Below are 57671 nucleotides of genomic sequence, written 5' to 3'. Positions count from 1 at the left end.
TCGCCCAGATGGCCAGTGAGTTCGACACGCTCGAGGAGCTGCGCGGCGACGTGCGCACCCGGCTGGAGCGCTCGAAGAGGCTCGAGCAGGGTGTCCAGGCCCGCGACAAGGTGCTGGAGGCGCTCCTCGAGCAGATCGAGCTCCCGCTGCCGGAGAGCGTGGTCAAGGCCGAGGTGGACGCCCGGATGCACGACCTGAGCCACCAGCTCGAGGCCGCCGGCATGACCAAGGAGCAGTTCCTCACCTCCGAGGAGCGCGAGGAGGCCGACTTCGACAGCGAGGTCGAGCAGCGCGCCCGCGAGGCCGTGAAGGCCCAGTTCGTGCTGGACGCCATCGCGACGCGCGACCAGCTCGGCGTCTCGCAGGAGGAGCTCAGCGAGCACCTCGTCCGCCGGGCGCAGCAGTACGGCATGGCCCCCGAGCAGTTCGCGCAGCAGCTCATGCAGAACGGCCAGGTGCCGCTGCTCGTGAGCGAGGTCGTCCGCGGCAAGGCGCTCGCGGCGCTGCTTTCGGCCGCGACCATCACGGACACCGAGGGCCAGCCGGTCGACCTGGAGGACCTGCGGCCGGCCACGCCGTCGGCCGCGGAGATGGCGGCGCTCATGGCGCAGAACGGCGCCGACGGCGAGAACCCCGACCAGCACGGCCGCACGCCCGACCACGAGCACTACGGGCACAGCCACGCCTGACCGGCGTCAGCACGCCCAGCGCCCCCGGCCGATGCCTCTGCCGGGGGCGCTTCGCGTTGCGCACGAGTGCGGGCCCGGCGATTTCCGGAGCCGGTTCGCCCGGTATATGTAGCGGCCGTGCACCCTCCATAAGCCGCTGGCGAACAACGCCTGAGCCGGGGACGAGCAGGGCCCCGGCCACGGTTAGTGTCGGTGCCGGTAGAGAAGATCCCCGGTCGGCGGCGACAGCCGTTCGAATTCAGTGCGAGGGAGCCGCAGTGACCGCAGCAATGACCCCAGGCGGGCAGGGCAGCCCGCTCGTCGTGCCCGGCATCGTGCACGCCGCGATGGCCGCCACGTCCCCCTACGCCAGCACCTCCGCTCCCGAGGCCGGGCTCGACGCCCGCGTCTACGACCGGCTGCTGCGCGAGCGCATCATCGTGCTCGGCTCGGTGGTCGAGGACTCCAACGCGAACGCGATCGTCGCGCAGATGCTCCTCCTCGCCGCGGAGGACCCGCACCGCGACATCACGCTCTACATCAACTCGCCCGGCGGCTCGGTCTCCGCGGGCATGGCGATCTACGACACCATGCAGTACGTCGAGAACGACGTCGCCACCGTCGCGATGGGCCTCGCCGCCTCGATGGGCCAGTTCCTGCTCTGCGCCGGCGCGCCGGGCAAGCGCTACGCCACGCCCCACGCCCGCGTGATGATGCACCAGCCGTCCGGCGGCTTCGGCGGGACGGCCTCGGACATCAAGATCCAGGCCGAGCAGATGCTGCACACCAAGCGCCAGATGGCCGAGCTGATCGCGTCCCACACGGGGCAGCCGGTGGAGACCATCGAGCGCGACTCCGACCGCGACCGGTGGTTCACCGCGGAGGAGGCCAAGGAGTACGGCTTCGTCGACCACGTCGTCCGGCACGCCCGCCAGGTGGGCACCGACGACGGCCCGACGGCCTGAGCCCCCACCCCGCGACCGAGGAAGAACTCAGATGAGTGACCTGTACACGCCCTCCGGCCGCTACGTCCTGCCCCAGATCGAGGAGCGGACGTCCTACGGCTGGAAGCGGCTCGACCCCTACACCAAGCTGTTCGAGGAGCGCATCATCTTCCTCGGGCAGGCGATCGACGACACCGTCGCCAACGACGTGATGAGCCAGCTGCTGGTGCTCGAGTCGGCCGACCCCGACCGCGACATCATGATCTACATCAACTCCCCGGGCGGCTCGTTCACCGCGCTGACGGCGATCTACGACACGATGACGTTCATCAAGCCCGACGTGCAGACGACCTGCCTCGGGCAGGCGGCCAGCGCCGCGGCCGTGCTGCTCGCGGCCGGCGCGCCCGGCAAGCGCTACGCGCTCGCCAACAGCCGCATCCTCATCCACCAGCCCTACAGCGAGGGCGGCGGCCAGGGCTCGGACATCGAGATCCAGGCCCGCGAGATCCTGCGGATGCGCGAGTGGCTCGAGGAGACGCTGGCCAAGCACGGCAACCGCGGCATCGAGGAGATCCGCAAGGACATCGAGCGCGACAAGATCCTGACCCCCGGTGAGGCGCTCGAGTACGGCCTGATCGACCAGGTCCTGACGACCCGCGCCTGAGCCGGACCGGCACGGCCGCCGTCCCGCGCCCGCTCCGCGGGCCGGGCGGCGCCGTCCGACCGGCACAATGCGCTTGTGGGGGGCTTTGTCCCTCTGGAAGGCTCAGGTCACGACGGCGGGGGCCGACAAGGTGGGCCAGCGGGGCGCGGCCGGCTGCGCGGCGCGTGGGGCCCGCTGCGGCGACGGGGCGTGCCCACGGCTCGCTGGCGGGCCCACCGTCGCGGCGACAGGCACGACGCGCGACGGCTCCGCCCAGGTCCGCCCACAACGGGCCTTCAACGGGGTACCGTCGGGAGGCACGGCCCCGGACGCTTCCGGCACCTGCCGGGGGAGCGGCCCGGGCAGCCCGGGACGCTGATGCCGGGAGTACTCGGCTCCGGGCGCGACGAGAGGGAGAGCACCGCGTGGCACGCATCGGCGACGGCGGCGACCTGCTCAAGTGCTCTTTCTGCGGGAAGAGCCAGAAGCAGGTGAAGAAGCTCATCGCCGGGCCCGGCGTCTACATCTGCGACGAGTGCATCGACCTGTGCAACGAGATCATCGAGGAGGAGCTCTCCGAGAGCTCCGAGCTCAGCTGGGACGAGCTGCCCAAGCCGCGCGAGATCTTCGAGTACCTCGACCAGTACGTCATCGGCCAGGACACCGCCAAGAAGGCGCTGTCGGTCGCGGTCTACAACCACTACAAGCGCGTGCAGGCCGGTGAGAGCGCCAGCGGCAAGCACGGCCGGGACGACGCGGTCGAGCTGGCCAAGTCCAACATCCTGCTGCTCGGCCCCACCGGCTGCGGCAAGACGCTGCTGGCCCAGACGCTGGCGCGCATGCTGAACGTCCCGTTCGCGATCGCGGACGCCACGGCGCTGACCGAGGCCGGCTACGTCGGCGAGGACGTCGAGAACATCCTGCTCAAGCTCATCCAGGCCGCTGACTACGACGTCAAGAAGGCCGAGACGGGCATCATCTACATCGACGAGATCGACAAGATCGCCCGCAAGAGCGAGAACCCTTCGATCACCCGTGACGTCTCCGGTGAGGGCGTGCAGCAGGCGCTGCTGAAGATCCTCGAGGGCACGACCGCCTCGGTGCCTCCCCAGGGCGGCCGCAAGCACCCCCACCAGGAGTTCATCCAGATCGACACGACGAACGTGCTGTTCATCGTGGGCGGGGCGTTCGCCGGGCTGGAGCGGATCATCGAGTCGCGCGCCGGCAAGAAGGGCCTGGGGTTCGGCGCCCAGCTGCGCAGCAACACCGAGATCGACCGGCAGGACTCGTTCGGCGAGGTCATGCCCGAGGACCTGCTCAAGTTCGGCATGATCCCCGAGTTCATCGGCCGCCTCCCGGTCCTCACCAGCGTGCACAACCTCGACCAGGAAGCGCTCATGCGCATCCTGACCGAGCCGCGCAACGCCCTGCTCAAGCAGTACCGCAAGCTCTTCGAGCTCGACGGGGTCGAGCTCGAGTTCACCGAGGACGCCCTCAGCGCGGTCGCGGACCAGGCGATCCTGCGTGGCACCGGCGCCCGTGGGCTGCGGGCGATCATGGAAGAGGTCCTGCAGTCGGTGATGTACGACGTGCCGAGCCGCAAGGACGTCGCCAAGGTCGTCATCGACCGCGACGTCGTGCTCTCCCACGTCAACCCGACCCTGGTGCCCCGCGACTCGGCCCCCACCCCGAAGCGCGAGCGGCGCGAGAAGAGCGCCTGACCGCGGCGTACCCGGTCCGCGTCCTCCCGCCGAGAACCGGTTGGGGCAAGGCGCCGTCGGCTCCCTAGACTTCCTCAGGTGACGTCGACCGCGCCCCAGCCCGCCGAGCAGCTCCCCTCGCAGTACGTCCCCTCCGAGGTGGAGGGCGTGCTCTACGAGCGCTGGGTCGAGCGCGGCTACTTCGAGGCCGACCCGGCGAGCGACAAGCAGCCGTACTGCATCGTCATCCCGCCGCCGAACGTCACCGGCAGCCTGCACCTCGGGCACGCGTTCGAGCACACGCTGATCGACGCGCTCGTCCGCCGGCGCCGCATGCAGGGCTACGAGGCGCTCTGGCAGCCGGGCATGGACCACGCCGGCATCGCCACCCAGAACGTCGTCGAGCGCGAGCTGGCCAAGGAGGGCCTGTCCCGCCACGACCTCGGCCGCGAGGCGTTCATCGAGCGGGTGTGGCAGTGGAAGGCCGAGTCCGGCGGCCGGATCCTCGGCCAGATGCGCCGGCTGGGTGACGGCGTCGACTGGTCGCGCGAGCGCTTCACGATGGACGAGGGCCTGTCGCGGGCGGTCCAGACCCACTTCAAGCGGCTCTACGACGACGGCCTGATCTACCGCGCCGAGCGCATCATCAACTGGTGCCCGCGCTGCCGCACGGCGCTCTCCGACATCGAGGTCGAGCACACCGACGACGACGGCGAGCTGATCTCGATCCGCTACGGCGACGGGGACGAGTCGATCGTCGTGGCGACGACGCGCGCGGAGACGATGCTCGGTGACACCGCCGTCGCCGTGCACCCGGAGGACGAGCGCTACCAGCACCTCATCGGCCGCACCGTCGTGCTGCCGCTGACCGACCGGCGCATCCCGGTCGTCGCCGACGAGCACGTCGACCCGGCGTTCGGCACCGGCGCGGTCAAGGTCACCCCGGCCCACGACCCCAACGACTTCGAGATCGGCCAGCGTCACGGGCTGCCCAACATCGTGATGATGGACGAGAGCGCCAGGGTGACGGTCCACGGCCCGTTCGAGGGCATGGACCGCTACGAGGCGCGCCCGGCCGTCGTCGCCGCGCTTCGGGCCGAGGGCCGCATCGTCGCGGAGAAGCGGCCGTACGTCCACGCCGTCGGCCACTGCTCGCGGTGCGGCACGACGGTCGAGCCGCGGCTGTCGCTGCAGTGGTTCGTCGACGTCGCGCCGCTGGCCAAGGCTGCGGGCGACGCGGTCCGCGACGGCCGGGTGCAGATCCACCCCAAGGAGCTGGAGTCCCGATACTTCGGCTGGGTCGACAACATGCACGACTGGTGCATCAGCCGCCAGCTCTGGTGGGGCCACCGCATCCCGGTCTGGTACGGCCCCGACGGCGAGGTCCGCTGCGTCGGCCCGGACGACGAGCGGCCCGGCGAGGGCTGGACGCAGGACCCGGACGTCCTCGACACGTGGTTCTCCAGCGGCCTCTGGCCCTTCTCCACCCTCGGGTGGCCGGACAAGACGCCGTCGCTGGAGAAGTTCTATCCGAACTCCGTCCTCGTCACCGGATACGACATCCTGTTCTTCTGGGTCGTCCGCATGATGATGTTCGGCATCTACGCGATGGACGGCGAGCCGCCGTTCACGACCGTCGCGCTGCACGGGATGGTGCGCGACAAGTTCGGCAAGAAGATGAGCAAGTCGTTCGGCAACGCCGTCGACCCGCTCGAGTGGATGGACGCGTACGGCTCGGACGCACTGCGCTTCACCCTTGCCCGCGGCGCCAACCCCGGCACCGACGTGCCGATCGGCGAGGAGTGGGTCCAGGGCTCGCGCAACTTCTGCACCAAGCTCTGGCAGGTGACGGGCGGGTTCGCGCTGCGCAACGGCGCCCGCGTGGGCGACCTGCCGGACGCCGCCGAGCTGTCGGCGGCGGACCGCTGGATCCTGTCCCGGCTGCACGCGACGATCGCGGAGGTCGACGGCTACTACGAGGACTACCAGTTCGCGAAGGCGGTCGACGCGCTCTACCACTTCGCCTGGGACGAGCTCTGCGACTGGTACGTCGAGCTGGCCAAGGTGCCGCTGGCCCACGGCGGCCGGGAGGCCGAGGTCACCCAGCTGGTCCTCGGGCACGTGCTCGACCGCCTGCTCCGGCTGTTGCACCCGGTCGTCCCGTTCGTGACCGAGGCGCTCTGGACCGCGCTGACCGGCGGCGAGTCGATCGTGATCGCCGAATGGCCCGCGGCCGACCTGCGCTGGGACGACCCCGCCGCCGAGGCGGAGGTGGCCGAGCTGCAGCGGCTGGTCACCGAGGTCCGCCGCTTCCGCAGCGACCAGGGGCTCAAGCCCGGGCAGCGGGTCCCGGCGCGGCTGGCCGGGCTCTCCGAGGGTGCCCTCGCGGCGCACGAGGAGGCGGTTCGCTCCCTCACCCGGCTGGCGGAGGCGGGCGAGGAGTTCAGCGCCAGCGCGGCGCTGCCGATCGCGGGCGTCGTCGTCGAGCTCGACCTGCGCGGCTCGGTCGACTTCGCCAAGGAGCGCGCACGGCTGGAGAAGGACCTCGCGGCCGCCGAGACCGAGCGGTCGAAGGCGCTGGGCAAGCTCGGCAACGAGGCGTTCCTCGGCAAGGCCCCGCCGCCCGTCGTCGACAAGGTCAAGGCCCAGCTCGCCGCGGCCGAGGCGGACATCGAGCGCATCGAGGCCCAGCTCGCGTCGCTGCCCTCGGCCTGACGCCCCCCGCTGATCATGCAGATGTGGCGAGTTGTCCACAGCGGGCGCCCTGTAAAACTCGCCACCTTCGCATGATCAGCGTCGAGGCAGGGAGAGGCGGTCCGCGTGACCAGCAGTGAGGCACGGGAGGCGCTGACCGCCCGGATGCGCGAGGTCGAGGCAGCGATCCTCGCGCGGACGCCGGAGCACGACCTCGTGCCGTCGCTCGACCGCATCCGCGCGGTGGTCGAGCTGCTCGGCGACCCGCAGCGGGCGTACCCGGTCGTGCACGTCACGGGCACCAACGGCAAGACGTCCACCGCCCGCATGGTCGAGGCGCTGCTGCACGGCTTCGGCATGCGGACCGGGCGGTTCACCAGCCCGCACCTGCACTCGGTGCGCGAGCGCATCTCCTTCGACGGCCAGCCGATCGACGAAGAGCGCTTCGTGTCCACGTACGCCGACATCGCGCCCTACCTCGACCTCGTCGACGCGCGCAGCAAGGAGGCCGGCGGCCCGACGCTGTCGTTCTTCGAGGTGCTCGTGGCGATGGGGTACGCCGCCTTCGCCGACGCGCCGGTCGACGTCGCGGTGGTCGAGGTCGGCATGGGCGGGGAGTGGGACGCGACCAACGTGGCCGACGGGCAGGTCTCGGTCGTCACACCCGTCGCGGTGGACCACCAGCGCTTCCTCGGCTCCACGGCCCCGGAGATCGCAGCCGAGAAGGCGGGCATCATCAAGGCAGGCTCGATCGCCGTCCTCGCCCAGCAGGAGGTCGAGGTCGCGGAGGTCCTGCTCCGGCGCGCGACCGAGGCGGGCGCCACGGTTGCGCGCGAGGGGCTCGAGTTCGGGGTGCTGACGCGAACCCAGGCGGTCGGTGGGCAGCAGGTGTCGCTGCGCGGGCTGGGCGGCGACTACGAGGACCTCTTCCTGCCGCTGTTCGGCGCCCACCAGGCACAGAACGCCGCTGTGGCGCTCGCGGCCGTCGAGGCGTTCCTCGGCGGGGGGGCCGACACCCTCGACATGGACGTGGTCCGCTCGGCCTTCGCCGGCGTGAGCTCGCCGGGCCGCCTGGAGGTCGTACGCCGGTCCCCGACGATCCTCGTGGACGCCGCGCACAACCCGGCCGGTGCACGGGCGACGGCCGCGGCCATCCCCGAGGACTTCGCGTTCACCCACCTCGTGGGCGTGGTCGCCGCCATGGCCGACAAGGACGTACGCGGCATCCTCGAGGCGTTCGAGCCCGTGCTCGCCGAGGTCGTGGTCACCGAGGCCGCCACCTCGCGTGCGATGCCCGTCGACGAGCTGGCCGCGCTCGCGGTCGGGGTCTTCGGCGCGGACCGCGTGGAGGTCGTGCCACGGCTCGACGACGCGATCGACACGGCCGTCGCGCTCGCCGAGGAGCAGGGCGAGCTCGGTGGGGCCGGCGTGCTCGTCACCGGGAGCATCGTGACCGTGGCGCAGGCGCGGGGGCTGCTGGGGGCGGCCGGGCGCTGAGCTGCGCGACGCCGTGTCGCCTCGTGGGGGCAGTGTCAGCTCGGCGGGGCGGTGTCAGCTCCGGTCGGCGTCGGCTCGCGTCAACGACTCGGCGTCACCTCTGCGACGACCCGCTCTGCGGCGCGGCGGGAGTCGCCCCGCCCCGCGACCCGAAGCTCGGCACCTCGAGGCCGCACGCGGTGATCGCGGCTTGCGCCTGCGGGTCCTGCAGGACCTCGCCGATGCCCCCGCCGAAGCCGCGGCCATCCTGCCCGGGGGAGCCGGTCGGGAAGTCGGTCGGCCGGGCCGTCGGGCGGGCCGTCATGTCCGGGCGCGGCGTGAATCCGGCGCCGGGCGTGAGGTCCGGGCGGGCCGTCGGCGTCGGCACGGAGATGCCGGCGGCGGTGAGGCAGTCCCGGATCGGGGTGAACTGCTCGGAGTCGAAGCCACCGCGCCCGCTGCCTGGCATGCCCGCTCCGTCCGGAGAGGCCGCCCCGTCTGCGGCGCTGGAGGCGGCCGGCGCTGCCGCGGTGTCGGTGCCGGACGAGGAGCCGCCCCCGCCGCACGCGGCGAGCGCGAGGACGGAGACCGGGACGGTTGCGGCGGCGACCGCCCGGGCGGCGAGCAGGGCCGAGGTGCGCATCAGAGATGTTCCGTTCGCTGAAGGAGTGTTGGGAGATGCTTCGGTCAGCCGGTGGGCCGGCTGGTGACGGAGCTTGCGGTCACGCTGCCGTCGTCGGCGGTGGTCCCGGCTACCGAGACCGAGGTGCCGGCTACGAGCTGCGACAGGTCGACGCTCGAGCTGCTGGTGACCGCGGTGCCTTCCGGCACCTTGACCGTGACGGTCTTGCCCGCGAAGTTCTTGACGGTCAGCGTGTCGCCCTGCACGGAGACGACCTGGCCGACGACGGCCGGCGTGGAGGCGTCCGCGGTGCCGGGGCCCCCGGTGCCGGCCGATCCGGCCCCATCAGCTGCGTCCGCGGCCGCACCCGGCGCCGCGGCGCCTGCCTCCGTGCCGCTGCCCGCGCCGTTGCCGCTCCTGGTGCCGGTGCCGTCCGGCGCCTGGCCGAACCCGCCGAAGCTCCGCGCGCCCTGCCCACCGGCGCCCCCCGCCGCGAACCCGGCAGGCCCCGCCCCGGCCGCGTCGTCGCCGTAGTGCTTCTGCACGAGGACGCCGCCGGTGAAGGTGCCGACGAGCACGAGCCCGCCGAGCAGGGCCGCGGTGACGGGCGCGAGCCGTCGCCGGCCGGTGCTGGCGAGCAGCTCGCTCAGGTCGTCCTCCGCCGGGGCGGCGGCGATCTCCCGGGTGTCGATGACCTCGGTCCGGGCGTCCCGGGCGTCCCGGGGGGCCGAGGCGGCGGTCGCGCACGTCGCGTTCGTCGCGTTCTGGGGGCCTGTTGCGGCTGGGTGGCTCGTGGCGGCAGTCCGGGGCTCGTCGCCGCCGAGCAGCCTGTCGAGGGGGCTTTCCTGCATCGTCCTTCCCGGGGTCACTCGTAGCGGAGGGCGTCGATGGGCCGCAGCGAGGCGGCGCGGTTGGCGGGGTAGAGGCCGAAGAAGAGGCCGACCGCGACGGAGACGCCGAAGGCGAGGGCGACGGAGTACGGCGCCACCACCGGCCGCACGCCCACGATCTCGAACCTCGACCCGACGATGCCGACGGCGACACCGCCCAGGCCACCGAGGACCGACAGCAGCACCGCCTCCAGCAGGAACTGGCTCACGATGTCGCCCTTGCCGGCGCCGATGGCCTTGCGGATGCCGATCTCCCGGGTCCGCTCGGTCACGGTCACGAGCATGATGTTCATGACGCCGATCCCGCCGACGAGCAGGCTGATGGCCGCGACCGACGCGAGCAGGACGGTGAAGGTCTGGTTGCTCGACGTCGCGGCGGAGAGGGCCGAGGCCGACGATCGGATCGTGTAGTCGGCGGTCGCCGACGTGACGCGGTGCCGGCCGTTGAGGATCGCCGCCACCTCGCTCTGCGCGGCATCAACCGTGTCGGCCGACGTGGCCTTCACCGAAATGCTGTTCAGGCTGCCATAGCCGGTGAGCGTGTCCTGCACCGCCGGCAGCGGCGCGATGACCCGGTCGTCGGAGTCCTGCGGGCCGGTGCTGCCCTTCTCCGCCAGCACCCCGAGCACGGTGAACTCCACGCCGTTGAACTGCACGGTCTTGCCGACCGCCTCGAGCCCCGTGCCACCCACCAGCTCCTGAGCGACGGTCACGCCGAGCAGGGCCACTCGGCGGCGCTCGGAGTAGTCCGAGTCGGAGAAGGCAGACCCGGCCTGCAGGGTGTCGTTGTCGTTCCGCAGGTAGCTCGGCGACGTCCCCGTGAACGTGGAGACGGTGTGCGTCGCGCCCTCGTACGTCGCGGTGACCGACGACGCCGACACGACGGGCGCGACCGACAGCACGCTGGGGGCGAGCTCGTCGTCCACGAGCGCCTGCGCGTCCTCGAGCGTCAACGCGGCGTTGCGGGTCTGCGTGCCCGAGTCCACGCCGGTGCCGCCCGCCGCACCGCCGGGTGCTCCCGGGAACCCTCCACCGCCGAAGCCGCCCGCCCCGCCGCGCCCGCCCGTGCCCCCGGCCGACGCACTGACCGTCAGGACGTTGCTGCCCAGGGCGCTGATCGAGTCGGCCACCGCCCTGCTCGACCCCGTGCCGACGGCGACCAGGATGATCACGGCGGCGACCCCGATGAGGATGCCCAGCGTGGTGAGGGCGGAGCGGAGCTTGTTCGCCGCCACGCCGCGCACGGCGAAGCGGGCACTCTCCCGCAGGCTCACGACGCGGCCGCCGCGAGCACGACCGACGGCCCGGGCGGCGGCCCGGCGACCGGCGAACGGCGTACGTCCGACTGGACCAGCCCGTCGCGCATCCGGACGACGCGCTTGGCCCGGTCGGCCACCTCGTCCTCGTGCGTGATGATGACGAGAGTGCGGCCGGAGACGTTGAGCTCGTCGAAGAGCGCCAGGACGTCCGCGGTGCTGCGCGAGTCCAGCGCCCCGGTCGGCTCGTCCGCGAGCAGCAGGACTGGGGCGGTGACGATCGCCCGCGCGACCGCGACGCGCTGCTGCTGGCCGCCGGACAGCTCGGAGGGCAGGTGCGTCGTCCGGTCCGCGAGCCCGACCTGCTCGAGCGCGGCCAGCGCCCGCGGCCGCCGCTCGGCCGGCTTCACCCCGGCGTACGCCAGCGGGAGCTCGACGTTGGCGAGCGCACTGGTGCGCGGGACGAGGTTGAAGGACTGGAAGATGAAGCCGATCTTGCGGTTGCGCACGATCGAGAGCTGGCGCTCGACCAGCCGCCGCACGTCGACGGCGTCGAGAAGGTAACGACCGGACGACGGCGCGTCCAGGCAGCCGATGATGTTCATCAGCGTGGACTTGCCGGAGCCCGAGGCGCCCATGATCGCGACGTAGTCGCCGCGCTCGACCACGAGGTCGACGCCCGCGACCGCGTGCACGGACGTCTCCCCCTCGCCGTAGGTCTTCGTGATCGCCCGCAGGTCGACGACGGGGCGCGCGCTCACGACCGGCCCCCGGCCCCGAAGCCGTCGCCCGTGAGCCCGCGGCCGGCGCCGGGGAACCCGGTGGTGCCCGTGGTGCCGCTCGTGGTCGTCGGCAGCACGAGGGTGTCCCCTTCGGCCAGGCCGCTGGTGACCTCGGTCGTGGTGTTGCCGACGAGGCCGGTCTGCACGCTGACGACCTGCTGCAGGCCGTCGCGGACGACCGTCGCGGTGGAGCGGTTGCCCACCGTGGTGAGCGCGCTGCTGGCGACGGCCAGCACGTCGTCAGCGCTCCCGGTGGTGATGGTCACGCTCGCGGACGCACCGGGCCGGACGTCCTCCGGCGCGGCGTCGACGCGGACCGTGACCGGGTACTGCACGACGTTGTTGCTGGTCGTGCCCTCGAGGGCGACGGCGGTCACGGTGCCGTCGACGGTGGTGCCCGTGGCCGAGAACGTCACGCTCGCCGCCTGCCCCACCTCGACCGAGGCGGCATCCGCCTCGGCGACGTCCGCGGTGATCTCGAGCGCCGCGAGGTCGCTGACGACGAGGAACGCGCCGGAGGACGACGCGGCCGACGAGGACGCGGACGTCGTGGTGCCGCCGGCACCGGCCGTGCCACCCGCTGCGGAGGTGCCGTCGGACCCGGAGCCCGATGTCGAGGACGTCGACCCGGCCGACACCTCGTCACCGACCTTGCCGTTGACCTGCGTCACCGTCCCCGTGTGCGGAGCGCGCAGGGTCGTCCCCTCGAGCGCCTCCTCCGCCTGCTCGACCTGGGACCGGGCGGACTCCACGTCCGCCTCGGCGGAAGCCACCTCGGCGGCGGTCGGCCCCTCGGCGTTCGCCGCAGCGGAGGCCTTCTGCTGCGCGAGCGTGTTCTGTGCGGACTCCAGCTGCTCCTCGGCCTTGGTGACGGCCTGCTCGTTCGCGAGCGCGGACTGCGCCTGCTGCTGCTTCGCGGCGGTGACGGCATCGACGGCGGACGACGCGCCGGACGTCCCGGTGGAGGTGCCGGAGCCGGTGGAGCCGGACCCGCTGGAGCTGCCGGCCCCGCTGGAGCTGCCGGCCCCGCCCGTGCCGGACGAGCTGCCCGACCCGGACGAGCCACTCCCGCTGCCGGCCGAGGAGGCGGGGGAGGGCTGGGCCGCGCTGCGGCTCACGCTCGACGCGGACGCGGACGCGGACTTGGCCGCGCTCTGGGCGGCCGCGACGTTCTGCGCCTGCTGCTCCGCGTCGAGCGCAGCCTGCTCCTTCGCCTGGGCGAGGGCCGACTGCGCGCTCTCGACCGCCAGCCGGGCCGACTCCACGGCCAGCGCGTCCTTCGTGGCCTCGGCGTCGCTCTGGCCCTGCTGCACGGTCTCCAGCTGCGCCTGCGCGGACTCCAGCTGGGCGTTGGCCGACGCGACGGCCTGCTCGGCGACGGCGGTGTCGATCGTCGCCAGGACCTCGCCCTCGTCGACCACGTCGCCGACCTTCACGCGCAGCGCCGTCACCTCGCCGCTGCTGCTGAAGCTCAGCTCGGAGGTCGCCGCCGAGGCCGCGTTGCCACTTGCGGAGACCGTCGAGGTCACCGTCGCGCGGGCGACCCGGGCGGTGCGAACGTCCCCCGACTCGGCCTCGGCCGGCCCGCTGACCAGGAAGTACGCCCCGATCCCCGAGGCGACGAGCGCCAGCGCGAGCACGCAGTTGATCACGAGCAGGCGACGGCTCACCGCGGCACCCCTGGATCCCGGAACTCTGCTCGGACCGTGCGCATGACGCCTCCAACCCCCGGCTGCTCGACTGCGAGCACTGTCCGGCAGGCGTGTGAGCGGCTGATGTGGGCAACCTGGGAGGTGGCTGGGAGCAGCCCCGCCGCTGCGGCGGGCAGCGGCCGTGCCGCACGCCCGGGAGCGCCGTAGGCTCAGCAGGTGCGCCGTTCCCTCGCCGCGATCGTCCTCACCTTCGAGGCGTTCGTCGTCTTCTTCGCGATGCTGGTCGCAGCCAACCTCTCCGACCTGCCCACCGGCCCGGTCGTCGCCACGGGGCTGGCGCTCGCGGCGGCCTGCCTGGTGGTGACCGGCCTGCTGCGGCACCGGTGGGCGTACGGCCTCGGCTCGCTGCTGCAGGTCGCGATCGTCGCCACGGGCTTCGTCGTGCCCGCGATGTGGCTGCTCGGGCCGGTGTTCGCCGCGATGTGGTTCGGCTTCATGGTGCTGTCGACCCGCGTCGAGCGGGCCGCCCGGGCGTCGGCCGGGGTCGAGCCGGCCGCAGGCGCTCGCTAGGCTCCGGCGGCGTGAGCGACACGCAGCAGATCGAGCGCACCCTGGTCCTCGTCAAGCCCGACGGCGTCGCCCGAGGCCTCACCGGCGAGGTGCTGCGCCGGATCGAGGCCAAGGGCTACCGGCTCGTCGCCCTCGAGCTGCGCCAGCTCGACCGGGAGACCGCGAGCCGGCACTACGCCGAGCACGAGGGCAAGCCCTTCTTCGAGCCGCTGCTCGAGTTCATCACCTCCGGCCCGATCGTCGCCGCCGTGGTCGAGGGCCAGCGGGTCGTCGAGGGCTTCCGCTCCATCGCGGGCGCCACCGACCCGACCGTCGCCGCGCCCGGCTCGATCCGCGGTGACCTCTCGCGCGACTGGGGCAAGAAGGTCATCGAGAACATCGTCCACGGCTCGGACTCCCCCGAGTCGGCCCAGCGCGAGATCGGGATCTACTTCCCGTCGCTCTGACACGTGCCGGCCCGGCCCGGCCGCGCGACCGCGTCGACGTGCGCCTCGGCAGTGACGCCCTGCGCGGGTCGCTGCCGGAGCGCCCCTCCGGGCCTCCTCGAGGAGGCCCTCGAGCCGATTGACGCACAGCCGGCGCGGTGCCCGAGCGCGCGTCCACACCCGGCCCGTCGGGGCCCTGGAGCTGTCACCCAGCCGGGCTAGCATGGCAGCGTCGTCAGCGGACGGCAGAACTGCGCAACCAACGCCCGCGACCCGGAAGGCCGCCCCACACTCCATGGCGAACAAGCTGGGCTTCATCGGCCGTGACATGGCCGTCGACCTCGGAACGGCCAACACCCTCGTCTACGTGCGGGGGCGCGGCATCGTGCTCAACGAGCCGAGCGTGGTCGCCATCAACACCGGCACCGGCGGCATCCTCGCCGTGGGCGCCGAGGCGAAGAAGATGATCGGGCGCACCCCGGGCAACATCGTCGCGATCCGCCCGCTGAAGGACGGCGTCATCGCCGACTTCGACACCACCGAGAAGATGCTGCGCTACTTCATCCAGAAGGTGCACCGGCGGCGGCGCTTCTCCCACCCGCGCCTCGTCGTCTGCGTCCCGAGCGGCATCACCGGGGTCGAGCAGCGGGCGGTGAAGGACGCGGGCTACGCGGCGGGCGCGCGCAAGGTCTACATCATCGAGGAGCCGATGGCCGCGGCGATCGGCGCCGGCCTGCCGGTGCACGAGCCGACCGGCAACATGATCGTGGACATCGGCGGCGGCACGACCGAGGTCGCGGTGATCTCGCTCGGCGGGATCGTGACCAGCCAGTCGATCCGCGTCGGCGGCGACGAGCTGGACAACGCGATCATCCAGTACGTCAAGAAGGAATACAGCCTCATGCTCGGCGAGCGCACCGCCGAGGAGATCAAGATGGCGATCGGGTCGGCGTTCCCGCTGCCGGACGAGCCCAACGCCGAGATCCGCGGGCGCGACCTCGTCTCCGGCCTGCCCAAGACGATCGTGGTCAGCGCCGAGGAGGTCCGCAAGGCCATCGAGGAGCCGGTCAACGCGATCGTCGACGCGGTGAAGACCACGCTGGACAAGTGCCCGCCGGAGCTGTCCGGCGACATCATGGACCGCGGCATCGTGCTCGCCGGCGGCGGCGCCATGCTGCACGGCCTCGACGAGCGGCTGCGCCACGAGACCGGCATGCCGATCCATGTGACCGACCGGCCGCTGGACTCGGTGGCGATGGGGTCGGGCAAGTGCGTGGAGGAGTTCGAGGAGCTCCAGCAGGTCCTGCTGTCCGAGCCACGTCATTGACGGGGCGCGACACCGTGCGCTGGTGAGCGCAGCACCCTGGGCAGGGCCCGATGGGACGTGACACCCGGCGTACCCGCCTGGTCCTCGTGCTGCTGCTGCTCACCGCGCTGACCCTCGTCATGCTCGACGACCGGACCTCGGGCGGCGGGCCGATCGGCCACGTCCGCTCCGCGGTGGCCGACGTGCTCGGCCCCGTGCAGGCGGGGGTGTCGGCTGCGGTCCGTCCGGTGACCGGCCTCGTCGACGACCTGCGCGAGCTCGGTGCCAAGGACGAGCAGATCAGCCGGCTCGAGGCGGAGAACCGCCAGCTGCGGCAGGACGCCGCCACGCGGGAGAACGACCTGCGCCGGCTCGCGGAGTACGACGCGCTGGCCCGCCAGCCCACGGTCCGCAGGTTCCCCGACGTCGCGGCGCGCGTCACCGCGCTGTCGCGCGCCCAGGGGTTCACCACCACCGCGTCCCTCGACGTCGGCAGCCAGGACGGGGTCCGTGACGACACGACCGTGATCAACGGCGACGGGCTCGTCGGCCGGGTCAAGGGGACGGCCCGCTCGACCTCGACGGTGCTGCTGGCCACCGACCCCGACTTCGTCGCCCGCGTCCGGGTCGGGAGCACCGGCGCGACCGGGTTCGTCGAGGGCCAGGGCGAGGGCAAGCCGCTCGCGCTGACGATCTACGACACCGAGCCGCTCGAGCCCGGGACCGCGCTGGTCACGGTGGGCTCGGTGGGGGACGGGCCGCTCGTGGCGGACGTGCTGGTCGGCAGGGTCGCGGACGTCCGCCGCGCCCCCGGCACCCTGACCACTCGCGCGACGGTCACGCCTGCAGTCGACTTCGCCCATCTGGACACGGTCGCGGTCGTCCTGCCCGGCGAGCGAGAAGCGAGGGGGAGCGTCCCGGCTGCGACCCCCGGGGCGAGCCCGGCGGCGGGGCGCCGGCAGGCCGGCGCCGGCCCCGCTCGTACCCCGGGCACGCGGGCGGCGGGGTGAGCCTGCCGCGCGTGGGGCTGGCGGCGCTGCTGCTGCTCTGCGCCTCCGTGCTCGAGCTCGCCGCTCTCGCGCCGCTCGGGCTGCCCGGCTCGACGCCGGACGTGGTGCTGCTCGTCGTCGTCGCCCTCGCCCTGCGCTGGGGGCCGCTCGACGGCGCGGTGGTCGGCTTCGCCGCCGGCCTGCTGCTCGACCTCGCGCCTCCGTCCGACGGGGGCGCGGGCCGTTGGGCGGCGGTCTTCCTGCTGCTCGGCTACGCCGTCGGGCGGCTGTTCGAGGACGCGGACGACACCCCGGTCGTCGCGCTGTTCGCCGTCACCCTGGCGAGCGCCGCGTCGGTGCTCGGCTACGCCGCCCTGGCCGCCCTCGTGGGGGACGAAGGGGTCGATTGGCCGCGTGTGCCCGGGCTGATGACGTCCTCGGTCATCTACGATGTGGTGTTGACGGCGGTCGTCGTCCCCGTCGTCGGGGGGCTGGCACGACGCATCGATCCCGAACCAGACTTCCGACGTTAGAGCTGCCCCTCGCGGGCCGCCGCAGGCGCGCCCTCTCGGGAACGGCCCGGCCGGGCAGGTCGTCGGAGTCGACGTGCGTCTCTTCCCGCCAGCCAGTGAAGGAATTGCCCGGTGAACCAGCGCTCCGGCCTGCGCCTCGTCGTCCTGCAGGTCCTGGTGCTCTCGCTGATCGCCACCCTCGGCGGGCGGCTCTGGTTCCTCCAGGTGCACAGCGGCGACACCTACGAGGCCGCGGCGACCAGCAACCGCGTGCGCGACGTCGTGACCCCGGCGACCCGCGGGCTGATCGTCGACGTCGCCGGCCGCCCGCTCGCCCGCAACCGGACGGCGCTCGTCGTGTCGGTGAGCCGCACGGAGCTGCTGCGCCAGAGCGACGGCGGCAAGGCGCTCCTCACCCGGCTGGCCACGGTGCTCGACGTCGAGTACGCCGACCTCAAGGCCCGCACCACGGTGTGCGGGGCGCCGGACGCGGTCCGCAGCGTGTGCTGGAACGGCTCCCCGTACCAGCCGATCCCGGTCGCGGACGGCGAGGACGACGCGATGATGGACGCCGTCCAGCAGATCCTCGAGCGGCGTGAGGACTTCCCGGGCGTCACCGCGGAGCAGCAGAGCGTGCGTGACTACGCCGGCGGCGGCGTGGGCGCCAACGCCGCGCACGCGGTCGGCTACCTCGGCCCGGTGACCGAGGAGGAGGTGGAGCAGGCCAAGGCCGACGGGCGCCCGCTGCAGAGCAGCGACCTGGTCGGGCGGGCCGGGCTGGAGAAGCAGTACGACGCCTACCTGCGCGGCACGCCGGGGATCCGCCAGCTGGCCGTCGACTCCCAGGGCGGTGTCACCGGCACGATCAGCGAGACCGACCCCACCCCCGGCAACTACGTCGTCACCCATCTGGACGCCAAGGTGCAGAAGGCGACCGAGGACGCGCTCGTCGCGGCCGTCGAGGGCGCGCGCACCAAGGGCGACCCCAACAAGGGCGGTGCGACGTTCCGCGCCGACTCGGCGTCCGCGGTGGTCATGGACGTGCGCACCGGCGGCGTCGTGGCGATGGCGAGCTACCCGTCGTACCGGCCGAACATCTGGGTCGGCGGCATCAGCCAGTCCGAGTACGAGAACATCACCGGCGCCGCGGGCAACTACAAGATCCTCAACCGCGCCACCCAGGGCGAGTACGCCCCCGGCTCGATCTTCAAGGCCGTCTCGACAGCCGCTGCGGTGGACGCCGGATTCTCGGTGCACCGGTCGTACGACTGCCCGGGCACGTACAACGTCGGCAACCACCTGAAGAAGAACTACGAGTCCGCGGCGTACGGCGTCATCTCGTTCGAGCGCGCGATCGAGGTGTCCTGCGACACCAACTGGTACTACTTCGCCGACACGGTGTGGAACCGGCTCGGCGGCTACGAGCAGCGCAGCGACGCCAGGGACCCGTTCGTCCAGGCCGCCAAGGGCTACGGCCTGGGGAAGGCGACCGGCGTCGACCTGCCCGCCGAGGCCGACGGGCGCATCCCCGGGCGCGAGTGGAAGCGGGACTACTGGGAGGCCACGAAGGCCGCGGCCTGCGTGCGCGCGAAGAAGGGCTACCCGGAGGTCGAGGACCGCGAGCGGGCCGCGTTCCTGCTCCAGCTGGCCAAGGAGAACTGCACGGACGGCTGGCGCTACGGCCCCGGGGACGAGGCGAACTTCGCCATCGGCCAGGGCGACGTGCTCGTGACGCCGCTGCAGATGGCGCGGGTCTACGCCGCCGTGGCCAACGGCGGCACGCTCTGGGTCCCCCAGGTCGCCAAGGCCGTGATGCGGCCGGACGGCAAGGTCGTCAAGCAGTTCAAGCCCGAGAGCGCAGGCAAGCTGCCGGTCAGCAAGGACACGTTGCAGTTCCTGCAGCGCGCGCTGACGAAGGTGAGCAGCACCGGCACCGGCGCCGGCGTCTTCCGCGGCTGGCCGCTCGAGCAGGTCCCCGTGGCGTCCAAGACCGGCACCGCGGAGGTCTTCGGCAAGCAGTCGACCTCGTGGTTCGCGGCGTACGCGCCGGCCGACGAGCCGCAGTACGCGATCGTGATGATGGTGACCCAGGGCGGTACCGGCTCCGGGACGTCCGGTCCGCAGGTCCGCGCGATCTACGAGAAGCTGCTCGGGGTCTCCGGCGCCTCCGTGCGGCCTGCGACCGCGCTGCAGAAGGGCGCGGCCCCGCCCAAGGGCCTGCCCCGCATCGCCGCCGACGGCAGCGTCCTGCCGCCGGCCACCACCTCGCGCACGGCGGTCAAGCCGCGCAGGCCGGCCCGTGCCCCCCGCCCGGCGCCGTCGCCCGGCGCCGGCCGATGAGCGCGTACCCGCCGGCGCCGTACGCCGGCGGCGCGCGTGGTGGGAACGGGCGCGCCGCCTGGACGCTGCTCGACCGGGACGGGCCGCTGCGCCGCGTGGACTGGGTCCTGACCACCGCGGTCGCCGGGCTGCTGGTCGTCGGCTCCCTGCTGGTCTGGTCCGCCACCCGTCAGGCCGCGCTCGACGCAGGCGGTGACCCCGAGGGGTACCTCAAGAAGCACGTGCTCAACATCGTCATCGGCGCGGCGCTCGGGGTCTGCGCGGCGATGTTCGACTACCGCACGCTGCGGATGTACGCCCCGATCGTCTACGGCCTGTCCATCGTCGGGCTGCTCGTCGTCCTCTCGCCGCTGGGCGCGACCATCCGCGGGTCCCACTCCTGGATCCTGCTGCCCGGCGGGTTCTCGCTGCAGCCGTCGGAGTTCGCCAAGGTCGCGCTCGTCGTCGGCCTGGCGATGCTGCTGTCGGAGAAGCGCGACGCCGAGGACTCCCCGCGCGACTCCGACGTGCTGCTCGTGCTCGTCGGGGCCGCCGTCCCGCTCGCGCTGATCATGCTGCAGCCGGACCTCGGGACCGCACTCGTCGTCTCGTCGATCGTCATCGGGATGATCGCGGTGTCGGGGGCCCGGGCGCGCTGGGTCGTCGGCCTGCTGGTCTCGGCCGCGGTCGTGGCCTTCGCCGTCGTGCAGGCCGGGCTGCTCGACGACTACCAGGTCAAGCGGCTCACCGCGTTCGTCAACCCCGGCGACGACCCCGGCGGCGCGGCGTACAACGTCTCCCAGGGCGTCATCGCCATCGGCGGAGGGGGGCTGTCCGGGCACGGGCTGTTTCACGGCCCGCAGACCCAGGGCGGCTTCGTCCCCGAGCAGCAGACCGACTTCATCTTCACCACGGCGGGGGAGGAGCTCGGCTTCCGCGGCGGGATCCTGCTCATCGGCCTGCTCGGGCTCGTGCTGTGGCGGGCCTGCCGCATCGCGTGGCACGCGGACGACCTGTTCGGCCGGCTCGCCGCGGTGGGCGTCGTCTGCTGGTTCTCCTTCCAGGCGTTCGAGAACATCGGGATGACGCTCGGAATCATGCCGGTCACCGGCGTGCCGCTGCCGTTCGTGTCCTACGGCGGGTCGTCGATGTTCGCGAACCTCATGGCCGTCGGCCTGTTGCAGAACGTGCACGTGCGGCGTTCGCTGCTGCCTGACTGACGGCGCGCCCGGGCCTGACGCCTCTGTCGTCCGGGCGGCTCGGCACGTCGCGGTGGTCACGGGCGAGTCAGCGCCACACGCCGTCGGCCCCTGCTGAGTTGCCCGTGATCACCCCGCTCGGCGGGGCGAACGGCTCCGAACACAGGCTCACCCGCACCACTGTCCCCAGCCCAGGAGACCGGCCTGCCCGTCCACAGATCGCCCTCGACGCTCGGGCCGATGCGGCGCTGCCCCAAACGTCGGGTCATGGGCGAGGCGGAGCGGGCGGTGTACACATCGGCGGAGCGCCGGCACGGGCTGGTGACCGGGCGGATGGCACTCGCGCGGTCGGTCATGGACGCAGCTCCCGAAGCGGCCCGTCCCGAAGCGCTGTCGCTGCTGGACCCCGCGGCGCAAGGGGCTCATCACCCGTGTCGACCTGGCGACCATGGCCACCGCGCCCTCCGGTCGCGGAGGCTGCGTCGCCCTCGATGCGCTGCTGCCACTGGCGGACGGCAGAGCGGCGAGCCCCCTGGAGTCCCGCGTACGTCTGGCCTGGGTGGACGGCGGCGTGCCGCTCGACGACCTTCCGCTCGAGGTGCGCGACGAGGTGGCCATGCTCCTGGCCGTCAGCGACCTCGCCTGGCGACGGCGTGCCGGGCGGGTGCTCCTCGGTGAGCCGACGGGGCCGGTGCGACCAACCGCGTTCCGTGCGCTGGGACCGGCGTCGTGCCGACGAGCTGTTGACCCGCGGGTACGACATGGTCCGCTTCACGCGGGCGGACGCGACCCGACCGGCGTACGTCGCCTCGACGGTCCCGACCGTGAGGAGTGGGCCTTCGTCCACGCGGTGATCATGTCCAGGTCGGCGGCACACCGGGCGTGTCGCGCTGAAGTGCCCATGATCACCGCGGGCAGGAGGCGGCTCGTCGCCACCCCGCCGCCCGCGCGACCGCCCGACCGTGAACCGCGGGTTAGCCTAGGACGATTCGCCCCCGAGCTCTCGAGGTACGCGCCCATGCCTGTCGAGTCCGTCTTCCCGCGGCTCGAGCCCCTGTTGACGCGGGTGCAGAAGCCCGTGCAGTACGTCGGCGGCGAGCTCAACGCACAGGTCAAGGACTGGGACGCCTGCGACGTCCGGTGGGCGCTCATGTACCCCGACGCCTACGAGGTCGGCTTGCCCAACCAGGGCCTGCAGATCCTGTACGAGGTCCTCAACGAGCGCGAGGCGACGCTGGCCGAGCGGACGTACAGCGTCTGGCCCGACCTCGAGGCGCTCATGCGTGAGCACGGCGTCCCGCAGTTCACCGTCGACGCGCACCGCCCGGTCGGGGCGTTCGACGTGTTCGGCCTGAGCTTCGCGACCGAGCTCGGCTACACCAACATGCTCGCGGCGCTCGACCTCGCGGGCATCCCGCTCGAGGCCAAGGACCGCGACGAGTCGCACCCGGTGGTGCTCGCAGGCGGCCACGCGGCGTTCAACCCGGAGCCGATCGCGGACTTCATCGACGCCGCGGTGCTGGGCGACGGGGAGGAGGCGGTCCTCCTGATCACCGAGATCATCCGCGCGTGGAAGGCGGAGGGCAGCCCCGGCGGGCGCCCCGAGCTGCTGCTGCGGCTGGCCAAGACCGGCAACGTCTACGTGCCGTGGTTCTACGACGTGGAGTACCTCGAGGACGGCCGCATCCGTCGCGTCGTCCCGAACACGCCCGGCGTGCCGTGGCGCGTCAGCAAGCACACGGTCATGGACCTCGACGAGTGGCCGTACCCCAAGCAGCCGCTGGTCCCGCTCGCCGAGACCGTGCACGAGCGGATGAGCGTCGAGGTGTTCCGCGGCTGCACGCGCGGCTGTCGCTTCTGCCAGGCCGGGATGATCACGCGCCCCGTCCGGGAGCGCTCGATCACGACGATCGGCGAGATGGTCGACGCGGGGCTCAAGGCGACCGGCTTCCAGGAGGTCGGCCTGCTCTCGCTGTCGAGCGCGGACCACACCGAGATCGCCGAGGTCACCAAGGGGCTCGCCGACCGCTACGAGGGCACCAACACCAGCTTGAGCCTCCCGAGCACGCGCGTCGACGCGTTCAACATCGACCTGGCCAACGAGCTGACCCGCAACGGACGCCGCTCCGGCCTGACGTTCGCCCCCGAGGGCGGCACCGACCGCATGCGCAAGGTGATCAACAAGATGGTCACCGAGGACGACCTGATCCGCACCGTCGCCGCGGCGTACGGCGCCGGCTGGCGGCAGGTGAAGCTCTACTTCATGTGCGGCCTGCCGACCGAGACCGACGAGGACGTCGTCGCGATCGCGCGCGTGGCCAAGCGGGTCATCGAGACCGGCCGCCAGGTGAGCGGCAAGCGCGACATCCGCTGCACGGTGTCGATCGGCGGGTTCGTGCCCAAGCCGCACACGCCGTTCCAGTGGGCCGCGCAGCTCGACCACGAGACGACCGACGCCCGCCTGGCCAAGCTGCGCGACGCGATCCGGTCTGACCGCGACTACGCCAAGGCGATCGGCTTCCGCTACCACGACGGCAAGCCGGGCATCGTCGAGGGCCTGCTCTCCCGCGGTGACCGCCGGGTCGGCAAGGTCATCCGCGCGGTCTACGAGGACGGCGGCCGCTTCGACGGCTGGAGCGAGCACTTCAGCTTCGACCGCTGGATGGCGTGCGCGGACGCGGCGCTGGTCGACGAGCCGGTCGACGTCTCCTGGTACACCACCCGCGAGCGCGACAAGGCCGAGGTCCTGCCCTGGGACCACCTGGACTCGGGGCTGGACAAGGAGTGGCTCTGGGACGACTGGCAGGACGCGGTCGACGAGGTCGAGGTCGACGACTGCCGCTGGAACCCGTGCTTCGACTGCGGCGTCTGCCCGCAGATGGGCACCGACATCCAGATCGGGCCGACCGGTCGCACGCTGCTCCCGCTGACTCCCGTGGGGCGCTGAGTTGGCGCGTACGCCGGAGGGCCCGCCGCCGCCTCCCGTCGTCCAGCGGCTGCGCATCCGCTGGGCGAAGCGCGGGCGGCTGCGTTTCACCAGTCACCGCGACTTCCAGCGCGCGTTCGAGCGGGCGCTGCGCCGCGCCGAGGTGCCGGTCGCGTACTCCGCCGGCTTCTCCCCGCACCCGAAGATCTCCTACGCCGGGGCGGCCCCGACCGGGACGGCCAGCGAGGCCGAGTACGTCGAGGTCGGCCTGCAGGCGCGGGTCGAGATCGAGCCGGTACGCCGCGCGCTCGACGCCGCGCTCGCCCCGGGCCTGGACATCCTGGAGATCGTCGAGGCGACGCCGGGCGCGCTGGCCGACCGGCTCGAGGCCTCCCACTGGCGCATCGAGCTCCCGGGCGTGCCGCTCGCCGCCGCCGAGCTGGCGGCGGAGGCGTTTCTCGTCGGCTCCGAGGTGCTCGTGGACCGGCTGACCAAGGACGGCGTGCGTACGTTCGACGCGCGCGGCGCGGTGGCGCGGCTCGGCGTGCTGCCCTCGACGCAGGGTCTCGACGGCACGCCGGAGGCGCGCAACGAGGCGGGCGACGAGCCGTGTGCGATACTCGACGTGGTCGTACGGCACGGAAACCCGACTGTGCGACCCGACGACGTTCTGTCCGGACTCCGTTCCGTGGCCGACCTCGTGCCGCCGGAGCCGCCTCGTGCGGTGCGGCTGGCGCAGGGGCCGCTGGACGAGGCGACGGGCACCGTGGGCGACCCGCTCGCCCTCGACCGGGACGTCGTCGGCGCGTCCGGTACTTCGAGCACCGTCTGAGCGACGACCGTCGCCGGGGGAGCCGACGCCGCACGCGCGTCCGAACAGGCTTCCGCCGGCTCGCCGGCGGCACGACGCGCCCCTGTGCGGCGCCCCACGGCGCCCGGGGGTGGACAGGAGCGGCCGTTCATGGTCGACACAGAGACAGCAGGCGACGGCATGGCCGGCGCCAACGGTACGAGCGACGGCCCGGCCGCCGGCAGCCCTGAGCCGCCGCGCCCGCGCCGCCGGCGAGCGGCGAGCAGGCCTGCCGGGCCGCCCGTCGCTGCGCCGGAGACCGAGGGGGAGCCCCCCGCCGGGCAGGGCGGCGCGGACGCGAGCCCCGCAGCGGACGCGCCCGCGGCCCGCGCCGCGGATGAGGGGCCTTCCGGTGGCGGCGCGGCTGCGCCTGACGACTCCGGTGCCGCACCGGGCTCTGCCCGCACTGCGGCTGACGCCGGGGCGCCCGACGCCGCCGGCGATGCGGCTGCCGAGGCTGCGCCCGCGCCGCGTGCGCGCACTCGCAAGACGGCGGCCAAGAAGGCCCCCGCCAAGACCGCGGCACGCAAGACGACCGGCCGCAAGTCTGCGGCGGCGCCGCCGGCCGACGAAGCGGCCCCCGATGGCGCCAGCACCCCGGACGGCGCCACGCTGACGGCGGGTTCGGCCTCGCCGGGCGACGCCGCAGCGGCCCCCGCGACCGGGGACGCGGCGGCACCCGCCGCCGACGCGGCACCCGTCGCCGCCGCGGCACCCGCCGCCCAGGACGCGCCCGCCCCGCGCCGGCGTACCCGCAAGACGGCGAAGAAGGCTGCGGAGGCTGCCGCGCCCGAGGTCGCGCAGGCTCCGGCGCCCCTCGCCGTGGAGGCTGCCACGTCCGAGGTCGCGCAGGCTCCCACGCCCGATGTCGCGGAGCCGGGCGAGCTGCCCGCCGCCGTGCCGGAGCCCGCGGAGCCCGCTGCGGTGGCCTCGCCGCCGGCCGTGCTGTTCCAGGCCCCGACCGAGCCGGCCGTCGACGCGCCCGAGCCCGCCGTGCCGCGGCGCCGCCGGGCCACCAAGAAGGCTGCAGCCCCCGCGACGGACGTCGCGCCCGCGATCGTGCCGGACACCGCGTCCCCGGGTGACACCCCGGACGCGACGGGCACGACGGCCGACCCCGACACCCCGGACGCCGAGGCGCCGGCGCCTCGCCGGAGGCGGGTCTCCAAGAAGGCTGCGGCGGCCGCGTTGGCAGCGGAGCAGGCGGCCGCCGAGGCCGCGGCAACGCTCGCCGCACAGCAGGCGGCCGAGGGTCAGGACGTGGCGCCGGCCGAGGGCGACCTCGAGGCGACGGACGAGCCGGCCGAGCGTGATGCCGACGCCGCGGACGGTCTCGAGCAGGCCGCCGAGGCGGAGCAGGCCGAGCAGGCCGAGCACGCCGACGACGAGGAGCCTGTCGAGGACGCCGAGGCGCAGGCCGACGACGAGCAGCCCAGCGAGGGCCGGCGCCGTCGTCGCCGGGGTGGCCGCGGCCGTCGCAACCGCCGTGGCGACACGGCTCCCGAGGCGGGCGAGGCCGAGGGCGAGGAGCCTGCCGAGCGTCCCGCCGACGAGGAGCCGGACAGGGACGCGGCGGACGAGCCGGAGGAGACGGGCGAGGCCGACGGCGACGAGGACGCCGGGGGCTCGCGCCGTCGCCGTCGCCGTCGCCGTCGCGGGGGCTCGGACGACGAGCCGGCGACCGCCGACGACCCCGAGCGCACGGTGGTCCGGGTCCGCGAGGGCCGGGAGGGCCGTCGCGGTCGGTCCCGCGACGACGAGGACGAGGTGCAGTCGCTGCGCGGCTCGACCCGCCTCGAGGCGAAGAAGCAGCGCCGCCGGGAAGGCCGCGAGCACGGCCGTCGTCGCGTGCCGGTGCTCACGGAGGCCGAGTTCCTGGCCCGCCGCGAGAGCGTCGACCGCAAGATGATCGTTCGGCAGACGCGGCAGCGGACGCAGATCGCGGTGCTCGAGGACGGCGTGCTCGTCGAGCACTACGTCGACAAGGGCGAGACCGGCACCATGGTCGGCAACGTCTACCTGGGGCGGGTGCAGAACGTCCTCCCGAGCATGGAGGCGGCCTTCATCGACCTCGGCCGGGGCCGCAACGCGGTGCTGTACGCCGGCGAGGTCAACTGGGACGCCGCCGGGCTGGAGGGGCAGCCCAAGCGCATCGAGGTGGCGCTCAAGTCCGGGGACCCCGTCCTCGTGCAGGTCACCAAGGACCCCATCGGGCACAAGGGCGCCCGCCTCACGAGCCAGATCAGCCTGCCGGGCCGTTTCCTGGTCTACGTCCCGAACGGCTCGATGACCGGCATCAGCCGCAAGCTGCCCGACACCGAGCGCTCGCGGCTCAAGTCCATCCTCAAGAAGGTCGTCCCCGAGAACGCCGGCGTCATCGTGCGCACGGCCGCCGAGGGGGCCAGCGGGGAGGACATCGCCCGCGACGTCGAGCGCCTCCAGGAGCAGTGGGAGGAGATCGAGCGCAAGGCCGCCACGGCCAGCGCCCCGTCCCTGCTGCGCGGAGAGGCCGACCTCACGGTCCGCGTCGTCCGTGACCTGTTCAACGAGGACTTCTCGGGTCTCATCGTCGCCGGTGACGAGGCGTGGGACACCGTCGAGCCGTACGTCCGTGGCCTCGCCCCGGACCTGGTCGACCGGGTCTCGCGCTGGACCGGAACCGGAGACGTGTTCGCCGCGCACCGCATCGACGAGCAGCTGGCCAAGGCCCTCGACCGCAAGGTCTGGCTGCCCTCGGGCGGCTCGCTGGTCATCGACCGGACCGAGGCGATGGTCGTCGTCGACGTCAACACCGGCCGGTTCATCGGCAAGGGCGGCAACCTCGAGGAGACGGTCACCAAGAACAACCTCGAGGCCGCGGAGGAGATCGTCCGGCAGCTGCGGCTGCGCGACCTCGGCGGGATCATCGTCATCGACTTCATCGACATGGTCCTCGAGAGCAACCGCGACCTCGTGATGCGGCGCCTGCTCGAGTGCCTCGGCCGCGACCGCACCAAGCACCAGGTCGCCGAGGTGACGTCGCTGGGCCTGGTCCAGATGACGCGCAAGCGTGTCGGGTCCGGGCTGCTCGAGGCGTTCTCCGAGCCGTGCGAGGCGTGCAAGGGCCGCGGCGTCCGGCTCCACCTGGACAACGGGCACGTCGAGCCGGTCGCCCTGGCGCCGGCCGAGGGCGAGGACAGGGGCCGGCGCCAGCGCCGCGGCGTCGTCGTGCCCCCGGGAGCGCCGCCGTCGCCGGCGCTGCTCGCGGCGCCGGCCGACGCCGAGCCCGGCACTGCGGCTGCGGACGGTGGCTCGGCGATCGAGCCGCCGGCGGCGGAGGACCCCGTCGCGGCCGAGGACCCGGTCGAGCCGGCTCCCCGCCCTCGCCGCAGCCGGCGCGCCACCCGTGCCGCGCAGGCCCCGCGCAGCGCGGGCTCGTCCGGTGACGCCGCCGCGCCGGCCGGCGAGGCCGAGAACGCCGAAGCCGGCAACGCCGAAGCGCCGTTCGCCGAAACCGCAAGCGCGAACGGCGCCTCCGCGGAGGAGAGCGCGGTCCAGCCCTCGCTGCTCGCGACCGCGGGGCCGGACCCGGCACAGGACGTGGAGCCGCTCGACGACGGCCGGCCGGTGCGCCGCCGCCGCCGCTCCAAGTCCAGCTGAGAAGGCCGTGGCCCGGGGCCTCCGCCCCGGGCCATCCCGTCACCCGCCGAAGGCGAACAGCTCCGCCCCGTCCTCGGCCCACACCCGGGCGCGTGGGGTGCCACTGACGTCCAGCTCGACGCGCAGCCCGGGCCCGCCGTCGGTGGGGCGGGCGGCGTACGCGTACGCCGTGTTGCTCACCGCCAGCGTCTCGGTGCGCGCCGTCGAGAGCCACGGGCGCGCCCGCCGTACGCCCAGCAGCTCGCGGTGCGCCTGGAGCATCCCCGCGCCGACGTCGGTCAGCTCGTGCGGGCTGTCGGGGTAGGCGGGCCGGACCGCGTCGTCGCCTCCGAGCCGGTCCTCCTTGACGCCGAGGAGCGCCTGCTCGTCCCCGTAGTAGACCGACGGGACGCCGCCCGTGGTCATCAGCACGACGAGTGCGAGGACCGCGGCGTCCGGCCCCACCCTGCTCGCGATGCGCGTGACGTCGTGGTTGCCGATGAAGGTGGCAGGGACGAAGCGCTCGAGAAAGCCGGCGTGCCGCCGCAGCGCCCAGTCCAGCTCGAAGAAGTTGCGGTCGGTGAGCGAGCTCCAGACCGCCTTCCACAGCTCGTACTGCGTCACCGAGTCCACGGTCGAGCTTCCGACGAAGCCGGCGTAGTCGCCGTGGATGACCTCGGCGACGAACCAGGCCTCGGGGAACTCGGCGCGGACGCGGGCGAGCACGTCGCGCCAGAAGCCCGGCGGCACCGCGTACGCGGCGTCCAGCCGCCAGCCCGCGATCCCGCGGCGCAGCCAGTGCGTCATGACGGCGACGACGTAGTCCGCCACCTCGGGCGCCGCGTGGTTCAGCGCGACCAGCGAGCCGTGGCCCTCGAAGACCTCCGGGCGGGGGCCGCCCGGCGCGTCCCAGTCGATGCGGAACAGCCCGGCGCGCGGGCCGTCCGGGCCGCCGGCCAGGGCCTCGAGCACGAGCGGGTGCCGGTCGCCGACGTGGTTGAAGACCCCGTCGAGCACCACGGCGAGGCCCCGCTCGCCGCACGCGCTGACGAGCGCGTCGAGGTCGTCGTCCGACCCCAGGCGCGGGTCGACCCGGAACTGGTCGAGCGAGTCGTAGCCGTGCGTCTGGGCGGCGAAGACCGGCCCCAGCAGCAGCCCGGTGACCCCGAGGCCAGCGGCGTAGTCGACCCAGTTGCGCAGGCGGCGCAGCCGCGGCGCCGGGGCCACGTCCGGGTCCCGGACGGGCACGCCGCAGAAGCCGAGCGGGTAGACGTGCCACCACGCTAGTGAGGAGGGCTCAGTAAGCATGGGGTGAGGCTACCCCACCAGCGCGTAGGCTCGCCGGGTGCGACGCGACCGGAGCCCGCGCCAGCGGCTGGACCCGGGCGAGCGGCAGGAGCGCATCCTCGACGCGGCCACCGCCGCGTTCGCCGCCACGCCGTACGACGACGTGGCCCTCGCTCCGGTGGCCGCGGCGGCGGGGGCGTCCGAGGCGTTGGTCTATCGCTACTTCGCGGGCAAGGCCGGGCTCTACGCGGCGGTCGTCCAGCGCTCCGTCGACGACCTCGTCGCGGCCCACGAGGAGGCCCTCGCGCAGCTGGCCCCGGCCGTCCCGGCCCGGGACCGGGTGCGCGCCGCGACGCTGGCGTACCTCGAGCACGTGGCCCGACATCCCAGCGGGTGGCTCGCGCCGCTCGCCCGGTCCGAGGGGGAGCCGGAGCCCGCGGCGACCATCCGCCGGGACGCCCGCGCCGACTACGTGGCCCGGCTGCGTGGCCTGCTGCAGCCGGGCGTCGGCACCCGACGCGAGTACGCCCTGTGGGGCTTCTTCGGCTTCCTCAACGCGGCCGCGCTGCGCTGGCTCGCCGAGGGCTGCCCCGAGGACGCCCGGTGGCCGCTGGTGGACGCGGCGCTGGGCGCCCTCGAGGGCGGCCTCGGCGACTGGGCTGCCTGAGCGGTCAGGTCCCCCGCGGGGTGCTCGTCGGGGTCGGGCCGGCCGTCGGCGTCGGAGCGGGCGTCGGAGCGGGTGTCGGAGCGGGTGTCGGAGCGGGTGTCGGGGTCGGGGTCGGGGTCGGCGCAGGAGTGCCGCCGCTGACCACCCGCGTGACCCGCACCGTGAGCTCGCCGGTGTTGTCCCTGAGGTCGACGTCCCACAGGCCGAGCCGCAGCGCCCCGTTGCGGGTCGCGGTGTACGTCCCCTTCCACACGTGCGCCGCGCTGCAGCCCGCGGCGTCCGCGTCGGCGGCGGTGAGGGCCGGGTCGGTCCCGTCGAGGTACAGGTCGAACAGGTCGGCCCTGCGCACGGCGTTCCAGTCCACGTCGTTGCGCCACTGGCCGCCCCGCGACGCGCACTCCGCGTCGGCCGGGCCGTAGCCGGTGTCGTAGGTGCCGCTGACCGTCACCGCGTACGTCGCCCCGCGCACCAGGGTGCCGGCCGTGCGGACGGGGACGGTCGCGTCGGCGGGAAGCGCCACGGTCTCGTCGGTCAGCGTCGGCCCCCCGGTGACCGGCACGCCGTCGGCACTGGGCGCCGGGACCGCGGTCGACCGCTCGACCGTCACCCGCAGGGCGCCGGTGTTGTCCTCGGGGGCGGGGTCGAACACCTGGAGCCGGGCGCGGCCGTCGCGGGTCGGGGTGAAGGACCAGGTGTAGGTGTGGGTCGACACCGCGCAGTTGCCGACCGCGGTGCCGACGGGGCCGAGGCCAGGGACGGTGCCGTCGACGTGCAGGTCCAGCGACGCCTGCTCCTGGTGGAGCGGGTCGACGGAGGCCGTCCGCTTCCACGACGTCGACTGCCCACGTCGCAGGCACGCGGCGTCGGACTCGCCCTCGCCGAAGTCGATGACGCCCGTGGCGGTCACGGTGTAGTTGATGCCGGCCCGCAGCACCTGAGCGGTCCGGACGACGCCGCCGTTGGCCGGCACGTCGACGCTGTCGACGTACGCGGCCGGGCCGTCGGTCAGCCGGGGCTCGTCGGCCTCGGGCAGGGGCGCCGCGGGCGGGACCGGTGCGGCGAGGTTGCCGACGTACGCACCCGACTTCATCACCGACAGGCGCAGGGAGCCGGCGTTGTCCGGGTAGTAGTCGTCGAGCACCTGCAGCGTCAGCGGGCCGCTGACGGCGGGCGTGTAGTCCATGTAGTAGACGTGGGCGGAGTCGCACGCGCTCGTCGAGCCGCTGCGCGTCCGCCAGTCGCTGCGCCCGTCCACCACGAGGTCGAACTGTGCGGTGCCGGTGGACTCCCAGGTCGACTGACGGGACCAGCCCTTGTCATCGTACGGGTGCCAGTTGCACGTCGCGTCCGCGAGCGAGCTGCCGGTGCCGTAGCGGTAGGTGCCACTGACGGCGAGCCGGTACCTCGTGCCGGCCTTGAGCGAGAACGCCGTCGTCGTGACCTGGCCGAGCACGGGCACGTCGACGTCGGCCTGACCGGTCGCGCCGAGGTCGACCAGCGGCGGCCAGATCGGCGGGGGCGTGGGCGTCGGGGTGGGGGTCGGCGTCGGGCGCACGGTCCGGGTCGGCGCGGGGGCCGGGGCGGGCGGCGTCGGCGCGACCACGCTCGGCGCCGTCGGGCGGGCCGTGGGCTTCGCCGTGGGCACCGGCTTCGGGGTCGCCGTGGCCGGCCCCTTCACCGGTGGCTTCACCGGTGCCTTGACCGGCGGCAGCACGGGGTCGACGACCAGCCCGGACCAGAACGAGGTCTTGCCCATCGCGCCGTTCCAGCCGAGCGAGATGTGCATGTGGTCGGTGTGCGCGCTCGCGCCGTGGTACGGCCGCCAGACGCTGGGGCTCGACGTGGACCAGATCTTCCGGTTCCAGATGACGTACATGACGCCCATGCGGCGGGCCATGGCCGCCTTGTTGCCGTGCTTGTCGGTGGCCAGGAGGAAGGTGAGGAAGGCGGCCGCCTGCGACTTCTGCTTGGCGTTGCGGACGTTGACCTTCCAGTCGAACGCCCGCCCCTCCTTGTGCTCCGAGCGTGCCCCGGCCTTGCAGGCGCGGCTGATCCCCAGGCTGCCGGTGCCCTTGTACGTCTTCTGCAGCCAGGTGGCCAGCTTGAGCGTCCCCGGCTTCGGGCTGGGGCTGCACGTCTTCTGCGGCTGCTGCGCGGCGAACCACTCGATCTTCTTGCCGAACGCCCGTGCCGCGGCGTCGGCGAGCTGCGGCGCCTGGATGGCGGCGGCCGGGGCGATCAGGGCGAGGCCGAGCAGCATCGGCACGAGCGCGCGGGCACGGCGGTCCTGCAGGAGCCGGTGGAGCAGGTGGGGCACGACAGGTCCTCGTCGGTCGGCAGGCCGGCCGCCGCGTGCGCGACGGCTGCCGACGGCCCGGGCAGAGCCGTCCCAGAACCTTCGGCACGGCGGGGCCCGGGCCTGACGGCCCGATGAGGTGATGTGCGCCCGGAGGGGCCGGCCCCCCCTCGTGCCCGCTGCCGGGCGCCGTGCGCGAGACGGCGCCCGACGTGCCCCCAGACCCGGGGAGCGAGCGGCCTACCGCGCGTCGTCGGCCGCGATCACGGAGAAGTCCTCGTCCCCGTGGCCGCGCCGCGACGCCTCGAGCAGGGCCGTCGCCGCGGCGGTCAGCGCGGGCAGCGGCAGCGTCGTCGTGTCGAGCATGAGCCGGGCGTCCTTGGCCAGAAGGTCGGTGGAGAACTGGGTGTCCGAGTACGCCGCCGCCCGCACCGCCGCGCCCTTGGCCTTCGCCGTCGGCGTCAGCATCGACCCGTCGAGAGCGGCGAGGACCTGGTCGGTGGTCAGCCCGGCCGACCGGCCGAGCCGCAGTGCCTCGACGAGCCCCTGCATGCCGACCGCGAGCGCGAGGTTGTTCACCAGCTTGTCGGCCGCGGCATGGGCCGCCGAGTCGTACACCCGCAGCCGGCCCGGCCCGGCCCACAGCCGCACCAGCGGCTCGGCCACCCGCACGGCCTCCGGGTCGCCGCCGAGCAGGACGCCGAGCGCCCGGGCGCGGGCCGGGGCCAGCGACCCGACGACGGGGGAGTGGGCGTACCAGACCTCGTGCTCGGCGGCCCAGGCGGCGAACTCCGTGGCCTGCTCCGGCGAGAGCGTCGTGACGTCGACCCAGGTGCACTCGGCCGGGACCGGCAGCCGCGCGTTGACGACGACCTCGCGCACCGCGGCGGCCCCGAACAGCGCGGTGACGACGACCTCCGCCCCCTGCACGGCCTCCGCGGCGGTGCCGGCCCGCAGCGCCCCCTCGGCCACGAGCCCGTCGGCCGCCTCCGGGGTGCGGTTCCACACGGTCACCTCGTGCTCGGTGAGCAGGTGCCGGGCGAGCTCGCGGCCCATGCGGCCCAGGCCCAGGAATGCGATCTTCACGCTGGTGTCCGTCCCCGGTGGCGGGCCGGGTGCCCGCGGTCACCGACGAGATTCCCGCGTTCCCCGGGCGCGACTCCGCGCGCCCCGGTTTGACCGTGCCGGACGCCGCTACGTACTCTGATCCCTCGGTGCGCCTCCGGCGTGCCTGCCCGCGCTCGTGCGCGGTGGTGCCGTCAGGGGCATCGCCGCAGCCGTGCGGGCCGTCTCACGCGGGAAGGAAACGCCAGGTGTACGCCATCGTCCGGGCCGGCGGCCGTCAGGAGAAGGTCGCCGTCGGTGACCTCGTCGTCCTCGACCGGGTCGCGGGCGAGCCGGGGTCGACCTTCCAGCTGAAGCCGCTGCTCCTCGTGGACGGCGAGACCGTGACCAGCGACGCCGCGGCGCTCGCCAACGTCACGGTCACCGCGGAGGTCCTCGACCACCGCAAGGGGCCCAAGATCGACATCCTCAAGTACAAGAACAAGACCGGCTACCGCGTGCGTGGCGGCTTCCGCAGCTCGCTGACGCAGGTGCGCGTCACCGGCATCGAGACCGGGAAGTAGGCCCGCCATGGCACACAAGAAGGGCGCGTCCTCGACGCGCAACGGCCGCGACTCCAACCCGCAGTACCTCGGGGTCAAGCGGTTCGGCGGTCAGCTGGTGAAGGCCGGCGAGATCCTCGTCCGCCAGCGCGGCACCCACTTCCACCCGGGCGACGGCGTCGGCCGTGGCGGCGACGACACGCTGTTCGCGCTCGTCCCGGGCCACGTGGAGTTCGGCCGCAAGCGCGAGCGCCGCGTCGTCAACATCGTCCCGGCCGTGGTCGCGGCGGACGTCGCCGCGGAGTAACTCCGCAGCACTCAGCGTTGTCGAAGGGCGGACCGGGTCTTTCCCGGTCCGCCCTTCGCCTTTCCACCGCCGGTGCCCCGGCCGCCTCCCGACGCGTACGCGTCCGGAGGGCCGGGCGCGCCGGTGCCGTACCAACGAGAGGACAGCCCCGATGACGACCTTCGTCGACCGCGTCGTGCTGCACGCCGCCGCCGGCGACGGCGGCAACGGCTGCGCGTCCGTCCACCGCGAGAAGTTCAAGCCGCTCGGCGGCCCGGACGGCGGGGACGGCGGCAACGGCGGGGACATCGTGCTCGTCGTCGACCCGCAGGTCACGACGCTGCTCGACTACCACCACGGCCCCCACCGGCGCGCGACGAGCGGCAAGCAGGGGCAGGGCAACAACCGCGACGGGGCCAACGGCGAGACGCTCGTGCTGCCGGTCCCCGACGGCACCGTCGTCACCACGCTCGACGGGGAGGTCCTGGCCGACCTCGTCGGCGCCGGGACCCGCTACGTCATCGCCCAGGGCGGGCGGGGCGGGCTCGGCAACGCCGCGCTCGCGTCGACCAAGCGCAAGGCCCCGGGCTTCGCGCTGCTGGGCGAGCCGGGCGAGGCCCAGGACGTCGTCCTCGAGCTCAAGACCGTCGCGGACATCGCCCTCGTCGGCTTCCCGAGCGCCGGCAAGTCCAGCCTCGTCGGCGCCCTCTCCGCGGCCAAGCCGAAGATCGCGGACTACCCCTTCACCACGCTGGTGCCGAACCTCGGCGTCGTCGAGGCCGGGGACGTGCGCTTCACCGTCGCCGACGTCCCCGGGCTCATCCCGGGCGCGAGCCAGGGCAAGGGGCTCGGCCTGGAGTTCCTGCGCCACGTCGAGCGCTGCGCCGCGCTGGTGCACGTGCTCGACTGCGCCACGATCGAGCCCGGCCGCGACCCGCTGACCGACCTCGACGTGATCGAGGCCGAGCTGGCCGAGTACGGCGGGCTCGGCGACCGTCCGCGCATCGTCGCGCTCAACAAGGTGGACGTGCCGGACGCCCGCGACCTCGCCGACATGGTCCGCGCGGAGATCGAGGCCCGCGGCCTGCAGGTGCTCGAGGTGTCGGCGGCCACGCGCGAGGGGCTGCGCGAGCTCTCCTTCGCGATGGCCCGGCTCGTCGCCGACGCGCGCGCCGCCGCCCCGCCGGCCGAGCCTGAGCGCATCGTGCTGCGCCCGCGCGGCCACAAGGAGCAGGAGTTCCGCGTCGAGCGCGAGGGCGACCGCTTCCGCGTGCTCGGCGACAAGCCGTGGCGCTGGGTCCGGCAGACCGACTTCTCCAACGACGAGGCCGTCGGGTACCTCGCCGACCGGCTCGCCCGGCTCGGCGTCGAGGAGGAGCTGCTCAAGCAGGGCGCGCAGGCCGGCGACGAGGTCGTCATCGGGGCGGGCGACGACGCCGTCGTCTTCGACTGGGAGCCGACCCTGGAGTCCGGCGCGGAGCTGCTGCACGGGCCGCGCGGCAGCGACATCCGGCTCGAGCCCGAGCGCCGGCGCAGCAAGTGACCGACCCGGCGGCCGTCGAGCAGGACGGCGCGACCGACTGGCGGCAGGCCGTCGCGACCGCGGACCGGCTCGTCGTGAAGGTGGGCTCGTCCTCGTTGACGACGAGCGGGGGCGGCATCGACGACGGGCGGGTGCGCGCGCTCGTCGACGCCCTCGCGGCGCGCGTCCGGGCCGGCTCCGAGGTCGTCCTGGTGAGCTCCGGCGCGATCGCCGCCGGGCTCAGCCCGCTGGGGCTCGCCCGGCGCCCCCGCGACCTGGCCACGCAGCAGGCGGCGGCGAGCGTCGGGCAGGGCATGCTGATGCACCGCTACACCTCGGCGTTCGAGGAGCACGGCGTACGCGTCGGCCAGGTGCTGCTCACGGCCGAGGACGTCATCCGGCGCAGCCACTACCGCAACGCCCAGCGCACGCTCTACCGGCTGCTGGCGCTGGGCGTGCTGCCCGTCGTCAACGAGAACGACACCGTCGCGACCCACGAGATCCGGTTCGGTGACAACGACCGGCTCGCCGCGCTCGTCGCGCAGCTCGTGCACGCCGACGCCCTCGTGCTGCTCAGCGACGTCGACGGGCTGTACGACGGCCACCCGCGCAACCCCGGCGCCCGGCTCATCCCGGAGGTCGCGAACGCCGCCGCGCTCGACCACGTCGACGTCGGGGGCGTGGGCAGCGGGGTGGGCACCGGCGGCATGGTGACCAAGGTCGAGGCCGCCCGCATCGCCACCGGCGCCGGCATCCCGACGCTGCTGGCCGCCGCGGCCGACGCCGGGCGCGCCCTGGGCGGTGACCCGGTCGGCACCGTCTTCGCGGCCTGGGGGCGCCGGCGCTCGACGCGGCTGCTCTGGCTCGCCCACGCCACCGCCCCGCGCGGCCGGCTCCGCCTCGACGCCGGTGCCGTGCGGGCCGTCGTCGAGCGCAGCGCCTCGCTGCTGCCGGCCGGCGTGACCGCGGTCGAGGGCGAGTTCGCTGCCGGCGATCCCGTCGAGCTAGTGGACGAAAAGGGCCACGCCGTCGCCCGCGGTCTGGTCAACTTCGATGCGACGGAGCTTCCGGGGCTGCTCGGCCGCTCCACGCACGAGCTGGCCGCCGACCTCGGGCCGGCGTACGAGCGGGAGGTCGTCCACCGCGACGACCTCGTCGTCCTGAGCCGCTGACGGCTCGGGCAGTCCGGCCGATCGCGGCGCAGGTTCACAGGAAGGTTGGGCGTCTGTGTCGTCCTCTTCGCAGCCGGACGGGCCGGAGCAGTTGGGCGAGATGTACCACGTGACGCTCAGCGTCTGCGGCGACCCGATGGACGAGGCCGCGCTGGAGGAGGCGCTGCACCGGCTGGCCGAGGAGCGCCCGTTCCTGCTCTCGGCCCGCTTCGCCCGGGACCGCGCGGAGGTGCGCTACTGGGAGGAGGCGCGCTGCCTCGACGACGCCGCCGCGCTCGCGCTGCGGCTGTGGGGCGAGCACCGGGCCAGCGCCGGTCTCCCCGCCTGGGAGGTCGTCGGGCTCGAGGTCGTGGACCGCGACACGTACCACTGGCGGATGGCCCAGCCGCCCGCCCCGGCGCTCGTGCCGGCGGGCGAGGTCGCCCCTTTCTGACCCCGTCGTCGGGCGCAGGGGAAAGGCGAGGCGGGCCGGGGCGGCGCCGCCGTACCCTGAACCCGTGAGCGCCGACGTCACGACCGCGAGCCAGCCCGACACCTCGACCGACGAGCGCGAGGCCGTGCTCGCCGTCGCCCGGCGGGCGAAGGAGGCGAGCGTCGCGCTCGCGCCGCTGCCCCGCGGGCCCAAGGACGCGGCGCTGCTGGCCATGGCGGACGCGCTGCTGGGGAACGCCGAGGAGATCCTCGTCGCGAACGCCGAGGACATCGCCCGCGCCGAGGGCAACGGCACGCCGGCCAACATGATCGACCGGCTCCGGCTGACCCGCGAGCGGCTCGAGGGCATGGCGCAGGGCCTGCGCGAGGTCGCCGCGCTGCCCGACCCCGTCGGTGAGGTCGTCCGCGGGTTCGTCCGCCCCAACGGCCTGGAGGTACGCCAGGTCCGCGTCCCCCTCGGGGTCGTCGGGATCATCTACGAGGCACGGCCCAACGTGACGGTCGACGCGGCCGGGCTCTGCCTGAAGTCCGGCAACGCCGCGCTGCTGCGCGGGTCCTCCTCGGCGTACTCGTCCAACCGGGCCCTCATCGCGGTCCTGCAGCGGGCGCTGGCCGCGTCCGGCCTGCCGGGCGATGCCGTCCAGCTCGTCCCGGGCGAGTCCCGCGAGTCGGTCAAGCACCTCATGCGGGCCCGTGGCCTGGTCGACGTGCTCATCCCGCGCGGCGGCGCCGGCCTGATCCGCTCGGTGGTCGAGGAGTCGACGGTCCCGGTGATCGAGACCGGCGTGGGCAACTGCCACGTCTACGTGGACGCCGAGGCCGACGTCGACATGGCCGTGAAGATCCTGCTCAACGCCAAGGCCCAGCGCACCAGCGTGTGCAACTCCGCCGAGACGCTGCTCGTCCACGCGGACGTCGCCGAGGCGTTCCTCCCGGTCGCGCTGCCGGCGCTGCGCGACGCGGGCGTCACGCTCCACGCCGACGAGGCGGTGGCCAAGGCCGCGGCCGACGCGGGCATCGAGACGGTCGAGGCGACCGAGGACGACTGGTACGCCGAGTACCTCTCGCTCGACCTCGCGGCCAAGGTGGTCGGCTCGCTCGACGAGGCGGTCGCGCACATCCGGACGTACGGCAGCGGCCACACCGAGGCGATCGTGACCCGCTCCCAGCAGGCCGCGCGCCGGTTCGTCGCGACCGTCGACTCCGCGGGCGTGGCGGTCAACGCCTCGACTCGCTTCACCGACGGTGGGGAGCTCGGCTTCGGGGCGGAGATCGGCATCTCCACGCAGAAGCTGCACGCGCGCGGGCCGATGGGGCTGACCGAGCTCACCTCGACCAAGTTCGTCATGACCGGTGAGGGGCACATCCGCCCCTGAGCGGGCTGTGCCACGATGGGCGCCGGCGCAGCGGGGCGTACCCCGCCGGGTCGGCGCCGTCGAGAGACGGTGACGACCCAGCGCCGGCGACAACCGACCCCGACGACGAGGAGCGCGACATGCGCAGTGCCGTGCTGGCCGCCGAGGAGCACGCGAACGAGCTGCCCGCCGACCCCATCGTGATCGGGCTGATCACGTTCGCCATCCTCATCGTGGCACTGCTGATCACGATGGCTTTCAATCACGACCGCTGACCCGGGCGCCGGGCCGCGGGACGGCCCGGCAGGTCAGCGGCGGGTCAGGCCGCCGGCAGGACCTCGTCGCAGGTCTGGTTGGACCAGGTGACGGCCGACAGGTAGGCCCGCGACAGCTCGGTCACGTCGACCGGGAGCGTGTCGGCGAGGGACGCGATGCGCCGCTCGTCGCTCGCCTCCTGGGCGAGGACCGCGTCGAGGACCTTGCCCAGCCGGCCCTGCCGATGGGCGAGAGCGAGGTGCAGGTCCGCGGCGAGCGGGAGCCGCTCGACGACAGCGTCCATGGACAGCCCCAGCAGCATGTCCAGGCTGGACAGCAGCCCGACGATGAAGGCCGACTCCGGGCGGGCGCCGCCCACGCGGCCGGCGAGGATCTCGCAGGCGCGGGCCCGCGTCATCGCCATCCGGAGCTTCTCCTCGTCCGGCTTGCCCGAGGCCAGCACCATGAGCAGCATCCAGGAGCGCAGCGTCTGCATCCCGAGCAGCACGAGCGCGTCCCGGATCGACTCTATGCGCCGCGCCGGGCCCGAGGCGGCTGCGTTGGCCGCCCGGAGCACCCGGTAGTTGAGCCCCACGTCGGTGCGCACGACGGCCTCGATGTCGGCCAGGTCGATCTCGGGGTCGGCCAGCTTGGCCAGCAGCTGCAGGCTCGACAGCTCCGACGGTGAGACCGTGCGGGCGGTCACCACGTCGGGTCGGAGCAGGAAGCGGCCCTGGAAGTGCTCGAAGCCCAGCTCGTGGCAGCGCTCCATGTCCGAGAGCCGCTCGACGCCCTCGGCGATCAGCTGGACGTCGGCCTCGGCCCGCAGCTCTCGGACCAGCCGCGGCAGGTCCTCGGCCGGGACGGCGCCGAGGCCGACCTTCACGAAGCGGCAGTACGGCAGCAGGGCGGCCCGCTCGGGCTCGCCGCGCCAGTCGTCCAGGGCCAGGGCGTACCCCCGGTCGGCGAGGCGCTTGACCCCGTCGAGCACCTCGTCGTCGCCGTGGATGCCCGGCTGCAGCTCCAGGACCGCGGACTCGGGCGCGAACGGGACCGGCAGCGTGCCGACGACGAAGGCCCGGGTGACGTTGACGAACGCGCGCCGGCGGCCCACCAGCCGCTCGAGGCCGAACTCGGTGAACGTGCTGACGATGACCCGCGTGGTCGCCGCGTCACCGGGGTCCGTGCCCGGGTACGCGGCGGCAACCGGAGCGGACTCGGCTCCCGTGTCGGCCGGCCCCTCGGGACGGAAGAGCAGCTCGTAGCCCACGACCTGCAAGGAGCGGTCGTACACCGGCTGCCGGCCTACGTGGACGGCTGTCACGGAAGGTCCTCCTCGGGATCGCTACGGTTTCCTGTCGGCGCGTCGGCGCCGCGGCTTGAGCACGCATCTGCAGGCGCGGGCGAGGCCGGCGGTCAGGAAGGCGGGACGTGGGAAAGCGCATCGGCGTCATGGGCGGCACCTTCGATCCCGTCCACCACGGGCACCTCGTGGCCGCGAGCGAGGTGAAGTGGCGGTTCGGGCTCGACGAGGTCGTCTTCGTACCGACAGGGACACCTTGGCAGAAAAGCCATCAGACCGTGACCGCGGCCGAGCACCGCTACCTCATGACCGTCGTGGCGACCGCCTCGAACCCCGACTTCACGGTGAGCCGGGTCGACATCGACCGGCCGGGCGTCACGTACACGATCGACACACTGCGGGACCTGGCGACCGAGCGCGGCCCGGACACCGAGCTGTACTTCATCACCGGCGCCGACGCGCTCGCGCAGATCCTGTCCTGGAAGGACGCCGACGAGCTCTTCCAGCTGGCCACGTTCGTCGGCGTGACCCGGCCCGGGCACCGGCTCACCGTCGAGGGGCTGCCCGAGGACCGCGTCTCGCTGCTGGAGATCCCGGCGCTGGCGATCTCCTCGACCGACTGCCGCGCGCGGGTCTGCCGCGGGGAGCCGGTGTGGTACCTCGTGCCGGACGGTGTCGTGCAGTACATCGCCAAGCACCGGCTCTACAGCAACGCCGGCTGCCTCCCGCCCGAGGCCTGAGCCCGCGAGCTCGCGCGGGGTGGCACGCTTGAGGGGGTACGCCGGTGTCCCGCCGGCGTCCGCGTGCCGCGCCAGCGGCACGGACCCCGTCCGGCACCCCGAGGAGCCCCTTGCCAGCCAGTGAGAGAGCGATCGAGCTCGCCCGCGCCGCCGCCGTCGCGGCCGCCGACAAGCTCGCCGACGACGTCATCGCCGTCGACGTGAGCGACCAGCTCGTGATCACCGACGCGTTCGTGCTCGCGTCCGGCACGAACGACCGGCAGGTCCGCGCGATCGTGGACGCCGTGGAGGACGCGCTGCGCGACCTGGGCGCCAAGCCTGCCCGCCGCGAGGGCGAGCGCGAGGGACGGTGGGTGCTGCTCGACTACGTCGACATCATCGTCCACGTCCAGCACGCCGAGGACCGGGTCTTCTACGCCCTCGAGCGGCTCTGGCGCGACTGCCCCACCATCGTGCTGCCCGCCGAGGCGACCGAGGGCCGCTCGGGCGCTCCCGCCGCCTCCGACGGCACGGCGCCCGCGTGAGCGCCCGTCGCCGGCTGATCCTGTGGCGGCACGGGCGGACCGTGTGGAACGCCCAGCTGCGCTTCCAGGGGCAGACCGACGTGCCGCTCGACGAGGTCGGGGTGGACCAGGCCCGCCGGGCCGCCCGGATGCTCGCCTCGCTCGACCCGGCGCTGATCGTGGCCTCGGACCTGCAGCGCGCGGCCGACACGGCCGCCGCGCTGGCCGCCGTCACCGGGCTGGAGGTGCTGACCGACGCGGGGCTGCGGGAGACCAACGCCGGGGCGTGGCAGGGCCTGACGTCGGCGCAGATTGCCGAGCAGTTCCCCGACGAGTGGTCGGCGTGGCACCGCGGGGAGCCGGACGTGCGCCCCGGGGGCGGCGAGACCCGGCTGGAGGTCGCGGCCCGCGCCTGCGACACGCTGGCCAAGGCCGTGGCCCAGGTCGGGCCGGGGGAGACCGTCGTCGCGGTCACGCACGGCGGCGCGGCGCGCACGGCCCTGGCCAGCCTCATCGGGCTGCCGTCCGGCGTCTGGGGTGCGCTCGGCGGGCTCTCCAACTGCAACTGGTCGGTGCTCACCGAGGACGGCGAGCGTGGCGAGGGGCTGTGGCGCCTCATGGAGCACAACGCCGGGTCGCTGCCGGAGCCGGTGCTCACCGAAGAGGGGTAGGGGGCCGCCGCAGGCCACCCGAGCGGTGACGTATGCTGTTCCAGCCGCGAACGCGCGGTGCGGGGCTGTGGCGCAGCTGGTAGCGCACTTCCATGGCATGGAAGGGGTCAGGGGTTCGAATCCCCTCAGCTCCACCGGGTTCATCTCGGTCAGTCGCTCCACGAAGGCTTCCAGCACAGCTGGAAGCCTTCGTCGCGTTCGGGGAGACGCCCCTCCCGCCTCGGCTCGACCGGGCAGGACGGCGACGGCCGCCGCCCCGGGACGGGGGCGGCGGCCGCCGCCGTACGGCTCGTCAGGCGGCCTGGCTCAGGCCTTGGCGGACAGGGCGGCCGCATCGACCAGCGGCAGCAGGGCCTGCTTGGCGGCGGCGCTCACCTTGGCGGGCTTGGCGTCCGCGATCGCGGCCCGCAGCTCGCCGAGCTCGTTGCCGGCGACCAGGGCGCGCAGCTGCTTGGCGGTGCTGGCCTTGACCGCGCCCGCGTCGACCTGGGCGGCGAGCTGGATCGTGAAGGCGCGCAGGCCGGTCGGCTGGCCGAGCCAGCTGCCCAGCAGCGCGAGCAGCTGGGACTTGGCATCGGCGCTCACCTTGGCCGGGCGGGCGGAGGTCACGTAGTAGTCGAGCCCGGACAGCACCGCGGACACGGCCTCGTACGCCGCGAGGTCGGCGGCCATGGTGGCGGCGTCGATCAGCTTCGCGATGTCGCGGGCGGCGCTCGGCTGGATCTCGCGCGTCGCGGCGAGCTCGTCCGCCACCGAGGAGACGTACGCGATGCCGGCCGACAGCGACGGGGCGAAGAGCGCGCGGGTGAGCAGTGCGTCGTGGTCGGTGTAGACCATGGGGATCACGGTGGAGACGGGCAGCAGGAGCCGGGCGGCCGTGCCGTACGTGTGCTGGATCCCGACCTGCTGGGTGGCGGCCGAGTCCCGCTCGGTCCAGTAGCCCGGGGAAGCGCACGAGCCCTGGCGGTTCACGTCGCCGGAGAGGATGGTGGGGGCGATGCCGAGCGGGCTCGCGGGGGCGCCGGCGGCGAGCACGGCGGCCAGCTCCGCGCATTGCGCCGTGTTGTTCGCGGCGTTGGCGGCGTTGCCGCCCACGGCGAGGTGCGTGGCGCAGACGCGGATGCCGTCCTCGGTCGTCACACAGACGTAGCGGCGCTCCTCGGCACCGAGCTGCGCGGTGTAGGCGCGGTCCTCGACGGCGGTGATCGCCTTCTTCGTCAGCACCCCGTTGCCGAAGACACCGCGGTCGCCGGGGTTGCGGCAGGGGAGCTGCGCGCGGTTGTAGATCACCGTGGAGAACCGGAAGTCCATCCCGGTCTCGCGGGCGATGCGCTCCACGTCGCCGCTGCACGCCTCGTTGAGCGTGACGACGTCCGGCTGCGCGGACCGGACCTTCTCGATCGCCTCGTCGACGACCTTCGGGTACTGGGTGCGGCCGAAGCAGCCGGCGAGCCCGGACAGGCAGAGGTTCATCTGGAGCAGCGAGTACGGGGTCACGCTGGGGGTGGCGGCATCGGCGCGCGCCGGAGTCGCGGCGTTCGCCGCACTCTGCGGCACCGCGAGGACGAGGGCGAGGAGCAGCCCCATCGAGGCAAGAAGGCGAGTTCGCATGGCGCGCAAGCTAGGGCGAGCGCCTGTCCGCGAGTCGAACTGCGCGTGAACGGATCCCCGACACCGGCTGTGCGGCGGGGTCGCCGCGGGGACGGCGTACGAGCAGCCCGCCGTCCCCGTGCTCCGGGCGCTGCTAGCGGCGGGCGCGCCGCGCAGCCGGCAGCAGGACGTACGCCACGACGTCCGCCGCCCCCGGTGAACGGAGCGTGTGGAAGCCGGGGCGGCCCGGGACGTACGCGGCCGGCCCCCGCGCGATGCCGTCCAGCACCGCGGCCTGGACGGAGTCGACGTACGCCGGGCTGGTGAGCCACTGGTGGTTGTGGGCGGTGTAGACGACGCCGTAGCGGCCGTCGGTGCGGGAGCGCCACGCCGCCAGCGCCGCGGCGAACTCCTGCAGCGAGGAGTCGAGCACCAGGCCGCCCGGCCCCTGCTCCCCGAGCGCGTCGCCGGAGAACAGCACCCGCGAGACCGGGTCGAGCAGCGTGATGCCGGTGGGGGAGTGCCCGGGCAGCGCGTGCACCTCGAGCGCGACCGGGCGACCGGCCGCGTCGGTGCCGAGCGGGATCGAGTTCCCCTGCCCGACGTACGAGTACGACGTCAGGCCCGTGGTGGGGATCGACGCACCACGTGGGAGGTGGACGTGGTTGTGGCGGAACTGCGACAGCCCTCCGATCTGCCCGGGGTCGTCACTCGTCACCACCAGCTCGAGCTCGGTGCCGCGCGACCAGCGGCGTGCGAAGTGCATGAGGCCCGGCGTGCCGCGCCCGGACCCGATGAGCACCGCGCGCTCGGAGCCGCGCACCAGGTACATCGACTGGTTGGCCGAGTCGCGGATCATCAGCAGCCCGGTCTTGATGTTGTCGATGGCGGCGTACGGGCCGGAGGGCGCAGCCGGCACGTTGTAGGTGCCCGGGATCGCCATCCCGTGGTAGTCGTCGTCGGGCGCCCTGCCGCCGGACGGCCCGCCCGGGTAGAGGTTGGCGAAGGTGAACGTCATGCGGGCTGACGCGTACCCGATCCAGCCGACCTCGCGGCCGACCGTGCGGTAGGGCTCGGCGGCGATGGTCCCGTCGAGCAGCCCGCTGGCCGCCTCGAGCATGTCGGAGACGTAGTCCGCGTCGAGCGGCCGCCCGTTGACCGGCGGGAGGTTCCGCGGGTACTGGTTGACCTGGTAGAAGTGCGCGGGCAGCAGGGCGATGCCCTCGAACCGGCGCAGGAAGTTTCGCATCCCGCGCAGCATCCGGCGGTACGGCTCGGTCGTCCCGGACGCGAAGTGCATCCAGACGTATGCCGAGCCGAGCGCGTCACCGGTGGCGAGCAGCAGGTTCTCGGCGTCGAGGTAGCCGGTCGACCCGGGCGTGTGGCCGTGCAGGTCGATCGCGTGGATGGTGCGGTCCCCGAGGTCGAACGTGCCGACCGCGCGGCCGTCGCCTCGCGGTGACGGGCCGCCGCCCTCCCTGGTCGGGACGTAGTAGGCCGGGGCGCTGGCCGGCCAGTCGCCCTCCGGGAAGTAGACCGTCCGGTCGCTCATCAGGTAGTTCTTGCCGGTGTGGTCGCCATGGCCGTGGCTGATGGCGACGTCGAAGTCGACCGGGTCCGCGCGCGGGGTGCCGTCGTCGTCGTGCCCCAGCAGGTGGCGTGCGACGGTCTTGAGGTCGTTGACCCCGACGACGTCCGGCGTGTTCTGCGCCGTGTCGACCAGCAGTGCCCGTGAGGAGCCCTCGAAGAGCCACATCGTCGAGCCCTGGGTGAAGGTCGGGGAGACCAGCATGTTCTCGATGCGCCAGGTGCGGTGGCCGAGCGTGCTGACCGAGGCGAGGTAGGCCGTGTAGGACCCCCAGGGGTTCGGCCCCTCGAAGCCGCTGCCGAGCGGCGCGCCGGTGGCGTTGACGGCGACCCGGGCGAAGCCCGGCACGACGTCGTCGTAGCGCACCGGGCCGGTGCGGGTGATGCGCCGGGGGCGGATGGCCGCCTGCGCGGCGCCTGCCCCGAGCGGTGCGGCCGCGAGGGCCGCTGCCACCGCGAGCACGGCTCGGCGGCTCAGCAGTGACGGGCGTGCTCGCCGCCGCAGCACCCGCCTGCGCCTGCGAGGGGGAGGGGAGCCGTGCGCCCCGTGGGGCCCTGGCCGTCAACCGCCATTGGTTGCTCCTCGTCGTCCGCTCGTCGTCCGGTGGGCCCGGGTCGGCGGCGAGGGGCTGATGCGGGTTGGGCGTCGCCGCCGTTGCGCCAGGTCGGCCCCCGACAGCCAGGAGTAGGGCAGTGGCCGACGAACCGGTCAAGACCTCCACGCTTCGGCATAACTGGCCGAATTCAGGCAGACAGTGCCAGCGAGACGCCGAGCGTGGCCATGACCACGGCGATCCCCGCGTCGAGCGCCTGCCAGGCGGACGGCCGGGCGAAGAGGGGACGGAGCATTCGCGCGCCCAGGCCGAGGGCGACGAACCAGGCGGTGCTCGCGGCCACCGCGCCCGCGGCGAACGCCCACTCGCGGCCCGGGTGCGTGTTGGCGATCGTGCCGAGCAGCACGACGGTGTCGAGGTAGACGTGCGGGTTGAGCCAGGTCAGCGCCAGGCACGTCGTCGCCGTCGCCGCGAGCGAGGTGCGCTCGGGCCGGTCCGGGGGGCTCAGGCTGCCGGGGCGGAGCGCCCGGCGCGCGGCGAGGGCGGCGTACCCGAGCAGGAAGGCGGCGCCGGCCAGTCGGACCAGGCCCATCACCTGTGGTGCCCGCTCCAGGGCGGCACCGGCGCCGCCGACCCCGAGCGCGATGAGGACGGCGTCGGACAGGACGCAGATCGCGACGACCACGGCGATGTGCCGGCCCAGCAGCCCCTGCCGGAGCACGAAGGCGTTCTGCGCGCCGATCGCGACGATCAGCGACAGGCCGAGCCCGAGCCCGGAGGCGGCGGCAAGGAGCGAGGGGTCCACGCGGCCGACGCTACGGGCGGGCTCTGGTGAAGTCGAACGCGTTCTTCTGTGCGACAATTAGAGTCGCTTATGTGGACCTCGACCTGGGGCAGCTGCGTGCCCTGAGCGCTGTCGCGGCCGAAGGGTCTCTCGATGCAGCCTCGCGCTCCCTGCACGTAACCCCCTCTGCGGTCAGTCAACGGCTCAAGGCGCTCGAGCGGGCCGTCGGGAGCGTCCTGGTCGTGCGCAGCCGGCCCGTGCGGCTCACCGCCGCCGGCCAGACTCTCCTGCGGCTCGCGCGGCAGGTCGACCTGCTCGTCGCCGACGCGGTCACGGAGCTGGCCGGGCTGCCCACTGCCGCCACCCTGCCCGTCGCGGTGAACGCCGACTCGCTGGCGACGTGGGTGCTGCCCGCCATCGCGCCGCTCGCGGCCGAGGGCGTCGTCGTCGACATCGTCCGGGAGGACCAGGCGCACACGAGCCGGCTGCTGCGGGACGGGAGCGTGGTGGCGGCGATCACCGACGACTCGGACACGGTGCCCGGCTGCAGCGTCCGTCGACTGGGCAGCATGCGCTACCGCCCTATGGCGGCAGTCGCGTTCGCCGAACGTTGGTTTCCTGAAGGTCTGACCCCGTCGGCCCTCGGGGCGGCACCCGTCGTGGTCTTCGATCGACGGGACGCGCTGCAGCACACGTTCCTCCGCCGGCGTACGCGCGGGCGGGCGCGCCCGCCGATGCACTATGTGCCGGCCTCGGCGGACTTCGTCTCCGCGGTCGCCCTGGGCATGGGCTGGGGGATGGTCCCCGAGTTGCAGGCCGCGGGCCTGGCCGAGCCGCTCGTGGACCTGGACCCGAGAGGAGCCGTGGACGTGCCCCTGCACTGGCAGCAGTGGAAGCTGTCCTCGCCCGCGTTGGACCGGCTCGCGGACGCCGTGGTGGCGGCCGCCGAGTCGAGCCTGTCGCAGCCCCGCGCCCGCTCCTCCGCCCGTACCCGGGGCCCGGAACGGCGATGACCAGAGGCTCCGGCTCGCGACACGAACGGTGTCGCGGGGCCGGAGCCCTGATCGTTGCGGGGAACGTCGCCCGGGTCGAGCCTGGCCGGCGTCGGGCGCGTCAGCCCTTGTAGCCGTAGTACTTGACCTTCACCGCCGCGAGGACCTTGAACTTGACCGGTGCGTTGGCCGGGGTGGAGAACTCCACGATCTTGTTGCTGAGCTCCGGCTCGCCGGTATAGGCGTTCGAGTAGAGCTTCGCGGTCGCCCAGTCCGCGAGCGAGTTCGAGCCCTGGCCCCAGCTGGGCGCGGTGCCACCGGTGGGCAGGCAGGCGAAGATGCAGTCCTCGTCGTCGTCGACGAGCTCGACCATCGCCGGCACCGAGGCGCCGTCGGAGAAGGCGGTCCAGTTCGGGTTGAGGTACTCGCCGGAGGAGACCGAGACGTCGTCGTAGTGGCTGGCCGAGATGTTGTCCCCGACGCGCAGGTGGACGCGGAACTCCCCGGCGCCGCTGGAGTCGCTGTCGTCGGTCACCGTGATCTTGTTGATGTTGATCGTGACCTCGCGGTCGGCGGTGTGGACGAAGCCGAGCTCCTTGCGCACGTTGCCGCCGGCGTCGGTGGCGTACACGTAGTACCAGTAGTTCGTCCCGGGCGTGAGGTTGCTCTGCGACCAGTAGTGGTTGGTCTTCTTCCCGGCGCCGGCGCCGCTGGTGTAGGCGATCGGCTGCGCCTCCAGGTCGTACAGGTTCTTCGAGATCTTGACGGTCAGGGTCGTGGGGACGGTGGTCTGGACGTAGTCGTAGATCTCGACGCCGCGCACGCCCTGCGGGGTGATGTCGCCGAGGATGCAGTCGGCGGCGCAGTTGACGGAGGCGGAGGCCGGGGCGGCGGTGGTCGTGAGGGTCGCGGCGCCGGCAGCGGTGAGGGCGAGGGTGGCGAAGGCGGTGCGGGCGAGGCGGTTGCGCAGCGAGAGCATCGGAGTGCCTTTCGGGTCGGTGGGGGCTCGTTCTCGGGCGGGCTGTCCGCCCTTCCGGGGGTTAACGAGAGCCCCGCCGCCCCGGCGATACGACGCGGTACGCAGGTGAGTAGGCCTGGGTGGAGGCTTGAGTAGTGCCGCCGCCGCCCTGAGTAGGGCCGCGCCTGCTGAGCAGCTCTCAGCCGTCCAGCGCCAGGCTGACGGTGGTGAGGACGGCGAGGACCGCGATCCCCGCGCTCAGCAGCAGGCACTCGGCACGCCCGGAGCGCAGCGTCGCGGGCTGCTCGCGCAGCAGCCGCCCCGAGCGCCGCCGGCCGACGACCGCTGCGGCGAGCGAGAGCAGCAGCGCGTACGCCGGCAGCACGGCGTGCAGCGGCTGGTCCAGCGACGGCGGGTGGCGCAGCAGGAGGATGGCGCCGTTGCCCTGCAGGGCCAGCGAAGTGCGTGACCAGGCCAGCGCGGTCCGCTCGAGCTGCGCGCCCGGCGGGGCCTCCCGCAGGCCCATCAGGCGTCGGTGAGCAGCAGCATGGCGCTCACCGCGAGGCCGACCGCCGCGAGCGCGGCCGCGAAGACCCAGGCCAGCCGGAAGACCGGGAGCGGCAGCCCGCGACGCATCGCTCGCTGGACCGCGTGCCAACGCAGCACGCCGCCGACAGAGGCGACCACGCTGAGCAGCCCGAGGGCGACGCCGGCGGCAGTGCGTACCCACGCGGCGTCGGGCTGGGGGAGGAACTCCACCGCGCCGACGCCCGCGGCGAGCAGGGCGAGCGCCGTCCGCATCCAGGCGAGCAGAGTGCGCTCGTTGGCCAGGGTGAAGCGGTAGTCCGGCTCCTGCTCGTCCATCGCGCCCCAGCTTGCCGGGTTGACCGGCAGTCGGCCCGGGCGGGGTGGGACGGGGTGGTGGCGGCGCCGGAGCGCTCGGCGTCCCGTGTCGGCTTGCGAGGGGTACGCCCGACAACGTCCGGCTCTCGGTGGTTGCCCGGGGCAGCGCTTCTTCGGATCGATACAGAACAACGGCCGGGAGCGGCAGAACGATACGCGGGCGAAACACTAGGCAATGGAGCGGCAACGTGGCCGAACGAAGCTGCGCGCAACCTGGATCCGATCCCGGAGGTTCGCGTGTCGTCCCCCTCTCTGTTCGCCAACCCCTGGGCGCGCCGCGCCCGTGCCACTGCCGTCCCGCTCGTCTCCGCCGGCCTCGCCGCCGTCCTGGTCAGCACGCTGAACGGGGGCGCCGCGCCCGTCGTGCAGGAGTCCTTCTCCAGCGTCTCGGGCGTCAGCTCGGCCGTCCAGGTCGAGAGCGTCGCCTACAACGCCGCGGTCACCGCCGCGGCCGCCGCCAAGCCCAAGGTCGCGGTGGTCGCGACCGGCGGCACGATCGCCGGCGTGGCCCAGTCGCGCAGCAGCTTCACCAACTACTCCGCGGGCCGGATCCCGATCGCCTCCATGGTCGCGCAGTTGCAGCCGGAGATCGGCAACGTCGCGGACGTGTCCACGGTGCAGTTCGGCAACGCCGGCTCTGGCGGCTACACGATCGCGCAGTACCACGCGCTCACACTCGCGGTCGAGAACGCGCTCAAGACGGCCGACGGCGTGGTCGTCACCACCGGCACGGACACCATGGAGGAGTTCGCCTACTGGCTCGACCTCACCGTGCAGAGCCGCAAGCCGGTCGTGCTCACCGGCGCGATGCGGCCGTGGGCCGCGGGCTCGATCGACGGCCCCCAGGTCATCGGCACCGACGGGCCGGCGAACCTCTACAACGCGATCACTCTCGCGGCGAGCCAGACGACGTACTGCTTCGGCACCGTCCTCATGCTCAACGACGAGTTCCACGCGGCGCGTGACGTCACCAAGGGCAACACGACGCGCATGGACACCTTCGAGACCCGCCGCATGGGCAGCCTCGGCTGGATCGACGGCGACTACATCAAGGTCGGCCGCGCCCCGGCCCGGGTCGCCACGTGCGACACGCCGTCGGAGTGGATGACCCCGTTCAACCTCTCCACGAAGCCGGCTTCTGCTCTTCCCCGTGTCGAGATCGTGTACAACTACCAGCAGGCCGGTGGCGAGGCGATCACCGCCTTCGCGAACGCCGGGGTCAAGGGCATCGTCACGGCGGGCACCGGCGCCGGGGGCATCTCCTCGGCGCAGAGCGCCGCTCGCTCGGCGGCGGCCAACGCGGGCGTCGTCTTCATCAGCACCTCCCGCGTCGGCTCCGGCTCGGTGACCGGCGGCAGCGGCAACATCATCGCCGGCGACGACCTGCTCGCCCAGAAGGCGCGTCTGTTCCTGCTGCTGGGCCTGACGTTCGCACCGGGTGACGCGGCGAAGATCCGCGGCTGGATGGACACCATCGGCCAGGCCGAGTGGAAGGTCACGCCGCCGTCGGCGATCGAGACCGGCTTCGCCGACCTCGCGGCCCGGATCACCGAGCTGTCGACGGCCGGGACCATCAACGGCTCGACGACCGAGCTGCTGACGGACCGGCTCACCCGCGCGAAGTCGGCGTACGAGGCGGCCGACTTCGCCGGCGCCGCGACGTACCTGCAGAACTTCATCGACCGGGCGAAGCAGCGCGTCGACGCCGAGGCGGCCCGCACCGCGCTCATCGACCTGGCCACGACGCTGAAGAACGAGATCGGGGTGGCCGCACCGGCGGCGAAGTCCGTCACCGGCTGACCCTTGCCGCACAGGCGCAGGCCCCGTCCCCTCGGATCGAGGAGGCGGGGCCTGCGCCGTGCAGTCATCGATCGGGGCGCAGTGCCCCGTCGAGGGAACGGGTGGCCATCGCGAGCGCGTCGTGCCGTGAGCCCCCGGTGACGTTCGCGTAGCTGTCCGCGGCGTAGAGCAGGCACCACAGCAGGTTCTCGACCCACAGCGCGCTCAGCGCGGGGGAGATGCTGCCGTCGGCGTGGCCCCGGCGCACGACCTCGACGAGCTCACCGGACGGCTCCGTGCCCTCCTGCCACTCCGGGCGGTCCAGGAAGATCCCGGTGAACACCAGCGTCAGCACGTCACGCAGGTCGAGCAGCTCGCGCAGGGCGCGGAGCACCGTCTCGCGCCCCGTGCCCTCCGCCAGGCCCGCCCGCTCGAACGCCGAGCCGACCGCCGAGAGGGCCTCGACGGAGACGGCGTCGAGCAGCTCCTGCCGGCTCGCGAAGTAGCGGTGCAGCGTCGTGCGGCCGACCTCGGCCGCCGTCGCGACCTCCGAGAGCGAGGCGCCGGGCCGGCGGCCGAGGACCCGGATCGCGGCGTCGAGGATCGCCTGCCGGGTGCGGCTGCGGGCTCCGGAGGCGGGCGGGGACGACGTCACGGCCGCATCGTACGGTCCTGTTCCGTCGCGGAATAATGCTTGCTCGGAATGGAACAACAATGTTCCACTGGGCTGTGTGGCTCTCTCCTCGCGCTTTCCCCGTCTCGCCGTGCTCCGCGACGTCGTACGCCCGCACCGCCGCGCGCTCGCGGCCGGCCTCGGGCTCGGGCTGCTGGCCACGTCCGCCGGGCTGGCCACCCCGATGGTGACCAAGTGGGTGCTCGACTCCATCGACTCCCGTGCCGGGCTGACCGGGCCGGTGCTCGGGCTGCTCGCCCTGCTGGTCGCGGGCACGGCCATCGGCCTCGCTCAGTGGGTCCTGCTGGGGACCGTGGCCGAGCGCGTCGTCCTGGCGGCGCGCACGTCGCTCGTCCGCCGCTTCCTCGGCGCGACCGTCCGCGACGTCACGCGGCACTCGCCGGGTGAGCTCGTCACCCGCGTCACCTCCGACACGGTGCTGCTGCGGGAGGCGGCCTCGTCGGCGGTGGTCGGGCTGATCAACGCCGTCGTGGGGCTCGTCGGCACGTTCGTGCTCATGGCGCTGCTCGACCTGGTCCTGCTGGGGGTCACGCTCGCGACAGTGCTCGTGGTCGTGGTGCTCTTCCTGCTGCTCATGCCCACCATCGCGCGGGCCGAGCAGGCGTCGCAGGACGCGGTGGGCCGGCTGGGCGCAGAGCTCGAGGGTGCGGTCCGCGCGCTGCGGACGGTGAAGGCGAGCCGGGCGGAGGGCCGGCAGGCCGACCGCGTCGTCGCGCTGGCCGAGGAGTCGGCCCGCCACAGCCTGCGCTCTGTGCGGGCCTCGGCCGTGGCCTGGTCGATCAGCTGGTCCGGGGTGCAGCTGGCCGTCATCGTCATCCTCGCGGTCGGTGCCGCGCGGGTGTCGGACGGGGCGCTCGAGGTCTCCAGCCTGATCGCGTTCCTGCTCTACGCGTTCCAGCTCATGGGCCCGATCACCGAGCTCTCGCAGCACGTGACGTCGTTGCAGTCCGGGCTCGCCGCGGCCGAGCGGATCCGCGAGGCCGATGCGATGGAGCTGGAGCAGACGGCAGAAGCGGGGTTTGTGGTTCCGGTGTCCGGCGTGGGGCCGCGCGAGGCCCCGGTGCTGGAGGTGCGCGGCCTGCGCGCCCGCTACGAGGGCGGCGGCGAGGTGCTCTCCGGCATCGACCTCCAGGTGCCGCGCCACGGGCACCTGGCGGTGGTGGGCCCGTCCGGAGCGGGGAAGACCACGCTCTTCTCCGTGCTGCTGCGGTTCCTCGAGCCCTCAGCCGGCCTGGTGCTGCTCGACGGCCGGCCCTACCCCGAGCTCGGCGTGGGGGAGGTGCGGTCGCGGCTCGCGTACGTGGAGCAGGACGCCCCGCTCGTGCCGGGGACGGTGCGCGACAACCTGCTGCTGTCGGTGCCGGACGCGTCGGAGGAGGAGATCGCGGCGGCTCTTCGCGCGGTGCAGCTGGACGAGACGGTCGCGGCTCTCGAGCACGGGCTGGACACCCTCGTGAGCCCGACGTCGCTGTCGGGCGGGCAGCGACAGCGGGTCGCCGTGGCCCGTGCCCTGCTGCGCCTGCCCGACGTGCTGCTGCTGGACGAGGCGACCGCGCAGGTCGACCCGCTCACGGAGGCCGCGATCGCCAGGGGCATCCGGTACGCCGCGGAGCGCGGTGCGGTGGTGACGATCGCCCACCGGCTGTCGACGGTGGTCGACGCGGACGAGATCGTGGTGCTCGACTCCGGCCGCGTCCGGGCGCGCGGCACCCACGCCCGGCTGCTGGACGAGGACGAGCTCTACCGCGGCTTCGTGGAGGCGCTCAAGATGGCGCCCGTGGTGGCCTGACCCGGGGACGGCGACGCCCGGCCGGGAAGCTCCCGGCCGGGCGTCGCAGGATGTGCGGTTCGGTGACTACCAGGAGCCGGCGGCGGGCTTGCCGGCGGTGTAGAGCCACACGTCGAAGAAGTTGGTCAGGTCCTGCTTGGACAGCTTCTCGGCCATCGCGATGAAGCTCGCCGTGGTGGCGTCCTCGTAGCGGTTCTGCTGGTGCCAGCGGCGCATGAGCTGCCAGAAGTCCTTCTCGCCGATCTTGACCCGGAGGGCCTGCAGGGTCATCGCCCCCTTCTGGTAGACCGCGTCTCCGAAGATCTCGGTCGCGCCGGGCGCCGCCACCGGGACGGCCCAGCGGGCGCTGGTCGGCCCGGCAGCGTAGGCCGCGTCGAACGAGGCCTGGGTGGTGCGGCCGCCGGTGTGCTCGGTCCACATCCAGGTCGCGTAGACGGCGAAGCCCTCGTTCAGCCAGATGTCGGACCAGTTGGTCGGGGAGACGCTGTTGCCGTACCACTGGTGCGCGAGCTCGTGGACGACGGTGCCGAGCCCCGCGGAGCCCGAGTAGATCGGGCGGGTCTGGGTCTCCAGCGCGTAGCCGACCGAGTCGTTGTCGACGATCGCGCCGGCCGCCTCGAGCGGGTAGGGCCCGAACTTCGAGCTCAGGAACGCGATGATCTCCGGCTGTCGGGCGAGGCTCGCGTTCGTCGTGTTGCGCGCGGCCGCGGTGAGCTTGCGGTCCACCGCGTTGATGATCGGCAGGCCGTTCGGGCCGGTCTGCGTGGTGAGGTCGTAGTCGCCGATCGACGCGGTCGTGAGGTACGCCGTCATCGGGTCCTTCGCCACCCACCGGAACGTGGTCCAGCCGTTCGCGGTGGTCTGCGACTCGAGCAGGCCGTTCGCCACGGCGGTCTTGCCCTCGGGCACCGTGATCTCGAAGTCGTACGTCGCCTTGTCGGCGATGACGTCGTTCACCGGGTACCAGGTCGCGGCGCCCTCGGCCTCGTTCGCCACGAAAGCGCCGTCGGCGAAGGCGACGAACCCGTAGCGCGTGTTGGTGTTGTCCCGCGGCTGGCCCATCGTGCCGCCGTAGTCGATGCTCAGCTCGATCGTCTTGTGGCGGCGCACGGGCGAGGGCAGCGTGACGATCAGCTCGCCACCTTCCCGGTAGCCGTGGGTCGTGATCGGCGGCGTCTTGACGAACGTCGCGGGCACCCCGTTGACCCGTACCGCCGAGACCGAGAGGTCGCGCAGGTCGAGGCTGAGCGACTCCAGCGCCTGCGTCGTCTTGACGGTGATGTCCGCCGTCGCGGTCAGCAGCTTGGTGGCGGTGTCGTACTTCAGCTTGAGGTCGTAGTGCTGGGCGTCGTAGCCGCCGTTGCCCGCCTGCTCGAAGTAGGCGTCGGGGCCGGTGGTCGAGCCCGGGCTGTACTCGGAGGTGAGGGCCGGGGTGGTGCCGAACATCACCGCGGCACCGGCCACAGCGAGTGTGGAGTAGTAGCGTCGCTTCATGCCGAGACCCTAAGCCGGGATCGGCGCGACGTCGCCACTCTTGCCGGGTCAGGCGCCTCCCGGATGCCCGGTTCGGCCCCGCTTTCGCGAAACCGTGACAGCGGCGTAACAACCGCGACACCGCCGCTTCCTACCGTCCGCCGGGACCTGCCCGCAGAGCACCTCCCGGGAGCTTCCGTGAGACCGTCCCGCCGAACTTCGCACGCGGTCCTGGCCGCCGTCGCCAGCCCGCTCCTCCTCGTCGCCGCCGTGCCGGGCACGGCGCAGGCGGCGCCCGCCCCCTTCGTCGTCGAGGAGACGACGGTCGCCGACATCCACGCCGCCTTCGCCGACGGGTCCTTGACCTGCCAGGGCCTCGTGCTCGCGTACCAGCAGCGCATCGCCGCGTACGAGCACGCCGGCCCGGGGATCAACTCCCTGGTCACGCTCGCTCCCGACCTGATGAAGCAGGCCAAGGCGCTGGACAAGCAGTACCGGAAGGCCAAGGGCGAGGTCGGGCCGCTGCACTGCATCCCCGTCGTGCTCAAGGACAACATCGACACCGCCGGCATCCAGACGACCGCCGGCTCGAAGGCCCTGCTCGGGTCCGTGCCCGAGCGGGACGCCGCGATCACGGCCGGCCTCAAGGCCGACGGCGCGCTCGTCCTGGGCAAGGGCAACCTCGACGAGTGGGCGCACGGCGGCATGGCCGGCTACAGCTCGGCCAACGGCCAGACCCGCAACCCCTACGGCCGCGGCCTCTCCCCGGCCGGCTCGAGCGGTGGCCCCGCCGCCGCGGTCGCCGCCAACTTCGCGGTGCTCAGCGTCGGCAGCGACACGCTCGGCTCGATCCGCGGGCCGGTGAGCGCGGAGTCCCTCGCCGGGGTCAAGCCCACGATGGGCCTCGTCAGCGGCGCCGGCGTAGTGCCCTTCTCGCTCACCTTCGACGTCGCGGGCCCGATGACCCGGGCCGTCACCGACAGCGCCCTCACGCTCAACGCGATCGCCGGCGTCGACCCCGAGGACCCGCGTACCGCCGCGGCCGCAGGCAAGGTCCCGGCCGACTACACGTCCTACCTCCGGGCCGACGCGCTGCACGGCAAGCGGATCGGCGTGGTGCGCACGTACGTCACGGGCGCGAGCACCGCTCCCATCAACGCCGCGCTCGAGACGATGAAGGGCCTCGGCGCCACGATCGTCGACGGAATCACCGTTCCGTCGTCCGTGACGTCCCTGCAGGGGCAGTACTACACCTTCATCTCCGAGACCGAGTTCAAGACCCAGCTCGGGGACTACCTGCGCAGCCGCCGGCCGAACGCCGCGGTGCAGTCGCACGCCGACGTGCTCGCGGCCAGCGAGCAGCCCGGCTTCGGGATGGCGCCGTCGGTGCTCAACCGGCTGCGCAGCGAGGCGACGCGGGGCACCCTGCAGGACGCCGACTACCTCAAGGCCGTGGCCGAGGGCCCTGCCGCCATGCGGGCCGGCATCGACGCGCTGCTCGACGCGAACGGGGTCGACGCCCTCGTCTTCGCCACGGGCAGCGGCAGCGCGCTCGCCAGCCTCTCGGGCTACCCGGAGGTCATGGTGCCCGCCGGGAAGAACGCCTCGGGCATCTCCGTGGGGCTGTCCTTCCTGGGCAAGGCGTTCACCGAGCCGCAGATGCTCGGCTTCGCCTATGCGTACGAGCAGGCCACGCACGCCCGGGCCACGGACACGATCCTGACGCCGCAGCTGCCGGCGGTCAGCGACCTGGACGCGGCCGTCACCGAGCTCCGGACGGCGCTGGGCAGCGGGGTCGCGACGAACCTGCGGAACAAGCTCGACCTCGCGCAGGACGCGATGGCCGACGGCGACGCGGCTCAGGCGGTGCGCGCGCTCAGCCAGTTCGTCGAGCACGCGGAGCGCCGTGTCGACGCCGGCTCGCTGCGTGCGGGCCTCGTCGCGGACGCCCGCACGCTCATCGGTCAGCTGCAGGCGGCCGCCGCCCTGCAGTAGGCGTGCCAGGAAGGACCAGCGGCGTCCGGTGCCGAATGTCGACACCGGACGCCGCTTTCTGGTGTGCGGTCCGGCCTCAGCCGAACAGCGTCAGCGCGTGAACGCCTGGAACTCGGCCGCGCGGACGTTCAGCGCCTGCGGGCTGCCCGTCGAGCACTCCTCGTTGGCGCGCGGGTCGTTGTCCTGCTGCCCGTTGAAGTCCGGGCCGCCCGTGCACTGGGTGTGCACGACGCGCAGCTGCAGGTGCGTCGCCGTCGTGGTCGGGATGTCGAACGACCGGAAGATCAGCTCCGGGGCGCGAGGCCGCGGCGTACGCCCGGGGAACGCGTCGGCCGGGCTGGTGTACGCCAGGGTGAAGTCCGCGCTGTCCGAGCAGTCCGAGCCGGCCTCGGCGTTGCAGGCGTAGACCGCGAACTGGCGCAGGGCGGTGTACCGG

General features: G+C 73.5%; 49 protein-coding genes and 1 tRNA gene (2 of these 50 running past the window's edge). 32 read left to right on the top strand and 18 right to left on the bottom strand.

Translation table 11 applies throughout. The features are described from left to right. The 6 genes from tig to G9H72_RS07580 form a co-directional block, all read left to right on the top strand. Positions 1–689, top strand: the end of a protein-coding gene (gene tig / locus G9H72_RS07605) for a trigger factor (RefSeq protein ID WP_166169486.1). It extends 742 nt beyond the left edge of the window; the window shows 689 of its 1431 coding nt (coding positions 743–1431); its start codon lies beyond the left edge, outside the window; its stop codon occupies positions 687–689. Positions 690–1015: 326 nt separating this feature from the next. Further along, the gene (locus G9H72_RS07600; RefSeq protein WP_166169948.1) at positions 1016–1633 is read left to right on the top strand and encodes a ClpP family protease; all 618 of its coding nucleotides are present in this window, start codon (positions 1016–1018) and stop codon (positions 1631–1633) included. Between the two features lie 31 nt (positions 1634–1664). Beyond that, positions 1665–2276, top strand: coding sequence for an ATP-dependent Clp protease proteolytic subunit (locus G9H72_RS07595; protein ID WP_166169484.1), 612 nt, complete (start codon positions 1665–1667; stop codon positions 2274–2276). Between the two features lie 404 nt (positions 2277–2680). Beyond that, positions 2681–3976 carry an ATP-dependent Clp protease ATP-binding subunit ClpX gene (gene clpX, locus G9H72_RS07590; RefSeq protein ID WP_166169482.1) on the top strand — a complete coding sequence of 432 codons (1296 nt, stop codon included), beginning with the start codon at positions 2681–2683 and terminating at the stop codon, positions 3974–3976. Between the two features lie 78 nt (positions 3977–4054). Beyond that, a complete protein-coding gene (locus tag G9H72_RS07585; RefSeq protein WP_166169480.1) occupies positions 4055–6670 on the top strand; it encodes a valine--tRNA ligase in 2616 nt (871 codons plus the stop codon). A gap of 144 nt (positions 6671–6814) precedes the next feature. After that, complete coding sequence (locus G9H72_RS07580) at positions 6815–8146, top strand: bifunctional folylpolyglutamate synthase/dihydrofolate synthase (RefSeq protein WP_166169946.1); 1332 nt, start codon at positions 6815–6817, stop codon at positions 8144–8146. A 94-nt stretch (positions 8147–8240) separates the two neighbouring features. Here the strand turns inward: G9H72_RS07580 and G9H72_RS07575 are convergent, their stop codons facing one another. From G9H72_RS07575 to G9H72_RS07555, 5 genes are read right to left on the bottom strand one after another with little or no spacing between them, the layout of a single operon-like run. Next, positions 8241–8768, bottom strand: a complete 528-nt coding sequence (locus G9H72_RS07575; protein WP_166169478.1) for a hypothetical protein — start codon at positions 8766–8768, stop codon at positions 8241–8243. Positions 8769–8812: 44 nt separating this feature from the next. Beyond that, positions 8813–9598, bottom strand: a complete 786-nt coding sequence (locus G9H72_RS07570) for a hypothetical protein (RefSeq protein WP_166169476.1) — start codon at positions 9596–9598, stop codon at positions 8813–8815. A gap of 14 nt (positions 9599–9612) precedes the next feature. Beyond that, the gene (locus tag G9H72_RS07565) at positions 9613–10911 is read right to left on the bottom strand and encodes an ABC transporter permease (RefSeq protein ID WP_166169474.1); all 1299 of its coding nucleotides are present in this window, start codon (positions 10909–10911) and stop codon (positions 9613–9615) included. After that, positions 10908–11654 (bottom strand): ABC transporter ATP-binding protein, encoded by a 747-nt coding sequence (locus G9H72_RS07560; protein ID WP_166169472.1) that lies wholly within the window; start codon positions 11652–11654, stop codon positions 10908–10910. The genes G9H72_RS07565 and G9H72_RS07560 overlap by 4 nt, the downstream gene beginning before the upstream one ends. Then, complete coding sequence (locus G9H72_RS07555) at positions 11651–13345, bottom strand: HlyD family efflux transporter periplasmic adaptor subunit (protein WP_166169470.1); 1695 nt, start codon at positions 13343–13345, stop codon at positions 11651–11653. The genes G9H72_RS07560 and G9H72_RS07555 overlap by 4 nt, the downstream gene beginning before the upstream one ends. 198 nt (positions 13346–13543) lie before the next feature. Here G9H72_RS07555 and G9H72_RS07550 point away from each other — a divergent pair, with 198 nt between their 5' ends. The 10 genes from G9H72_RS07550 to G9H72_RS22325 all read left to right on the top strand — a co-directional run bounded on the left by G9H72_RS07550 (position 13544) and on the right by G9H72_RS22325 (position 28062). After that, entirely contained in the window at positions 13544–13897 is a 354-nt protein-coding gene (locus G9H72_RS07550; RefSeq protein WP_166169468.1) for a DUF4233 domain-containing protein, read from the top strand. 11 nt (positions 13898–13908) lie between these two features. After that, positions 13909–14343 carry a nucleoside-diphosphate kinase gene (gene ndk, locus G9H72_RS07545; protein WP_166169466.1) on the top strand — a complete coding sequence of 145 codons (435 nt, stop codon included), beginning with the start codon at positions 13909–13911 and terminating at the stop codon, positions 14341–14343. Positions 14344–14617: 274 nt separating this feature from the next. After that, the gene (locus G9H72_RS07540) at positions 14618–15649 is read left to right on the top strand and encodes a rod shape-determining protein (RefSeq protein ID WP_166169464.1); all 1032 of its coding nucleotides are present in this window, start codon (positions 14618–14620) and stop codon (positions 15647–15649) included. A gap of 50 nt (positions 15650–15699) precedes the next feature. Continuing rightward, positions 15700–16638, top strand: coding sequence for a rod shape-determining protein MreC (gene mreC, locus G9H72_RS07535; RefSeq protein ID WP_166169462.1), 939 nt, complete (start codon positions 15700–15702; stop codon positions 16636–16638). Then, entirely contained in the window at positions 16635–17150 is a 516-nt protein-coding gene (gene mreD, locus G9H72_RS07530; protein WP_166169460.1) for a rod shape-determining protein MreD, read from the top strand. Before mreC ends, mreD begins: the two co-directional genes overlap by 4 nt. Positions 17151–17261: 111 nt before the next feature. Beyond that, on the top strand, positions 17262–19469 hold the full coding sequence (mrdA, locus tag G9H72_RS07525) for a penicillin-binding protein 2 (protein WP_166169458.1): 2208 nt from the start codon (positions 17262–17264) through the stop codon (positions 19467–19469). After that, positions 19466–20668 (top strand): rod shape-determining protein RodA, encoded by a 1203-nt coding sequence (gene rodA / locus G9H72_RS07520; protein WP_166169456.1) that lies wholly within the window; start codon positions 19466–19468, stop codon positions 20666–20668. The genes mrdA and rodA overlap by 4 nt, the downstream gene beginning before the upstream one ends. 997 nt (positions 20669–21665) lie before the next feature. Then, the gene (locus G9H72_RS07515) at positions 21666–23594 is read left to right on the top strand and encodes a TIGR03960 family B12-binding radical SAM protein (protein WP_166169454.1); all 1929 of its coding nucleotides are present in this window, start codon (positions 21666–21668) and stop codon (positions 23592–23594) included. Between the two features lies 1 nt (position 23595). Further along, complete coding sequence (locus G9H72_RS07510; protein WP_166169452.1) at positions 23596–24405, top strand: TIGR03936 family radical SAM-associated protein; 810 nt, start codon at positions 23596–23598, stop codon at positions 24403–24405. A 129-nt stretch (positions 24406–24534) separates the two neighbouring features. After that, on the top strand, positions 24535–28062 hold the full coding sequence (locus G9H72_RS22325; protein WP_166169450.1) for an Rne/Rng family ribonuclease: 3528 nt from the start codon (positions 24535–24537) through the stop codon (positions 28060–28062). 39 nt (positions 28063–28101) lie between these two features. Here the strand turns inward: G9H72_RS22325 and G9H72_RS07500 are convergent, their stop codons facing one another. Next, entirely contained in the window at positions 28102–29349 is a 1248-nt protein-coding gene (locus tag G9H72_RS07500) for an alpha-amylase family protein (RefSeq protein WP_166169448.1), read from the bottom strand. 37 nt (positions 29350–29386) lie between these two features. Here G9H72_RS07500 and G9H72_RS07495 point away from each other — a divergent pair, with 37 nt between their 5' ends. Next, entirely contained in the window at positions 29387–29995 is a 609-nt protein-coding gene (locus tag G9H72_RS07495) for a TetR/AcrR family transcriptional regulator (RefSeq protein WP_331272081.1), read from the top strand. A 4-nt stretch (positions 29996–29999) separates the two neighbouring features. Here G9H72_RS07495 and G9H72_RS20935 read toward each other — a convergent pair whose 3' ends face one another. Together G9H72_RS20935 and G9H72_RS22870 are read right to left on the bottom strand one after the other, a co-directional pair. Further along, complete coding sequence (locus G9H72_RS20935; protein ID WP_196790892.1) at positions 30000–32312, bottom strand: DOMON domain-containing protein; 2313 nt, start codon at positions 32310–32312, stop codon at positions 30000–30002. Between the two features lie 219 nt (positions 32313–32531). After that, positions 32532–33377: an NAD(P)-dependent oxidoreductase gene (locus G9H72_RS22870; RefSeq protein ID WP_166169446.1), complete on the bottom strand. Its 846-nt coding sequence runs from the start codon at positions 33375–33377 to the stop codon at positions 32532–32534. A gap of 227 nt (positions 33378–33604) precedes the next feature. Here G9H72_RS22870 and rplU point away from each other — a divergent pair, with 227 nt between their 5' ends. The 7 genes from rplU (at position 33605) to G9H72_RS22300 (ending at position 38940) form a co-directional block, all read left to right on the top strand. After that, on the top strand, positions 33605–33919 hold the full coding sequence (gene rplU, locus G9H72_RS22865; protein WP_331272080.1) for a 50S ribosomal protein L21: 315 nt from the start codon (positions 33605–33607) through the stop codon (positions 33917–33919). Positions 33920–33926: 7 nt separating this feature from the next. Then, on the top strand, positions 33927–34205 hold the full coding sequence (gene rpmA / locus G9H72_RS07470) for a 50S ribosomal protein L27 (RefSeq protein WP_166169442.1): 279 nt from the start codon (positions 33927–33929) through the stop codon (positions 34203–34205). Between the two features lie 151 nt (positions 34206–34356). Then, positions 34357–35727 carry a GTPase ObgE gene (gene obgE, locus G9H72_RS07465; protein WP_166169440.1) on the top strand — a complete coding sequence of 457 codons (1371 nt, stop codon included), beginning with the start codon at positions 34357–34359 and terminating at the stop codon, positions 35725–35727. Further along, positions 35724–36878 (top strand): glutamate 5-kinase, encoded by a 1155-nt coding sequence (gene proB, locus G9H72_RS07460; RefSeq protein ID WP_166169438.1) that lies wholly within the window; start codon positions 35724–35726, stop codon positions 36876–36878. Before obgE ends, proB begins: the two co-directional genes overlap by 4 nt. Positions 36879–36933: 55 nt before the next feature. Beyond that, positions 36934–37311, top strand: a complete 378-nt coding sequence (locus G9H72_RS22305; RefSeq protein ID WP_166169436.1) for a hypothetical protein — start codon at positions 36934–36936, stop codon at positions 37309–37311. 64 nt (positions 37312–37375) lie between these two features. Continuing rightward, positions 37376–38686 carry a glutamate-5-semialdehyde dehydrogenase gene (locus G9H72_RS07450; RefSeq protein WP_166169434.1) on the top strand — a complete coding sequence of 437 codons (1311 nt, stop codon included), beginning with the start codon at positions 37376–37378 and terminating at the stop codon, positions 38684–38686. Between the two features lie 119 nt (positions 38687–38805). Then, a complete protein-coding gene (locus G9H72_RS22300; RefSeq protein WP_269205095.1) occupies positions 38806–38940 on the top strand; it encodes a hypothetical protein in 135 nt (44 codons plus the stop codon). A gap of 44 nt (positions 38941–38984) precedes the next feature. Here the strand turns inward: G9H72_RS22300 and G9H72_RS22860 are convergent, their stop codons facing one another. Beyond that, positions 38985–40244 (bottom strand): EAL and HDOD domain-containing protein, encoded by a 1260-nt coding sequence (locus G9H72_RS22860; RefSeq protein ID WP_166169432.1) that lies wholly within the window; start codon positions 40242–40244, stop codon positions 38985–38987. 128 nt (positions 40245–40372) lie between these two features. On the opposite strand from G9H72_RS22860, the gene nadD reads away from it, so the two are divergent. From nadD to G9H72_RS07425, 4 genes are all read left to right on the top strand, one after another. Next, the gene (nadD, locus tag G9H72_RS07440; RefSeq protein WP_166169942.1) at positions 40373–40963 is read left to right on the top strand and encodes a nicotinate-nucleotide adenylyltransferase; all 591 of its coding nucleotides are present in this window, start codon (positions 40373–40375) and stop codon (positions 40961–40963) included. Positions 40964–41073: 110 nt separating this feature from the next. Further along, the gene (gene rsfS, locus G9H72_RS07435) at positions 41074–41487 is read left to right on the top strand and encodes a ribosome silencing factor (protein WP_166169430.1); all 414 of its coding nucleotides are present in this window, start codon (positions 41074–41076) and stop codon (positions 41485–41487) included. Continuing rightward, positions 41484–42137 (top strand): histidine phosphatase family protein, encoded by a 654-nt coding sequence (locus G9H72_RS07430; RefSeq protein WP_166169428.1) that lies wholly within the window; start codon positions 41484–41486, stop codon positions 42135–42137. Before rsfS ends, G9H72_RS07430 begins: the two co-directional genes overlap by 4 nt. 61 nt (positions 42138–42198) lie before the next feature. Further along, positions 42199–42271 (top strand) — tRNA-Ala (locus G9H72_RS07425). A gap of 172 nt (positions 42272–42443) precedes the next feature. On the opposite strand, the gene G9H72_RS07420 is transcribed toward G9H72_RS07425, so the two are convergent. From G9H72_RS07420 to G9H72_RS07410, 3 genes are all read right to left on the bottom strand, one after another. After that, entirely contained in the window at positions 42444–43748 is a 1305-nt protein-coding gene (locus G9H72_RS07420) for an endonuclease/exonuclease/phosphatase family protein (RefSeq protein WP_166169426.1), read from the bottom strand. A gap of 133 nt (positions 43749–43881) precedes the next feature. Beyond that, entirely contained in the window at positions 43882–45777 is a 1896-nt protein-coding gene (locus G9H72_RS22855; protein WP_166169424.1) for an MBL fold metallo-hydrolase, read from the bottom strand. A 281-nt stretch (positions 45778–46058) separates the two neighbouring features. Next, positions 46059–46673: a LysE/ArgO family amino acid transporter gene (locus tag G9H72_RS07410; RefSeq protein WP_166169422.1), complete on the bottom strand. Its 615-nt coding sequence runs from the start codon at positions 46671–46673 to the stop codon at positions 46059–46061. Positions 46674–46744: 71 nt separating this feature from the next. Between G9H72_RS07410 and G9H72_RS07405 the strand changes: the two genes are divergently transcribed. Beyond that, on the top strand, positions 46745–47665 hold the full coding sequence (locus tag G9H72_RS07405) for a LysR family transcriptional regulator ArgP (protein ID WP_166169420.1): 921 nt from the start codon (positions 46745–46747) through the stop codon (positions 47663–47665). Between the two features lie 100 nt (positions 47666–47765). Here G9H72_RS07405 and G9H72_RS07400 read toward each other — a convergent pair whose 3' ends face one another. From G9H72_RS07400 to G9H72_RS07390, 3 genes are all read right to left on the bottom strand, one after another. Then, a complete protein-coding gene (locus G9H72_RS07400) occupies positions 47766–48623 on the bottom strand; it encodes a hypothetical protein (protein ID WP_166169418.1) in 858 nt (285 codons plus the stop codon). 178 nt (positions 48624–48801) lie between these two features. Then, positions 48802–49128 carry a DUF202 domain-containing protein gene (locus G9H72_RS07395; protein ID WP_166169416.1) on the bottom strand — a complete coding sequence of 109 codons (327 nt, stop codon included), beginning with the start codon at positions 49126–49128 and terminating at the stop codon, positions 48802–48804. Further along, positions 49128–49466 (bottom strand): YidH family protein, encoded by a 339-nt coding sequence (locus G9H72_RS07390; protein ID WP_166169414.1) that lies wholly within the window; start codon positions 49464–49466, stop codon positions 49128–49130. Before G9H72_RS07390 ends, G9H72_RS07395 begins: the two co-directional genes overlap by 1 nt. A 276-nt stretch (positions 49467–49742) precedes the next feature. Between G9H72_RS07390 and G9H72_RS07385 the strand changes: the two genes are divergently transcribed. Next, positions 49743–51305, top strand: a complete 1563-nt coding sequence (locus tag G9H72_RS07385) for an asparaginase (protein ID WP_331272078.1) — start codon at positions 49743–49745, stop codon at positions 51303–51305. 64 nt (positions 51306–51369) lie between these two features. Here G9H72_RS07385 and G9H72_RS07380 read toward each other — a convergent pair whose 3' ends face one another. Next, a complete protein-coding gene (locus tag G9H72_RS07380; RefSeq protein WP_166169412.1) occupies positions 51370–51939 on the bottom strand; it encodes a TetR/AcrR family transcriptional regulator in 570 nt (189 codons plus the stop codon). 76 nt (positions 51940–52015) lie between these two features. Between G9H72_RS07380 and G9H72_RS07375 the strand changes: the two genes are divergently transcribed. Next, the gene (locus G9H72_RS07375) at positions 52016–53767 is read left to right on the top strand and encodes an ABC transporter ATP-binding protein (RefSeq protein WP_331272077.1); all 1752 of its coding nucleotides are present in this window, start codon (positions 52016–52018) and stop codon (positions 53765–53767) included. Between the two features lie 66 nt (positions 53768–53833). Here G9H72_RS07375 and G9H72_RS07370 read toward each other — a convergent pair whose 3' ends face one another. Then, entirely contained in the window at positions 53834–55261 is a 1428-nt protein-coding gene (locus G9H72_RS07370) for a M1 family metallopeptidase (protein ID WP_166169410.1), read from the bottom strand. A 177-nt stretch (positions 55262–55438) separates the two neighbouring features. Between G9H72_RS07370 and G9H72_RS07365 the strand changes: the two genes are divergently transcribed. Next, positions 55439–57235: an amidase family protein gene (locus tag G9H72_RS07365; RefSeq protein WP_166169408.1), complete on the top strand. Its 1797-nt coding sequence runs from the start codon at positions 55439–55441 to the stop codon at positions 57233–57235. Positions 57236–57325: 90 nt separating this feature from the next. On the opposite strand, the gene G9H72_RS07360 is transcribed toward G9H72_RS07365, so the two are convergent. Further along, positions 57326–57671: the 3' portion of a M36 family metallopeptidase gene (locus G9H72_RS07360; protein WP_166169406.1), read on the bottom strand. 2630 nt of this gene lie beyond the right edge of the window; only the last 346 of its 2976 coding nucleotides appear in the window; its start codon lies beyond the right edge, outside the window; the stop codon is at positions 57326–57328.

It is taken from the genome of Motilibacter aurantiacus (genome assembly GCF_011250645.1).
In the GTDB taxonomy this organism is placed as follows: domain Bacteria; phylum Actinomycetota; class Actinomycetes; order Motilibacterales; family Motilibacteraceae; genus Motilibacter_A; species Motilibacter_A aurantiacus.
Note: the sequence above shows the minus strand (reverse complement) of the source record. Positions and strands in the feature narration are given on the sequence as shown.

Coding starts and splice junctions, on each gene's coding strand:
- G9H72_RS07600 (WP_166169948.1), top strand. CDS start 1,016: ATGGCCGCCACGTCCCCCTACGCCAGCACCTCCGCTCCCGAGGCCGGG.
- G9H72_RS07595 (WP_166169484.1), top strand. CDS start 1,665: ATGAGTGACCTGTACACGCCCTCCGGCCGCTACGTCCTGCCCCAGATC.
- G9H72_RS07580 (WP_166169946.1), top strand. CDS start 6,815: ATGCGCGAGGTCGAGGCAGCGATCCTCGCGCGGACGCCGGAGCACGAC.
- G9H72_RS07575 (WP_166169478.1), bottom strand. CDS start 8,768: ATGCGCACCTCGGCCCTGCTCGCCGCCCGGGCGGTCGCCGCCGCAACC.
- G9H72_RS07570 (WP_166169476.1), bottom strand. CDS start 9,598: ATGCAGGAAAGCCCCCTCGACAGGCTGCTCGGCGGCGACGAGCCCCGG.
- G9H72_RS07540 (WP_166169464.1), top strand. CDS start 14,618: ATGGCGAACAAGCTGGGCTTCATCGGCCGTGACATGGCCGTCGACCTC.
- mreC (WP_166169462.1), top strand. CDS start 15,700: ATGGGACGTGACACCCGGCGTACCCGCCTGGTCCTCGTGCTGCTGCTG.
- rodA (WP_166169456.1), top strand. CDS start 19,466: ATGAGCGCGTACCCGCCGGCGCCGTACGCCGGCGGCGCGCGTGGTGGG.
- G9H72_RS07515 (WP_166169454.1), top strand. CDS start 21,666: ATGCCTGTCGAGTCCGTCTTCCCGCGGCTCGAGCCCCTGTTGACGCGG.
- G9H72_RS22325 (WP_166169450.1), top strand. CDS start 24,535: ATGGTCGACACAGAGACAGCAGGCGACGGCATGGCCGGCGCCAACGGT.
- G9H72_RS07500 (WP_166169448.1), bottom strand. CDS start 29,349: ATGCTTACTGAGCCCTCCTCACTAGCGTGGTGGCACGTCTACCCGCTC.
- rpmA (WP_166169442.1), top strand. CDS start 33,927: ATGGCACACAAGAAGGGCGCGTCCTCGACGCGCAACGGCCGCGACTCC.
- obgE (WP_166169440.1), top strand. CDS start 34,357: ATGACGACCTTCGTCGACCGCGTCGTGCTGCACGCCGCCGCCGGCGAC.
- G9H72_RS22300 (WP_269205095.1), top strand. CDS start 38,806: ATGCGCAGTGCCGTGCTGGCCGCCGAGGAGCACGCGAACGAGCTGCCC.
- nadD (WP_166169942.1), top strand. CDS start 40,373: ATGGGCGGCACCTTCGATCCCGTCCACCACGGGCACCTCGTGGCCGCG.
- G9H72_RS07420 (WP_166169426.1), bottom strand. CDS start 43,748: ATGCGAACTCGCCTTCTTGCCTCGATGGGGCTGCTCCTCGCCCTCGTC.
- G9H72_RS07400 (WP_166169418.1), bottom strand. CDS start 48,623: ATGCTCTCGCTGCGCAACCGCCTCGCCCGCACCGCCTTCGCCACCCTC.
- G9H72_RS07395 (WP_166169416.1), bottom strand. CDS start 49,128: ATGGGCCTGCGGGAGGCCCCGCCGGGCGCGCAGCTCGAGCGGACCGCG.
- G9H72_RS07390 (WP_166169414.1), bottom strand. CDS start 49,466: ATGGACGAGCAGGAGCCGGACTACCGCTTCACCCTGGCCAACGAGCGC.
- G9H72_RS07370 (WP_166169410.1), bottom strand. CDS start 55,261: ATGAAGCGACGCTACTACTCCACACTCGCTGTGGCCGGTGCCGCGGTG.